The organism is Enterococcus sp. 9E7_DIV0242, from assembly GCF_002140975.2.
Classification (GTDB): domain Bacteria; phylum Bacillota; class Bacilli; order Lactobacillales; family Enterococcaceae; genus Enterococcus_L; species Enterococcus_L clewellii.
The window spans coordinates 3,895,001-3,952,671 of sequence record NZ_CP147247.1; the positions used below are offsets into that span (position 1 = coordinate 3,895,001).

Sequence of the window (57,671 nt, forward strand, 5' to 3'; positions counted from 1 at the left end):
AGAGCGTTAGATCACCAAAAACGTGCACTTTCTAAAGCAGGGATTGAGTACACTTTAGATCCGGAATGTACGGATTATGATATTTTACATATCAATACATATGGAATACATAGTCATGGAATGGTAAGCAAAGCACGGAAACTTGGAAAGAAAGTAATTTATCATGCACATTCTACTGAAGAAGATTTCAGAAATTCATTTATTGGTTCTAATACCATCTCTCCTTTAGTAAAAAAATATTTAGTGAGCCTTTATAAAAAGGCTGACTATATCGTCACACCAACACAATATTCAAAAGAGCTTCTTGAAGGATATGGTATAACAGTACCTATCTCAGCTATTTCAAATGGTATTGATTTGCATCGCTTTGAACCATCAGCTGAAAAGGAACAAGCATTTAAAGAATATTTTGATATCAAAGAGAATGAAAAAGTGATTATCTGCGTTGGGCTATATTTTGAACGAAAAGGAATCACTGATTTTGTTAAAATCGCAGAGAACTTACCTCAATATCGTTTTATCTGGTTTGGACATACACCAATGTATTCTATTCCTAAAAATATTCGAGATATTGTAAAGGAAGATCATCCTGCAAATGTAGAGTTTCCAGGATACATTAAAGGTGATATTATAGAAGGAGCTTATTCGGGCGCTGATTTATTTTTCTTTCCATCTCATGAAGAGACAGAAGGGATTGTCATTTTGGAAGCTTTAGCTAGCCATCAACAAATTCTTGTTCGAGATATTCCAGTCTACAATGGTTGGTTGGAAGAAAATATTAATTGTTATATGGGAAATTCACAAGAAGAGTTTGAGCGCTTGATTCAGCAAATTCTTAATGAGGAATTACCATCTACAAAAAAACAGGGCTACTTAACTGCTGAAGAGAAAAGTATTGAACGTATCGGTGATGAGCTGAAAAAGATATATGAGAAAGTATTGAAAAGTGAAAGTAAAAATGAAAGTAAAACGGTTATACATCACAGTAATGGATTTTGATGGAGGGAAAAACAGTGAAAGTAGGATTTTTCACGGATACTTATTTTCCCCAAATTAGTGGGGTTGCAACATCTATACAAACGTTGAAAGAAGAACTGGAGCATAATGGGCATGAGGTCTACATCTTTACGACCACAGATCCGAATGCTTCTGCATTTGAAGAAGATGTAATCAGAATGCCTAGCGTACCTTTGGTATCATTTAAAGAACGGCGAATTGTAGTTCGAGGAATGTGGTATGCGTATTTGATTGCGAAAGAATTGGACTTGGATCTGATTCATACACATACAGAGTTTGGCGCTGGAATGCTAGGAAAAATGGTAGCAAAGAAGTTGAAGATACCTGTGATCCATACCTATCATACGATGTATGAGGAATATCTTCATTATATTGCGAAGGGGAAGGTACTTCGTCCGACGCATGTGAAGTACTTTTCTAAAGCTTTCACGAACCATACAACTGGAGTAGTCTGCCCAAGTAAGAGAGTAATCAACAAGCTTCAAGAATATGGAATAAAGATACCCATGCGAGTGATACCTACTGGGATTGATATTGATAAATTTGATCGACCGGATATAACGGAAGATATGGTCAAAGCGTTAAGGAAAGATTTAGGGCTAACGGATGATAACCTTACATTGCTTTCACTTAGTCGAATATCGTTTGAAAAAAATATTCAGGCAATTCTTAATGGGATGTCAGATGTGTTTAAGGAGTTTCCAAAAGCACGCTTACTGATTGTCGGTAATGGTCCATATGCAGATGGACTGAAAAATCTGGCTGCAGAGCTTGGAATTCAAGATCGGGTAATTTTTACAGGAGAAGTTCCAAATGATGAAGTAGCAATCTATTATAAGGCAGCTGATTATTTTGTGAGTGCTTCAACCTCCGAAACACAGGGATTGACTTATACAGAAGCCATTGCGGCAGGCCTTCCATGTGTTGTCGAGGGAAATGACTATTTAAATGATTTATTGGATCATCGCTCTTTAGGGATAACCTTTGAAAAGGATGAAGATTTTGCTCAAGCATTTATTGATTATGTGAATGAGAAGAATCCAACAGATCAACATATTATCAGTAAAAAACTATATGAGATTTCTTCGACTTATTTTGGTGAACGAATGATCGATTTTTATAATGATACATTGAGATATTACGAGGAGACTGTTCTTGCTGAAAAAGAGAGCTTTGTTTCCATTGAAAAAATAAAAGTAAAATTTATTTCTTTGAGAAAACAATAAAAATGTTAAAACCTTTGTTTGTAGTTTATACTATAAACAAAGGTTTTTTTATTTTTTAGTGAGAGGGATGCAGCTATGAAAACTATTGGCTTTATTGGAATTGGTGTAATGGGTCATTCGATTGTAGAAAACATGATGAAAAATGGATTGAATGTGGCTGTCTATAATCGGACAAAGAGTAAAACAGATGAGTTAGTTCACAAAGGAGCAGTCTGGAAAGATACACCGCAAGAAGTTGCCACTGCTAGTGAGATTATTTTTACCATGGTTGGTTTTCCTCAAGATGTGGACAAGGTTTACTTTGGTGAGGACGGGATATTTAAAGCGGATATTACTGGGAAAATTCTTGTAGACTTGACGACAAGTACGCCATCATTGGCTGTAAGGCTTGCTGAACAGGCTGAAAAACAGGGCGCCTCAGCGTTGGATGCTCCTGTTTCGGGAGGAGATCTTGGTGCAAAAAACGGAACACTGACGATTATGGTTGGAGGAAATGAAGAAGCCTACGAAAAAGTTGTTCCAATTTTTAAAACATTTGGAAAAACGTTTAATCTACATGGTACTGCTGGAAAAGGGCAGCACACGAAGATGGCTAATCAAATCATGATCGCAGGTACAATGACTGGGATGACAGAAATGTTGGTCTATGCGGAGAAGGCTGGATTGAAATTAGAAAAAGTGATTGAAACATTGGGTGGGGGAAGCGCATCGAATTGGTCAATGAATAATTATGGGCCAAGAATATTGAAGGCAGATTATTCACCTGGTTTTTTCGTGAAGCACTTTATTAAAGATTTAAAAATTGCATTGGATGAAGCAAGAACGATGGAAATCGATCTTCCAGCTACAAGATTGGCGGAAGAATTGTATAGTAAGTTAGCCGAAAAAGGGTTTGAAAATGATGGGACTCAAGCGTTGATCAAGCTTTGGTGGGGCGCTGAAGGATAAGCAGCTAAATTTTTATTAAGGAACGGCAAAAAAGTGAAAAAAATTTACGAAAAATCATGCAAGAGAGGTAATGTTTTGTTACAATGGTACAGGAATGAAACTTAGTTCGCAAAGGGAGGTCAAGTTATGAAGCAATCACAGTTAGTCGCGATCATCAAAAGACTTGAAGCAATGACAGAAGCAAGCGATAACGAAATACAAGTTCGTCGTTTTGAACGTGAGGGTGTTGAAAAATGCCTAGTAAATTATGATAAAACGACTGATACTTTTGAACTGACTGAAGCGGATAGTCAGCAAAGCTATCAATTTGATAATATCGATATTGTAGCAATGGAGATCTATGACTTGATCCAATAATCTCAGGATGGACACTTGTATTGCTCACGACTTAAAAAGCTGAAGTTAGGAAATCGACTTCACTATTTATCTGGGTTTAGAGTAAGAAAAGACAGCGGAGACATTTGTCTCCGCCGTCTTTTTTTTACTTTTTCTGCATTAATTCTTCAAATATTTTTTGAACCGTTGTTTTTTCAGTAATGCGATAAGCATTTGAGCCAGCAAACACTAAAGCGTGATTTGGATCTTTAGTCACTGCATTCAACAAGGTTTCTGAAATGCAGTAAGGTATCGTTTTACGATCACAGTGCTTATAAGAGAGACAGTTGCGACATTTTTCAATAGGAATCGTTTCATGTTTGATTCGTTCTGTAAACTGATTCTTGATTGCACGACCAGGCATTCCTACAGGACTTTTAATGATCGCAATGTCTTCTTCTTTTGCATCAATATAGGATTGTTTATAAGAATCAGGTGCATCGCATTCTTCTGTAACGACAAAGCGAGTGGCCATTTGGACACCAGAGCAGCCCAAGCTTAAGTAATAATCGATATCGGAACGAGTGTAGACACCACCGGCAAATATAACTGGAATATCTTGGTTGAATTCTTCTCCAAACGCGTTGACAGTTGCAATGATCTCTTTCAATTCAGCATCCATATGTTCAATGCTTTCTTCCATTGAATCTGCTTTGAAGCCTAAATGACCACCAGCTTTAGGTCCTTCTACAACAACGAAATCTGCTGTTTTGTTGTAGCGTTTCTTCCACAAACCAAGTAGGACTTTCGCTGCTTTATTCGAGGAAACAATAGGTGCGATTTTTGTTTGGCTTCCTTCGACTAGTTCTGGAAGATTGACAGGAAGTCCGGCACCGCAAATAATAACATCGGCACCAACCTCTACACAGCGTTTTACATAGCGTTCATATTGGAACGTTGCTGCCATGATATTGAAACCAACTATCCCGCCTTTTGCGATTTCTTTGGCCTTATCAAATTGCTTTTTTATAGCATCCATATTTGCTCTTAGCGGAGATTTTTCAAACATTTCTTCTTGATAGCCGATTTGTGCGGTGGAAAGAATGCCGATCCCTCCTTCTCTGGCTACAGCACCTGCTAGGTTAGCCAGACTCACACCGATCCCCATCCCGCCTTGTATTACAGGGATTTTCGCGACAAGTTTATCTATCACTAATGGTTTTAAAGTCATGTTTATGCTCCTTATATTCATGTATTTTATAAGTAAATAGTTTGAATATCAAACTAAATTTACTATAGACAGTTCTGACTGAATTGTCAAACCTTTTCTTACTTTTCATAATTTTAGTAAGATTGTTTGTTAATAAGAATCTGTTGATTTGATTGGTTTTTACTAAAGAAAAGAGTAAAAAATAAAAAATTCCTTGCAATTATCAAATGAATGATATATAGTTTGATTGTCAAATCTTTTGATTATCAAAGTAATTACGGATGGTGTGCATGATGAAACCAGATTTAGAAACGATAAATGATTATCTTGTTAGTGTCTTCAACGATATCTTGACGATTGAAGAGTCAGAATTAAAAAAATCAAAGTTTAAGGACTTATCAATCACAGAAATGCATACGATTGAAGCTATTGGCATGTATAAAAGAAAAACTTCTTCGGAAGTAGCCAAAGAACTTGCGATCACTGTCGGAACATTGACCGTGGCGATCAATAATCTTGTGAAAAAGGACTATGTTGAACGTATTCGAAGTGAGGATGATCGCCGTGTTGTGAAGTTGGGGTTGACGAAAAAAGGAAAGTTGCTTTATCGTGTTCATCAGCATTTTCATCGTGATATGGTCAAAAATATTTTGAATGGTATGGAGCCGGAAGAAGAGCGTGCGTTGCTAAAAGCGCTAAAGAATCTTCATGACTTCTTACAGGAATATAAGTAAGAATAGGCGAGTGTACAGGAGGAACAAATGAGTCAATACGGAAAAATAACTTGCACGGGTAAATACATTCCTAAGAAGCAGGTAACAAATGATGCGCTTAGTCAATTCATGGATACCTCGGACGAATGGATAAACAGCAGGACAGGTATTCGTTCTCGTCATGTTGTGACAGATGAAAATACATCTGATTTATGTACAAAGGCTGCGCTCAATTTATTAGAAAAATCAAAGCTGACTCCTGAGACTATCGATTTTATTATCGTGGCAACAATTACTCCGGACTATCAAATGCCATCAGTTGCGTGTCAAGTTCAAGCTGGAATCAAGGCGATAAATGCTTTTGCTTTTGATATAAGTGCTGCTTGCTCCGGGTTTGTTTACGCCTTGAGTATCGGGGAGAAAATGATTCGGAGTGGATACAACAAAGGAATCATTATCGGTGGTGAAACATTATCTAAAACCCTTGATTGGGATGATCGAAGTACTGCAGTACTCTTTGGAGATGGTGCAGCCGGTGTTGTATTGGAAGCCAATGAAACACAACATATTTTGGCTGAAAGCCTTCATTCTGATGGTAGTCGAGGAGGTTCGCTAACCTCAGGGTTTATCCAAAATAATAGTCCTTTTTATGAAAAAAAAGAGGAACAGAGTAATTGGTTGGAAATGAATGGTCGGGCTATTTTTGATTTTGCAATGAGTGATGTTGCGAAGGATATTCGGGAAGTATTGGACAAAAGTGAGCATGATGTGGATTATTTTCTACTCCATCAGGCGAACATAAGAATGATTGATAAAATGGCGCGAAAACTGAAACTGCCTAGAGAAAAATTCTTAACCAGTATGGAGAAATATGGAAACACATCGGCTGCCAGTATTCCCATTTTATTGGATGAGGCAGTTGAAGCGGGAACATTGACATTAGGTACACAACAACGCGTGATGTTAACAGGTTTTGGCGGCGGTTTAACTTGGGGCACAATGCTCCTGACGCTCTAAATTCTGTTCACATATAAATTAAAAAATTAAATTTTTGGAGGAATATACACATGATATTTGAAAAAATTCAAGCAATTATTGTAGAAGAATTAGGAAAAGAGCCTGAAGAGGTAAAATTGGAAACAAATATTCAAGAAGAATTGGATGCTGACAGCTTGGACTTATTCCAAATTATCAATGAAATCGAAGATGCTTTTGATGTAAAAATCGAATCAGAAGAAGGCATTGTAACTGTTCAAGATTTAGTAACATATGTAGAAAAACAAAAAAACAGCTAATCGTCATTAAATAAAAGCGGTAGCTGATCATAAGGTTGGGGCAAGAGTGTTCAGCTTCAAGCAAATAAGGAAGCAATGTTCACTGCGCTTGGTTGATACTGCATGAGTTCTGGCAGGAATGGCACAGGATGTTTTTGAGTCTGTAAAAACTGCTGTGTAAAAATCAAGTGTGAACGATTTTGTATGTTTTCCTTGTTCACTTGGAAGAGAGTGCTCTTGTCCCATTATTTATTTATACTGAAGGCTAAAATTTTATTAGCTATACATACTCAATTTTATTACTTAATTACAGCAATTATTTTTAGACTATTAAAGGATGTATTAATTTATGCAATCAAAAATATGTGAATTACTAAATATAAAATACCCAATTTTTCAGGGGGGCATGGCATGGATCGCTGATGCAACACTAGCAGGCGCAGTTTCAGAAGCTGGTGGGCTAGGGATCATTGCAGGTGGAAACGCACCGAAAGAAATTGTACAAGCAGAAATCAGAAAAATCAAAGCAATAACGAATAAGCCGTTTGGAGTAAATATTATGCTACTGTCTCCGTTTGCTGAAGATATCGTTGATTTAGTTTGTGAGGAAAAAGTTCCAGTAGTTACTACAGGAGCTGGAAATCCCAGCAAACATATGGAGCGATTCAAAGAACATGGAATCAAGGTTATCCCAGTGGTTCCGTCAGTAGCTCTTGGTACACGGATGGAAAAAATTGGGGCAGATGCAGTGGTTGTAGAAGGAATGGAAGCAGGAGGTCACATTGGAAAGCTGACAACAATGAGTCTGGTTCCTCAAATCGTTGATGCGCTCTCTATCCCTGTAATTGCCGCTGGGGGAATTGGTGACGGTCGTGGAATGGCAGCAGCACTGATGCTTGGTGCTGAAGGCGTGCAGATTGGAACCCGCTTTCTTGTAGCCAACGAATGTACAGTACATGAAAATTATAAACAAAAAATTATCAAGGCCAGAGATATTGATACAGTTGTGACCTGTCAACATTTTGGGCATCCTGTGCGAGCCTTGAAAAATAAATTGACAAGAGAATATGATCAGCTTGAAAAGCAAGAGCTTAAAAATGAAACTCCTGATACGCAGAAATTTGACGAATTAGGTCATGGAGCACTAAGAAAGGCTGTAGTTGAAGGTGATATGGATCATGGTTCTGTTATGGCCGGTCAAATTGCTGGAATGATCAAAAAAGAAGAGACAGCAAAAGAGATTATTGAATCATTGATGTTGGAAACGAAAGAAGTTATTCATTCGCAGACACAGAGATTCAGCTGAAGACAAGATTAATAGCAACAACAAAGAGAAGAGAAAAAAATTATCCTTGTTATCTGGTGTAGCATAAGAACTATTACTCTTTTATAGCTATCGGACCAGCAAAAAGAAGAAACCAGTTAGTAAACTAACTAGTTTAATCAACAATTTTAAGGAGAGCCATTTCCCTTTTATCAAGAATGCTAGGGAAATGGCCATCGGACCGCGAAAATAAAGAAATTGGTCAGTTATCTGACTAATTTCTACAACAAACTAAAGGAGAGCCATTGCTCTTTTGTAGGCACATCTAGAAGCAATGGCCATCGGACCACAAGAATAAAGAAAGTTGACAATTACTTGGCAAGTTTCGTCAACCAATTAAAGGAGAGTCGGTTATTCAATGAAAACAGCTTTTGTATTTAGTGGGCAGGGTGCTCAATATGTCGGTATGGGAAAAGAGCTTTATGAGCAGGAAAAGCTAGTTAGAGAAACTTTTTCAGAAGCAAGTGAGGTACTTGGATATGATATGGCTGAGCTCTGTTTTACTGAAAACGAACAGCTGAATCAAACGATGTACACACAACCGGCGATTTTAACGGTTAGTACAGCATTCAATCGTCTTTTAAAAGAGCAAGGATATACACCAAATATCACTGCCGGGCTAAGTTTAGGTGAGTATAGCGCTTTGGTGGCGAGTGAAGCAATCTCTTTCAAGGATGCCGTGGCATTGGTTGCTAAACGAGGGAAATTCATGACTGAGGCAGCGCCGGCTGGAACTGGAAAAATGGTGGCTATCATGAATGCTGATCGTTCGTTAATTGAGGAATGCTGTGAGAAAGCTTCAGCTTTAGGAATTGTCTCACCTGCAAATTATAATACACCACAACAAATCGTTATTGGTGGGGAGACGGTGGCAGTTGATCAAGCAGTTTCTCTATTAAAAGAACAAGGCGTGAAACGGATGATGCCTCTGAATGTCAGTGGTCCCTTTCATACTGCATTGCTGAAGCCAGCTTCAGATCAATTGGCGAAGGAGCTACAATCGATTGACTTTAAAGAACCGAAGATCCCAGTTATTAGCAATACGACTGCAGAGGTTATGCCGGCGAATGAAATCAGAGCATTACTGACACAACAGGTTATGAAAGCTGTTCGCTTTGCAGATAGTGTCGAAAATATGAAGCAATTAGGTGTAGGTAGAATCATTGAAGTAGGACCGGGTAAGACTTTAACTGGTTTTATAAAAAAAATCGATAAAGAGATTTCAACAGCTCGTGTGGAAGATAGCGCGACGTTGGCAGAAACCTTAACACTTTTAAGCGAGGGATAGAGAATGGATTTAAAAGGAAAGAACGTATTTGTTACAGGCAGTAGCCGAGGAATTGGCAAAGCGATCGCACATACCTTTGCTCAAGAAGGTGCAAATATTGTTTTAAATGGCCGTGGTGAAATACCCGAAGAGCTGATTAATGAAATAAAGAGTAATGGAGTTTCTTGTGTTGGTATTTCGGGGGATATCTCAGATTATGAAGCAGCTGGAAAGATGATTGAACAGGCTGTGGAGCAGTTGGGCAGTGTTGATATCTTGATTAATAATGCTGGGATCACGAATGACAAGCTTTTGTTGAGAATGTCAGGAGAAGATTTTTCAAAATGTATCGATATCAACCTGACTGGAACGTTCAATATGACGCAACATGCAGTAAAACGCATGATGAAACAACGTAGCGGACGTATCATTAACATGACCAGTGTAGTTGGTTTGATGGGAAATGTGGGTCAGGCGAATTACTCAGCAAGTAAAGCGGGCGTTGTCGGTTTTACAAAATCAGTAGCTAGAGAAGTTGCTGCAAGAGGGATTACTTGTAATGCGATTGCTCCTGGGTTTATTGAAACAGAAATGACAGCGATCCTTTCTGATGAAATCAAGAAAAAAATGAATGAACAAATTCCATTGAAAAAATATGGACAGACAGAGGATGTTGCTAAAGCAGCAGTATTTTTAGCTGAAAGTCCATACATTACTGGACAAGTGCTAAATGTTGATGGCGGCTTAGTTATGCAAGGATAAACGAACCGGTTGGGAGGAAAAATCAAATGAATCGAGTAGTAATCACAGGTTATGGTGTAACATCTCCGATTGGAAATGATGCGCAAACCTTTTTGGAAAGTCTAAAAGAAGGAAAGAATGGGATTGGGCCAATCACAAAGTTTGATGCAACAGAAACGGGTGTGGCATTGGCAGCAGAAGTTAAGGAATTTCCTTTTGATAAATATTTTGTAAAAAAAGATGCGAAACGGATGGATCTGTTTTCACTGTATGGTATTTATGCTGCAATCGAAGCAATGGAAATGAGTGGTCTGGATAAAGAAAAAATCGATGTGAACCGTTTTGGTGTCATGGTAGGTTCTGGTATTGGTGGACTTCAAACGATTCAAGATCAGGTTATCCGTATGCACGATAAAGGACCTCAAAGAGTGAGTCCTCTGTTTATTCCAATGTCTATTGCGAATATGGCTGCAGGAAATATTGCTTTACGTATCGGAGCTAAAGGAATTTGTACATCAATTGTTACGGCATGCGCTAGTGCAACAAACTCCATTGGTGAGGCATTTCGTAACATCAAACATGGCTACTCTGATGTGATCATGGCTGGAGGTACAGAGGCATCAATTACCGAAATCGGAATTTCTGGTTTTTCTTCTTTGACAGCACTTTCTCATGCAACTGATGAAAATAGAGCATCGATTCCTTTTGACAAAGATCGTAATGGATTTGTGATGGGAGAAGGAGCGGGTGTATTTGTCCTTGAGTCTTTAGAACATGCACAAGAACGTGGTGCGACTATCTTGGGCGAAATCGTGGGCTATGGTTCGAACTGTGATGCATATCATATGACCTCTCCAACACCAGACGGCAGTGGAGCAGCGAAAGCGATGAAGCTGGCAATAGAAGAAGCGGGAATTACAGCTGAACAGGTAGGGTACATTAATGCTCATGGTACGAGTACACCAACAAATGACAGTGCAGAATCCAAAGCAATTGAGTTGGCTATGGGTGAGGCTGCCAAGGAAATCCGTGTCAGCAGTACAAAGAGTATGACTGGACATTTATTGGGTGCAGCTGGTGGAATCGAGGGGATTGCTACGTTGAATGCTTTACAACATCAATTTATTCCACCAACAATCAATTTACAAAATATGGATGAAGAGGTGACCGTCAATGTTGTAGCTAACACAAGTCAGCCACATTCATTTGACTACGCTTTAAGCAATTCATTAGGTTTCGGCGGACATAATGCAGTTATCTGTCTGAAACGTTGGGAGGATTAGTAATAATGGATATCAATGAAGTAAAGGAACTTTTAGAAAAATTTGATCACTCTAGTTTGACTGAGTTTGATTTAAGAGAAGGTTCATTTGAACTTTATATGAATAAAAATAATGTCTCTCAGCGAACTGTTCAAGCACAGTCAGAAACAGAAAAAGTGTCAGAAAAAGCGGTGATTGTGGAAGCTGAACCAGTTATTTCAGCCAGACCTGCAGAAGCGCCACGTCAGGCAGCAACTGAGGGAGAAGAAATTACTTCACCACTTGTTGGTGTTGTCTATTTACAACCGGCACCGGACAAATCAATGTTCAAGTCTGTAGGAGATAAAGTGAAGAAAGGCGAAGTCGTTTGTATTGTTGAAGCGATGAAGTTAATGAATGAAATCACCTCTACAGTTGATGGAACGATTACAGAGATTTTAGTTGAAAATGAAGCCATAGTGGAATATAATCAACCATTATTCCGTGTGGCTAAAGGAGAATAAGCGATGAATGTTCAAGAAATCATGGAAATCATCCCACATAGGTATCCATTCCTACTTCTAGACAGAGTGGAAGAAATAATCGTAGGCGAAAAAGTTATTGCAAAGAAAAACGTAACAATAAATGAGCCGTTCTTTCAAGGACATTTTCCAGGAGAGCCTGTAATGCCGGGAGTACTGATTATCGAGGCTTTAGCTCAGGCAGGGGCAGTTGCGTTGCTTTCCATGCCGAATTTTAAAGGGAAAACAGCCTATTTTGGTGCTATGGATAAAGTGCGTTTCAGACAGAAGGTCGTTCCCGGAGATACGCTGACTTTAGAAGTGGAAATTCTAAAGGTAAAATCAGTTGCCGGAACAGGCAAGGGGATTGCAAAAGTAAACGGTAAGAAAGTTGCAGAAGCAGAAATAACTTTTATGATTGGATAGATGAGTATGTTCTCAAAAATTTTAATTGCCAACCGCGGTGAAATTGCCGTACGTATTATTAGAGCGTGTAGAGAGTTAGGCATTCGTACGGTTGCTGTTTATTCAGAGGCAGATCGTGAAGCCATGCATGCACAACTGGCAGATGAAGCAATCTGTATCGGACCGGCGAAAGCAACAGAATCCTATTTGAATGTGCAACGTGTATTGAGTGCAGCTATCGTGACTAATGCAGAGGCGATTCATCCAGGTTTTGGGTTCTTATCAGAAAACAGCCAGTTTGCTTCTATGTGTGAAGAGTGTAACCTGACATTTATCGGACCAAAATCAGAAACGATCGATGCAATGGGGAATAAAATCAATGCACGGAAGTTAATGATTGAAGCAAAGGTTCCTGTTATTCCAGGAAGTGAGGGTGTCCTTGCTACAGTTGAGGAAGCACTGGCCGTGGCAGAAAAAATCGGCTATCCAGTTATGTTGAAAGCAGCAGCTGGTGGTGGAGGTAAAGGGATTCGTAAAGTTATGAGTAAAGACGAATTACCTGCGCAATTTGATTCTGCCCAACAGGAAGCAAAAGCAGCATTCAATAATGGAGATATGTATATAGAGAAAATCATTTACCCAGCTCGCCATATTGAAGTACAAATATTGGGTGATCATTTTGGTCATGTGATTCATCTGGGAGAACGTGACTGCTCATTACAGAGAAATAATCAGAAAGTGATGGAAGAATCCCCTTCAGTAGTTATTTCAGATGAAAAACGCGCATTACTTGGAGAAACTGCTGTTCGAGCAGCCAAAGCTGTTGGCTATCAAAATGCGGGTACAATTGAGTTTTTAATGGATACTTCCGGAGACTTTTACTTTATGGAAATGAATACACGAATTCAAGTTGAGCATCCGGTAACTGAGATGGTTACAGGGATCGATTTAGTAAAGGCACAGATCAGGATTGCAGCTGGTGAAGAGTTGAAGATCAAGCAAAAAGATGTAACAATCTCGGGTCATGCTATTGAGTGTCGGATCAATGCTGAAAATCCCGCCTTCAATTTTGCACCGGCACCGGGAACGATTGAAAATCTTTTACTGCCAAGTGGTGGTATGGGGTTACGGGTCGATAGTGCCATGTATAATGGCTATAAAATCCCTCCGTACTATGATTCAATGATTGCAAAGGTTATTGTTCATGGTGAGAATAGATTTGATGCGTTTATGAAAATGCAGCGAGCATTAAGCGAAATTGTTACAGATGGGTTAATGACGAACGCAGAATTTCAACTGGATTTAATCACTCATGAGAGTGTACTTGCTGGAGACTATGATACAAGCTTCTTACAGGAGACATTCTTGCCAACCTGGGAACCTGAATCTGACTAATAAAACAGTAAGTAGGCAGTAAGATAATGATAAAAGAGGAAAAAAGAAGTACTATTGCTCTGGTGCAAGACCATCTAGAGCAATAGCTAACGGACCTCTAGAATGGAGAAAAGGAACAGAGACCTGATCCTTTTCCACAAAAAACCAAAGGAGTACTATTGCTCTTGACTAGGACCATCTAGAGCAATAGCTAACGGACCTCTAAAAAGAAGAAAGTTGACAGTTACCTGTTAACTTTTCTCAGTAAGAAAAAGGAGTATAGACATGGCTTTATTCAAAAAGAAAAACTACATTCGTATCAATCCGAATCGTGATGCTCATTCTGATAATAAAAAGCCTGCTGTTCCAGATAATATGTGGGCAAAATGTCCTAGCTGTAAGCAGACCCTTTATACAAAAGACATGGGACCGGAAAAGACTTGTCCATATTGCGGCTATAGCTTTAGGATCAATGCCTGGGAACGTCTGGCTCTTATTGTGGATGAAAAAAGTTTCTCTGAGTGGGATACAGATATAGAGACCGAAGACCCATTAGATTTTCCAGATTATGCTGAAAAGATAAAAGCCATGCAAAAAAAGACAGCTCTTCATGAAGCGGTATTGACAGGTCGAGCGATGGTCGGTGGAATGTCAATAGCTATTGGTGTGATGGATGCAAACTTCATCATGGGCAGTATGGGCACGGTAGTTGGTGAAAAAATTACGCGGCTGTTTGAACGTGCTTTGAAAGAAAAATTACCAGTAGTCATTTTTACAGCTTCTGGTGGCGCGCGTATGCAGGAAGGAATCATGTCATTGATGCAAATGGCAAAAATTTCTGCTGCTTTAAAACGACATAGTAATGCCGGCTTGCTTTATGTTACTGTTTTGACCGACCCCACAACGGGAGGAGTGACGGCTAGCTTTGCAATGGACGGAGATATTATTTTAGCTGAACCGCAAAGCTTGATTGGATTTGCTGGAAGAAGAGTTATCGAACAAACCATCAGACAGGAATTGCCAGAAGATTTTCAGAAGGCTGAGTTTTTACTAAGTCATGGTTTTGTGGATAAAATTGTACCTAGAAACCAGCTGAAGGAATCGTTGGAAACTATACTTAAGATACATACAATGGAAGGTTGGTCATAGTGATGGAAAAAACAGCAAATGATATCGTCACGCTTGCCAGATCGCAGGATCGCTTTACTTCATTGGAATATATTGATAGTGTTTTTGATGATTTCGTTGAATTTCATGGTGATCGTTATTTTGGCGATGATCTGGCAATTGTTGGTGGGATTGCAACTTTAGCTGGTAAGCCAGTGACTATTGTTGGTATTCAAAAGGGGCGAAATCTTCCTGAGAATATTGAACGTAATTTTGGCGCTCCGCATCCTGAAGGATATCGTAAAGCATTACGCTTGATGAAGCAGGCAGAAAAGTTCAATCGTCCGGTGATCACGTTTATCAATACTGCCGGAGCATACTGTGGTATTGGTGCTGAAGAACGTGGCGAAGGCGAAGCGATTGCCAAAAATTTAGTAGAAATGTCAGATTTGAATGTACCGATTATTTCGATTATCATCGGCGAGGGTGGTAGTGGTGGAGCGTTAGCACTAGCACTTGCTGATGAGGTGTGGATGTTGGAACATACAATCTATGCCATTTTATCTCCCGAAGGCTTTGCATCGATTTTATGGAAAGATGGCAGTCGAGCAAAGGAAGCTGCTGAGTTGATGAAAATCACAGCGAAGGAGCTGAAAGAGCTAACGGTCATTGATCGCATTATTCCGGAAGAGGTAAATGGTGAGGCGTTGGAACAAGTCAAAATCAATCGAATGATCCAAAAAGCGTTGATTGGAAAATTGACAGAATTATCTGCGCTATCAAAAGAAGAATTAATAGAGAATCGTTACCAGCGATTTAGAAAATTTTAATACGCAGAATAGAAACTGCAATTATCTTATAAAGAGGAATCCAAGAAAAGCTTGAGTTCCTCTTTTTTTGCATAAAAAGAACGTATAAACCGATTTTTCGTGTTTTTTATGCATAAAATTTCATTAAATTGATAAAAATGGATGATTTTTCATTTTTGGTATGTTATGATAAGAACACTTAAGAAGTATGAATGACTTTAATAAAAAATAGAAGGGATACAATTATATGAAAAAAATGAAGCTAGTTATCGCAGCAGTATTGTCACTAGTCGTTTTAGCGGCTTGTGGAGGAAATAGTGACACGAAAGATTCGAGCGCTGCAAAAACAGAGAGTGCATTAGACGCAATTAAGGAAAAAGGAAAGCTGGTGGTCGGGACATCAGCCGATTTTGCACCATTTGAATTTAAGACTTTAGTAGATGGAAAAGATACGATCGTTGGCTCTGATATTGATATGGTCAAGGCTATTGGAGAAAAATTGGGTGTTGAAGTAGAATTTATGGATATGCAATTTGATGCAGTTCTCGTTGCCTTGCAACAGAATAAAGTCGATATCGCTGTTTCAGGAATTTCTGCTACTGCAGAACGTAAAAAATCATTTGATTTTTCTACTCCTTATTACAATCCACCGCAAAAAATAGTTATCAATAAAAAGAACAAAGATAGCTATACATCAATCGAAGCATTGAATGGGAAAAAAGTTGGTGCACAAAAAGGATCGATCCAAGAAGGTGTTGTGGAAGATCAGTTACCCGATTCACAGAAAGTATCGATTCCACGTGTACCCAATTTGATTGTAGAACTGAATCAAGGCTCAATTGATGCATTAGTTCTTGAAGAAACGATTGCAGAATCTTATCTTAGCCAGAATCCGGATTTGATGATTGCAGATATCGAGCTAACATCAAACGAAGATGAAGCTTTTGCTATTGCTTTACCAAAAGGTCAAGATGACTTGAAAAAGGAAATCGACAGTATTTTGCAAGAAATGGTTGAAGACGGTTCGATCGATCAGTATGTAACAGATGCTATGGCCTTAGCAGATAAAAATACAGAAGAATAAGTTGGGGGTCAGCACATGAATTTCTCTTTTTTAGAAACGTATAGTCAATACTTTATTTCCGGAGCTGGTGTAACAGTTATTATCTCACTCGTTACAGTATTCTTCGGTACTCTATTAGGTGTACTGATCGCTTTACTGAAGCTTTCAAAAATCTCGCCATTGCGTTGGCTGGCAAATATTTATATTGAGACATTTCGTGGCACACCGATGTTGATTCAAGTGCTGATCGGGTTTGGTTTACTTCAAAATCTTTTTCCATCGGTCAATATTCCAATAGGTATCTTGACAATCGATATGGGACGTCTCGTTCCGGGAATGATTGTATTGTCTTTGAACTCTGGAGCTTATGTTGCTGAAATAGTTCGGGCAGGAATCACTGCTGTCAACTATGGTCAGACAGAAGCAGCTCACTCACTTGGGTTGCGTCCGATACAGGCGATGAGGTATGTCATTTTACCCCAGGCACTGCGTAATATTCTGCCGGCTTTGGGGAATGAGTTCATTATATTGATCAAAGATTCTTCTCTATTATCGATTATTGGAATCAATGAATTGTTAAGTAGCGCTCAAACGGTGATTTCGAGTACCTATATTCCGTTAGAACCCTATTACATGGCCGCGCTGATTTACTTTGTTATGACATTTTTGACCTCCAGATTATTGGCGGTATTTGAGAAGAAATTAGGAAAAGGATACCATCGATAGGAGAGAGCATATGGAAGAGGTAATTATCGATATTCAGCACTTATATAAAGACTTTGGTGAGGTTCAAGTATTAAAGGACATTGACTATCAAATACAAAAAGGAGAAGTGACGGTTATCATTGGTCCTTCCGGTTCAGGAAAGAGCACATTTTTACGGTGTTTGAATCTTCTTGAAGTACCAACTTCTGGTCAAATTTTCTTTGAAGGTACAGATATTACAGATAAAAAAAATGATATCTTCAAAATGAGAGAAAAAATGGGGATGGTGTTCCAGCAGTTCAACTTGTTTCCAAATATGACGGTCATGGAAAACCTGATTTTGTCACCAATGAAAGTCAAAAAAATGACAAAAGAAGCCGCAGAACAGGTTGCATGGCAGCTATTAAAAAAGGTTGGTCTGGAAGAAAAAGCTACAGACTATCCACAGTCTCTATCAGGAGGACAGCAACAAAGAATCGCGATTGCTCGAGCGCTGGCAATGGAGCCGGATATCATGCTTTTTGATGAGCCAACTTCTGCCTTAGATCCTGAGATGGTTGGTGAGGTATTGAGTGTCATGAAGGAATTAGTTGATGAAGGGATGACGATGGTGATCGTTACCCATGAGATGGGATTTGCGAGAGAAGTAGGAGATACGATTTTATTTATGGATGAGGGAATGATTGCTGAGAAAGGCTGTCCTGAACAGGTATTTGATCGACCTGAAAATAATCGGACGGCTGATTTTCTAAGCAAGGTGCTGTAAGAAACCAATTCTAGTACAGACAGGAACTTATCAACAGCATTTATAGAAATTTCTGCTGAAATACAGTATAATACTACAGAAGAGGTCGGGACAGAAGTGTCAAGCTCTTCGAAATTGGAAAAATTATCCGAAAATTGGTTTACCACTTTTGAGATAGTTCGACTGAGTTTCGAAAGAGCTGCTTCTGTCCCGACCGTTTATTCGCCTGTAATGAAAACGAGCTGATGGGGTGAATTACTTTTAAAAAGCTAGTTTATCTGACATAGCCGTTTGCTTACTTTAGCACTTGTTTTGTGGTACTGGGCGAAATTTTATGTACATAGACGAGAGGAGTCACCATGTTTTCAAATTTTAAACCAACTTGGATGGTCGATGCGATTTATAAAGTTACGCCAGCGCAGTTACGTGAACTGGGAATCAAAGCAGTACTTACTGATTTGGATAATACATTGATCGCTTGGAATAATCCAGATGGCACAGAAGAATTATTAGTATGGATCGAAGAAATGAGGAATGCAGGACTACCTGTAATCGTTGTTTCAAATAACAAAGATAGTCGAATCAAACGAGCTGTAGAAGTTTTCGAGCTGGATTATGTAGCAAGAGCGATGAAGCCTTTGACAAAGGGCTTCAAGGAAGCACAGAAAAAGCTGAACCTAAAGCCGGAAGAAATGGTTATGGTTGGTGATCAGATCATGACAGACATCCGTGGGGCGAATGCTGCAGGTATCCGAAATATTTTGGTTCGTCCAATCGTAGATACAGATGGTTGGAACACGCGAATCAATCGTTTTTTTGAACGAATAATCATGAAGCATTTAGCAAAGAAACACCCTGAGATGAAATGGAAAGGCGGATTAGAATGAGTGAATCAGTTCACTGTATCGGTTGTGGTGCAGAAATCCAGACAGAAAGACCGAATGAACTTGGCTATACGCCTCAAGCAGCGTTTGACAAAGGGATGGAAACAGGAGAAATGTATTGTCAACGTTGTTTCCGTTTGAGACACTATAATGACATTCAAGATGTACATTTGACCGATGATGACTTTTTACGTCTTTTGAACGAGCTTGGTCGTGAAGATGCGCTAATTGTGAATGTTGTAGATATATTTGATTTTAACGGCTCTCTAATCCCAGGGCTGCATCGATTTATCGGAGACAATCCAGTATTGCTTGTAGGGAACAAGAAAGACATCCTACCGAAATCCCTGAAGAAAGGGAAGCTGATCCAATGGATGAAAGAACGAGCGCATGAGCAAGGCTTGCGACCGTTGGAGGTTCTATTGACCAGTGCGAAGAAACCGCATGAGATGGATGAGCTGCTTGCGACAATTGAAAAATACCGTGAGGGTCGCGATGTTTATGTCGTTGGTGTAACGAATGTTGGAAAATCAACATTGATCAATCAAATCATCAAAAATACAGCTGGGGTGAAGGATCTGATTACCACATCTCAATTCCCGGGAACAACTTTGGATAAAATAGAAATTCCTCTAGATGATGGTCATTTTCTAATCGATACACCGGGAATCATCCATCGTCATCAGATGGCTCATTATCTTGGTAAGAAGGATTTGAAGTTGATTGCACCCCAAAAAGAAATCAAGCCAAAAGTGTATCAGTTGAATCCGGAACAGACACTGTTCTTGGGTGGCTTGGCACGTTTTGATTTTATTCAAGGCAAGCGCAGCTCATTTATCGCCTATGCCTCGAATGATTTGATGATTCATCGCACGAAGCTGGTGAATGCAGATCAATTTTATGAGAAGCATGTTGGAGGATTGTTACAGCCGCCAAGACCAGATGAAACAGATGATTTTCCGGAACTTGTACGCTTTGAGTTTTCGGTGAAAGAAAAAACAGATATCGTTTTTGCCGGTTTAGGCTGGATCACTGTACAGGAACCATGTGTTGTTGCAGGATGGGCGCCAAAAGGTGTTGAAGTTCTAAGAAGAAAAGCATTGATATAATAGATAGAGAGAAGGATTTTTGTGGAATTAAGAGGAAAGCAGAAGCGCTATTTAAGAAGTCAAGCGCATCATTTACAGCCGATTTTTCAAATCGGAAAAGGTGGACTGAATGACGAAATGATTGTTCAAGTCAACGAGGCACTGGAAAAACGTGAGTTGATCAAGGTCAGCTTGTTACAAAATACAGAAGAAGTGGCAGAAGATGTTGCTGTTGTTATTGAGAGAAAAACAGGCTGTAACGTTGTTCAAGTTATCGGGCGAGTATTAGTCTTGTTCAAACCTTCTTCAAAAGAGAAGTATCAGAAATATTCTAAAGAGGTCAAAGCAATTTAGCAAAGTATTGGAGGAATCAATCGATGAAGGCAACAGCCAGTGCGATAAGAGGAACTCAAACAATTGTTAAGGAAGAACTACAGCTTTTTCAAAAGCGCAAACAGGTAGGACTACTAGGTGGAAACTTTAATCCAGTACATTTAACACATTTAGTCATTGCAGAACAAGTACATCAACAACTAGGTTTGGATAAGGTCTATTTGATGCCATCGTACTTGCCGCCCCACGTAGATGAAAAGAAAACGATCGACAGTGAGCATCGACTTGCGATGTTAGAACTGGCGGTTGAAGACAATCCTAATTTGGCTATAGAGCCGATCGAGTTGATACGAAAAGGGAAGAGTTATACGTACGATACGATGAAGGCATTGATTCAAAACAATCCTGATACGGATTACTATTTTATTATCGGCGGTGATATGGTAGAGTATTTACCTAAATGGTATAACATCGATGAACTGATCCATATGGTGAGTTTTGTTGGTACACGCCGTCCTAATTATGGCATAGAAACACCGTACCCTATCATCTGGGTCGATACACCGCAAATGGATATCAGCTCCAGTATGATACGGGAAAAAATCCAAAATAACTGCTCCATCCGCTACCTTCTCCCAGATAATGTGATAAACTATATCTACGAGAAGGGACTGTATATAGATGGAATTTAGCGGAGATTATACACCGTTCAAACGGGAAGAATTGATGCAGAAGGTTCAGATGCAGATGAGTGAACGTCGCTTTATCCATGTCCTTGGTGTGGAGGAAGCGGCAGTCGCTTTAGCAGCTAAATACGACTGTTCTAAAGAAAAGGCCAGTATTGCCGCGTTAACGCATGATTATGCAAAAGAACGCCCGGATGATGAATTTCGTTTGATCATCGAGCGGGATGGCTATAACCCTGAGTTGTTGGATTATGGCAATGCTATCTGGCATGGATTGGTAGGTGCCGATATGGTGCAGCGAGAATTGGGGATTGACGATGAAGAGATATTGACAGCGATTCGCCTGCATACGACGGGGGCAGCAGATATGTCTTTATTGGATAAAATCATCTATGTTGCAGATTATATTGAACCAAATAGGAATTTTCCGGGAGTTAAAGAGGCTAGAGAACTAGCGTTGATTGATTTGGATGAAGCTGTTGCTTATGAAACCAAGCACACCTTACAACATTTAATCGATCAAGAACAAAAAATATACCCTAAAACGATTGAAACGTATAATCGTTGGGTCGTGAACAATTAATAGGAGGGAACTATCATCGATAGTCAGAAAATTTTAGAAATCGCTGTAAAAGCAGCTGATTCAAAAAGAGCAGAAGATATTGTTGCACTTGAGGTTCAGGGAATCTCTCTTTTAGCCGATTACTTTATGATTTGTCAGGCAAACAGTGACAGACAGATCAATGCAATCGTGGAAGAGATTCTCGATCAAGAAGAACAAGCAGGTGTTGAAGTGAAACGCGTTGAAGGAAAAGATGGAGGCAAGTGGGTCCTAATTGATCTTGGGGATGTCATCGCACATGTTTTTCAGGCTTCTGAACGTACATTTTATAACCTTGAAAAGCTTTGGGCAGATGCACCACTTGTAAATATCCAACAATGGGTAGATTAAAATGACGTACAAAACATTTGCGTTTGTCTATGATGAAGTCATGGATGAAACGCTGTATGAACAATGGCTGGACTTTTCCAAAAGACATTTACCAAGTCAAACAAAAAGAATTCTTGAGCTTGCTTGTGGGACAGGGCGTTTAGCTGTTGATTTTGCCAAGGCCGGTTATGAAGTAACTGCTTTGGATTTATCAGAGGAAATGTTAGCTATTGCCAGCAAACGTGCTGTAGAGAAAGAGGTCGATATCCAGTTTGTCCAAGGTGATATGCTTGAGCTTTCAGAGGTTGGACAATATGAGGCGATTACCTGTTTCTCTGATTCTCTGTGTTACATGGAGAATCGCCGTGATGTTCAACAGGTGTTTGATGAGGTGTATCAGGCGTTGGAGGAAGAGGGGACATTCATTTTTGATGTTCACTCCGTTCATCAGATTGATACGGTTTTTCCGGACTACAGCTATCATTATCAGACGGAAGAGTTCGCTTTTCTTTGGGATAGCTATGTAGGAGAAAAAACACATAGTATCGAGCACTTCCTGACTTTCTTTGTAAAACGGGAAGAAGAGTCAACAATTTTTATTCGTAAGGATGAGCTGCATAAAGAACGTACGTATACCTTAGAAACGTATTTGATGATGCTGGAAAGCAGCGGCTTCATGGATGTTGAAGTCTATGCCGATTTTACAGATGAGCAGCCCAAAGAAGAGAGCGCACGCTGGTTCTTTGTCTGTCAGAAGTAAGCAAAGACATAAGAAATGAACGCTGAGAGACGTACGAGATTAGTAGACGGCTCTCAGCGTTTTAATGATTCTAACTGGAAAGCGATGTGAAGAAGAGATGAACGCTTGTGGCATCATAGTAGAGTACAATCCTTTTCATAGCGGACATGCATATCATGTACAGAATGCACGCGAGTTATCCGATGCAGATGTAGTTATTGCGGTAATGAGCGGCAACTTTCTGCAACGAGGAGAACCTTCAATTTTGGATAAATGGACACGTGCTAAAGAAGCCTTGGAGAATGGTGTAGACTTGGTTGTCGAGCTTCCTTTTGTGTGGGCGGTTCAGTCGGCTGATTATTTTGCTCGAGGAGGGGTAAAACTCCTGCAGGCGTTGAATTGTGATGCGCTGTGCTTTGGTACGGACAGTGATAAACCAATTGATTATGAAGCGTTTGGTCGATTTGCAGTTGAAAATAAAGAATTGATTGAAAAAACATATAAAGAGCTAGGTGAAAAGCACCTGAGCTACCCACAGCAGATGACTCATGTCTTCCAAAGACTTTATCCAGAGCTGCATCTAGATTTTGCTTCGCCCAACCATGTTTTGGGCTTGAGCTATGCAAAAGAGAATGCAAAGTACACTCACCCGATGAAGTTGTTACCTTTAAAGCGAAAAATCACTCAGTACAATGAAGAAATAATCCATCAGCAGTTTGCAAGTGCTACGGCAGTAAGAGTCGGTGCTTTTAACCAAACCTGGCAAGAGTTGGAATCCGTACTTCCAGAAAATACTTATAGAGATTTGAAGACAGGACCATTGGTTTCTTGGGAAAATTATTGGCCATTGCTGAAATACCGCTTGATAGCCAGTTCAGAGGAAGAGCTACGTGGTATTTATCAGATGAATGAGGGTATCGAGTATAGAGTGAAAGAAATGGCGTTGAAGGCAGAAAGCTTCACTCATTTCATAGAATTAGTCAAGACGAAGCGGTATACGTGGACCCGACTGCAACGCTTAGCTACCTACACATTAATGAATATTTCGGAACAAGAGATTGAATTAGGCTGGAAGAATAGTAGTTTACGTATTTTAGGAATGTCTGAAATGGGCCAGAAGTATTTGAAAGAACAAAAAGAAACGGCCAGCTTGCCGATTTTGACAAAAAACTCAAAAAAAATGAGTAGTTACCTTGATACAGGCTTGAAGAGCGATCGTGTCTACCAATTGGGAAACTCGAGGATTCTGGAACAGAGTTCTGGACGTTTTCCAATACGAATAAAAAATGCTTAACAAAAGCCACTACTACAAGTATAATGGAAAAGGTTATTATTATAAAAATAAGAAAGCGAAGTGAGAATATGGGCCGTAAATGGGCAAATATTAAAGAAAAAAAAGCTGCCAAAGATGCAAATAACAGTCGCGTTTATGCAAAATTTGGTATTGAAATCTATGTCGCAGCAAAATCAGGTGATCCTGATCCCCATGCAAATCAAAAATTACGGTTTGTCATCGAACGAGCTAAAACATACAATGTACCAAAGCACATTATTGATCGAGCGATTGAAAAAGCAAAGGGGTCAGGGGATGAGCAGTATTCAGAATTGCGTTATGAAGGTTTTGGGCCGAATGGTTCAATGGTCATTGCAGATGCTCTGACAAATAATGTGAACCGTACAGCAGCAGATGTACGTGCTGCATTTGGTAAAAATGGTGGGAATATGGGTGTCAGCGGTGCCGTTTCGTATATGTTCGATAATACAGCAATTATTGGATTTGAAGGATCGGATGCAGATGATATTTTAGAATATTTAATGGAAAAAGATATTGATGTGCGTGATGTTGTTCAAGAAGATGATCAAGTCATTGTGTATGGAGAGCCAGAAGACCTGCATACGATCCAAGAAGCATTAAAGGAAAAAGGGATCGAAGAATTTTCTGTCACTGAATTGGAAATGGTCGCACAAAATGATGTAACATTAACTGGCGACGATTTAGAAAAATTTGAAAAAATGATTGATGTTTTAGAAGATTTGGAAGACGTTCAAAAAGTTTACCACAATGTTGATTTAGGGGAATAGATAAAAAAGAAAGCACCTCCCAAAAATAGTCCGGACAAAGGACGAATTTTTGGGAGGTGTTTTTATGGTTCTATGTCAATTTGTGTTGGTAGGACAAAAAACTGAATAAAATCATAGAACTTGGAATAAAAATCAGAGATATTCTGGTTTTGTTTCAAGTTCTTTTTAGAAATAGGAGGACCTCTGCCAATTATCTGGGCAGCTGGCCGGAAGCGACTTGGCAAAAAGCGCCAATTCCATTCCTAAATCGAGTCAAAGTAGCTGTACATGTACTTGGATAACAGCTACTAATTCCCGATTTACCTTTATAGCTGCAGAGATATTGGTTGTGAGCCTCCTTTTAATCTTGAGAAAAAACAAGACCTTGAATAATATAAATACGAGAACGAAAATGATAGAAATTACGGTAGCCATAAGCAATCCGTTTGATTACCTTAATCTTGTTATTCAACCCTTCTGTAATCCCATTAGAAAAAGAAAAACTGAACGCATTGGTAATTCCTTGCTTGTGCTTCTTGAAGAATCTCAACTTCTTTTTGAACCAGAAAGGCAGTCGGGGATCTAGTGTATCAAGTTCTTCAAAGAAACGCTTAGCTTCGCGATGAGTAAAGGCATATTTAAGAAACTGAATGGTATCGTAAGCAATACGCAAGGTTGAATCGTAGCTAAGTAATTCATCGACAATGTCTGTCTGAGTTAATGGACGTTTGAATAGTGAATGATAGGGACGATGTTGACTATCCAATTCAACTGAATCTTTTAGAAGTAACTTCCAATACCGTTTGAGTCGACGGTATTGCTTCTGTTCTTGTGGTGAGGAATGCCGAAAGGCATTCATTGTCTTTATCCGTAGTTGATTTAATGCTCGATTCATTTGTTGGACAATGTGAAATCGGTCAGTAACGAGTTGGGCATTTGGAAACACGGACTTGAGTAATTGATCATAGCTCGCATTCATGTCCATGACTAGGTACTTTACGTTTTCTCGGGCTTCTTTTGTGTATCGCATAAAGTGTCGGGTTAAGTGCGTCAGTCGACGGTCTTCAAGTACTTCAAGAATCTTGTTGGTTTCTCCATTAACACAAATAAAACTCATGGCCCCTTCGCAAGATTTCATTGATTGGAATTCATCAATACATAAAATCTTTGGAAGAAATCGCCAATTTGGAGAATAAGAAGCAGCTAGCTCCTCCATTAAGCGAAGAACCGTCACGTCTGAAACGAAATGTTTTTGGGCAATCTCTTTCCTAGAAACATTTTTCTTTAAATCAAGTATGATTTGGAGACAGAGTTGCTTTGATAAATGATGGTGTTCTTCAACTAACTCTGTCTGAGCGTGAAAAGTTGAGTGACACTCATGACAACGAAAGCGCGAACGTCTCAGTTCCAATAAAGTCAGACGACCATTAAATGCAGGTAATTGAGTGTGCCCGATGGTAACCATTTTTGATGATCTGTCCTTGATTTTTTATCCCACAGTTTTTGCAATGTGTAGGTATATACGTAAGTGTTGCTTTGATGACCTGAGCTTCAACCCCTTTTAGGTGTCTGTATTCAAGCCAATCCTCTCCAAAGGAGAGATGTTTATCTGTTAGTCCAAGCAATAATCTGGTATTCTTATCCATAGAGGAACAACCTTTCTGATGATTTGTGATTTTGGTCGATTTCATTTTATCAGTTTGTTGTTCCTTTTTGGTGTTTAAACACTTAAAAAGTGTTGGTAGATTTTCCTTAAGGATTTTCCACCAACACAATATATTATAGAACCGTTTTTATTATATAGTTGTTATTAACTAAGGAATGGGCAAAGAAAAAACCCTTCATACCACACACTAATATGAAGGGAAACACAATATGAAATCTAAGATTGAATATATAATAGCATGAAAAAAAGTTTTTCTCAATATTTTTGCTCATTTTGTAAAACTGTGAGAGAAATGTAAGTTTAATCTAACTGAATTGGTGGCTGTTTCTAATTATCGAACAAAAATATACGGTTATTGATTTTATTATGTTTCATCTGATGTCAAAAAATCTTATTTGTATCAAAAAATTATATATGTTTCATTTTTGACAAATAGAAATAAATACATATATAATTGTTTGTAATATATAAATTGTATATTTTGAGTATAAAATAATTGAAGTAAAGAAGCTATTACCCTTAAAAGGTATATAATAACAGTTTGTCTTTTTCAAAAAATTAGATAAATGCTAAAAAATATGATAATTAAATTACTTAAAATTAATGTATAATTACATTCGTGCAACTATATATTTCTTTAAGGGTAAAGTTAAGTTTTTACAGGGAGATAGGGAATTATTACTTCGAAAAAAGTGTTTATAAATGATAAGAAGGAAGGTAGTTTAACCAATGAAATATTCATGGAAAAAAAGCTCGTTTAAGTTTTTATTGTACTCGAGTACATTGATCGTCGGGACAACAAATCCTATCAGTTCATTAGTTGCAATTGCGCAATCAAGTGATACAGAAGTTCAGCAGGGAATGCAGCGCGATTACCAGTCAGCGCTAAATGCATATAATACTGCTAAAACAGATTATGAAACAACTTTGGGTAACTATAATGCTGCGTTGGGAACATATAATACCGCTAAAGCGGATGCAGATACAAAATTCGAATCGGCAGAAGTGCTGAGAAAAGAACTCGATACATTAAAAGCTGAGTATGCAACAAAACTAGCAGAATTTGAACCAATTGCTAAAGCATACGAGGAAACAAGAGTAGCATATGAGCAAAATAAAACAGAGTACGAATCAAGTGTCGCGAGCTATAATCAAGAAAAATTGGCATATGAAACAAAGCAAGCTGCCTATCTAGTGCTAAAAGCAGATTATGATAGTGTAAAATCGACCTACGAATCAGCAGTATCTGATTATGAAGCAGCGAAAAGTCTGGTGGAAACTGAAAGAAATAATTATGAATCATTGCGCACTCAGTATGAAGAAAAGCGTACGGCATACGAAGACGCTGCAGCGATCTACGAGGCTATTAAAACAGACTACAATGAAGCGAAAGTTACTTATGCAAATAATTTGGCAGATTATGATACACAAAAACAAGTATATGAAAATCTGTTAAGTGCGTATGACAGTAAGAAAACTGTTTATGAATCAGCAGCAGCCGATTTTGATTTGGCAACTGTTACATATAATGATTTAAAAAATGACTTGGAAACTTCCCAATCAGCATATGAGGCAGACAAGGCTGTTTATGACCAATTATAAAGATATTGCTGCTGCATATGATCTATCTAAGGATAACTATCTTGTTGAAAAAGCAGCTTATGAAGCGGATTTATCAGCTTTAGAAACATCAATTACGGACTATGAGCAAAAGCTGGCAGACTATGATCAGATTAAAACAACCTATACAACAACAAAAGCAGCCTATGAAACAGCTAAGGCAGATTATGATGTTTTAGCTACTCAAGTAACTGATTTGGCGACTGAGTACGAAGCAGAGAAAACAGCCTATGAAGCGGAAAAACAAAGCTACGATGTTAAAACAGCTGCTTATGAGTTAGCAACGAATGACTATAATCAGCAAAAAGCTGTTTATGATAATCAACTTTCCTCTTACGAAACAAAGTTGGCGGAGTATAACACAAAACGTACGGAAGCTGAAGCTATATTGAAGCAATATGATGAAGGGACTGTCGAATATGCGACAGCACTAGCAGCATATAATGAAAATACACAGCGCTATAATGAGACAAAAACGAACCATGATACAGTACAACAGCAATTATCAGCTTTGAAAACTCATTATGAAACTGTTCAAGCAGAATATGCGATTGTACAGGAGAACTACCAAACTATTTCAGCCTCTTACCAAGCAATAAAACAAAAATATGATACTCTTGTTGAGAAACGCGATCAAATGCAAAATGATTATCAAACATTGGAAGCTGAGTACCAAGCAATCAGTGTTGACTATGATCAGGTAATGGCTGTTTATGCTGATACAGAAACGGCTTATCAGGCTGTGGTTTCTGAAACAGCAGAAGTGAAAGCGCAATTTGATCAGCTGACACTAACTTATGAAGCTGTCAAAGCAGAGTATGATGGTGCAAAATTGACTTTTGATAACGTTGAAGCCAAATTTAACGAAACCAATACAACTTACGAAACAGTCAACGGGCAATTTGAGACTGCTCGAGCAGAATATGATCGTCTATTTTTGATTCAGCAAGCATTACGCATTGAATTAGGTGAGTTGGAAGCTGAATGTGCTCAGGTAGGAGCAGAATTTGCTGCATTAGAAACAATTTTGCAGAATGTAAAAAATGAGTATACAACGCTTGAAACACAATACAATGAAGCAAAAGATCAGTATAATGACCTTGACCAACAATTGACTTCACTTGAAGTTGAACGTGTTGCTGCAGAAAACGCATATACTAGCGCGCAACAAGCAATCGATGATTTAAAAGTAATCTATAATCAACGAAAAACAGAGTATGATGCTTTAGCTGCCTACTATGTCAGTGTGAAAGAACAGTATGACCAAGTTCATGGGCAATACTTACTTACAACAAGTAAATTTACGCAAGTTAGTTTGAAGTATACGGCACATGAAGCAGAATTCAATAAAGTTTCTACGATGTATACAAATGCAGATACATTACTTACAGCCTTGAACACAAAACAAACCGAAGCACAGAATAAATATATTGCTGCGAACGGGGCGTGGAAATTGGCAGATGACTCATATGAAGCTGCAAAGATATTGCTAGAAGATTTGGAGGAAGACCGTGTTAAAGCAATGGAAAAATACGGAAAACTTCAAACTGCGTATGATCAAGCTGAACTTGAATATAAAACTGCCAGAGAGCCTTATGAAATTGCAAAAGCTGCGTATGACAAAGCGAAAGCAGCAGAAACTGTTATTAATAATGCTGTTGACGATATGAATACTACTCTGGCAAGCTTTCCAAGTGGGGATATTATCCAAGGGAATGTTACCACTATTTCAACTTTATTAGCTGATTGGCAAGTAAAATATGATGCGGCAAAAGTAGCATTAGATAATGCTTATGCAGATTCATGGCCAATTATCGAGGCTTATGAAGTAGCAAATGAGACGTACAAACAAGATCCATTTAATGTTAATCCATTGGATAAGGTTTATGATCCAGATGGATTTGGAGATAGCTTGAGGGATTACATTCAAGAAGTTGAAGATGCGACGCATGAAAATATGGAAACAGCTAAAGCATATGAAAAATTTTATCAAGCATATCAAATATACTTGGATGATTATGCTGATTACCGAGAAGCTTGGAAGGTAGGTAATGTAGGAGATCCAGCTAACGATTTACTAACAATTTGGCAACCGACAATTAATTCTTTGCGTATACAGGATCGGAATTATGGTATTTTAGGATATACAGTGGCAGAATTACAATCAATGAATACAGTAGCCGAATTAGATGCATTTATAGCGACATATGAGGCCAAAGGACTTGAAGCACTTAACAATATTTCTTCCTATATTGACGATTATATAAAGTTGGTTGATGATGGTTGGACTACAGATCAATTAAGATTACAATCTGAAATAAATGATTTCAAAGATAGTACAGGAATAGATGTTTTTAGTTATTTTGATGATAGAATGCTTACTACTAACGTAGTTGATATGTACGATCAATTGCTATCAGCCTACAATAAAAACGTTAACTATCTTAAATTGAATGCGTTGAGATATCAATATTACGCGGTAAGTGTGTATGACTGGATTACTACCGTTAATAATAATTACTCAGGATTTGATGGTAGCTTAGGTGGTCAACCACTTCCGGATGCAGTAATAATACCAGTTTTCTCTCCGAAAACAGTTACTGCTATTTCAACCCCCTTAGAAGTTTATCCGGTTGATTCTCCCAACATTCCAGATGTACCAGAAATGTCTGATGCGCCAGTAGAACCGAAAGGGATTACTGATCCGAAGTCTGTATCTAACATCACACCTCATACAATCACGGTGACTGAGCGAACTGCTAAATCAGCATTGACAGTTATGGATGTTGAAGATGTAGTTGAACCAGCGAAGAGCTCTGTGCAGACAACAGCTCCTTTAGCTGATGTAGCTGGACCTGGACAATCACAAGCTGTAGAAGATACGACTTGGGGCAGTGAAGAAGCGGATGGCGATTTCACGCAACCAACTGCACCTACGGATGTGAATGATATTGAGGATGTAACGAACGTTACTCCTGTAGAACCTCCGGTTGTTGTTGAACCAGCTCCTGAGCCAATTGCTCCGGTTATTCCAGATGTTGTTGCACCAGAAGAGGTGACACCAACAACACCACCAGTGGAACAGACTGTCATTATTGAAGAAACTGTTGCACCAGCTGCACCGGAAATGGTAACTTTGAGCAATCAGCCGACTGCGCCGACAAACGTAGCTAAACCTGTAGAGAAAGCTCTACCGGAGACTGTTACAACTGTTACAACTACTGTGAATACGCCGGTGACGAACCAATTGCCAACGACTGGAACAACACCAGCAACTGCAGCTGACAGAAAAATGTTGCCAAATACTGGATCAGAAGATTCGGCAGCAGCGCAGGGAATGGGATTATTTGCAACAGGGTTAGCCGGTTCCTTGATGTTCTGGAGAAGAAAAGGCAAACATGAGAAGAAAGCTAAATAAGTGATGAAGCAATCAATATGATTACTTATTGACTGAAAATGACCTGTTTTTAAATAAGAGTTCTGTTATTTAATTTAAAAGCTTTTTTTGAAGCTTGATTTATTTCGAAAGAATAGAATCGAAGAGGATCTCTGTAAAAAGTGGAAAATAGTAAAAAGGTATGGACGACTGCGATAGCTGTCCATACCTTTGATTTTCTCGAAGACTAGGTAAACTTTATTGAGTAATTCTTTAGAAATAGACTACAGGAACTAGCTATTTCTATAAAAATTAGGTACAATAAAAAATGTTAGTACTTCGGTACTGGCAAAGGGCAACTTGGATAGAGAGTGGCAGCTTTCTATACAAGGCTTCATCATTTGGTTGGCGCCGGTGATGGAGTGCCTTTTTTTGTTTTTGCAGTTAGATACAAGTGAACAGAATAGGGTTGATAGGTGATGGGTCTTATAGGGAGATCTGTTTTAAGTATCTGCTACTCATTTTCCTGCTTGTTACAAAGAATACTCTTCGATAACTAGCAGGATAGAAAAAACGGTATCAGGAGCAACCTGATACCGTCAATAATATACAACAAACACAGCTTCAATTATCTGAAATCAGGAAAAGGGGTAAACCTTTAAACGAACGTTTTCAGATACATAAAGACTCTCAAAGAGTGATGGATGTTAGTAACTATTGGCATCTGTATCAACAGTGGCAGCTGTTCGTACAAGGCTTCCGCTTTTCGGTTGGCGCCGAAAAGAGAAGTGCCATGCTTATTTATGTCAATGCGCTTATTTCTATCCTACTTCCTCAGTATACCTAAAGAAGCTTTCATTCGCAATATAAATATGGATTTATCCTGAGCTATAAGTCTGATAATTTTTTCTTATGGCGTATATTAATGTGATAGGTGGAACAACCATGTTTGTCGATCTCAATGAATGAAGGGGTTAATTGAAAGAAATTGTGTAGTGATCTATAGAAACAAGTAAGTAGAAGTGTTGATTCATAAAAGTGAGTGTAAATTATTTTCAAAAGATGATTTACACGTCCGATTCTTTTATAATAATAAGAGAAAGTATTTAAGCTGTCGGGAGGAAGAAAAGAAATCATGGAAGTCAAAAAATATATTATGGCAATCGACCAAGGGACGACAAGTTCAAGGGCAATCATTTTTGATAAAGAAGGGAAACAGGTCAGCAGTTCTCAAAAGGAATTTCCACAATATTTTCCGAATGATGGCTGGGTAGAGCACAATGCTAGTGAAATATGGAATTCTGTACAGTCAGTTATTGCGGGCGCGTTGATCGAATCTGGGATTCGTCCATCTGATATTGCGGGGATTGGTATTACAAACCAACGAGAGACGACGGTTGTTTGGGATAAAAAGACAGGACTACCTATTTATAATGCGATTGTTTGGCAGTCTAGACAGTCTTCGCAAATTGCGGATCAGCTGAAAACCGAGGGGCATGAAGCGATGATCCATAAGAAAACTGGATTACTAATTGATGCCTATTTTTCTGCAACCAAAGTTCGCTGGATATTAGATCATGTGCCGGGAGCGCAGAAACGTGCAGAAAACGGCGAACTACTTTTTGGAACGATTGATACTTGGTTGGTTTGGAAGCTGACAGGTGGAGAGACACATGTAACTGACTATTCCAATGCAAGTCGGACGATGTTGTTCAATATTCACCAACTGGACTGGGATCAGGATATTTTGACGCTTTTGAATATCCCTCACGCCATGCTTCCTAGAGTGGCTTCGAATTCAGAGGTTTACGGACAGACGAAGGTCTATCATTTTTATGGCAGTGAAACGCCTATTTCCGGTATGGCCGGAGATCAGCAGGCTGCGTTATTTGGTCAAATGGCTTTTGAGCCAGGGATGGTTAAGAACACCTATGGAACAGGTTCATTTATTGTTATGAATACTGGTGAGAAGCCTCAGCTTTCTGCTAATAACTTGTTGACGACGATTGGTTATGGCATCAATGGAAAGATATTTTATGCATTGGAAGGCAGTATATTTGTTGCAGGTTCCGCTGTTCAATGGCTGAGAGACGGATTGAAAATGATTCAAACCTCGGCGGAATCGGAAGAAATAGCACGTGCTTCTGATAATCAAAATGAGGTATATGTTGTACCGGCTTTCACTGGATTAGGTGCTCCCTATTGGGATTCTGATGCTAGAGGGGCAGTGTTCGGCTTGACCAGAGGCACAACAAAAGAAGATTTTGTAAAGGCAACATTGCAGTCGGTGGCCTATCAGGTCCGTGATATCATCGATACGATGAAGGAAGATACTGGTATCGACATTCCAGTGCTAAAGGTAGATGGTGGAGCAGCTAATAACGATCTGTTGATGCAGTTTCAGGCAGATATCCTGAATACGCCTGTTCAACGTGCCTATGATTTGGAAACAACGGCATTAGGTGCCGCTTTTCTCGCTGGTTTAGCGGTAGGTTTTTGGCAGGACCTTGAGGAAATCAAGGCATTTTCAAAAGATGGACAGCGTTTTGAAGTAGACATGGTAGAATCAGAAAGAGAAGAGCTTTATGAGGGCTGGAAACTGGCAGTTGCGGCTACTCAGATGTTTAAGAGAAAAAACTAAAGTATCTGTGCTGTGATTTTCATTTGATTGGTACAGCCATTATGGTAAGCAGTAAATAATAGTTTGATGAAGAAGTTAGAATATGTGTGTGAACCGGGGGCTTCACTTTCTTATTCGTACATGGTACCATTTGAAGTGAAAGTAAATAAAAGCAAATGATAGGGTGTAATAAAATGGATGAGAACAAGTTTATGTATGCAGAGGAGCGAAAAACAGAAATTCTGCGGCTTTTAGATGAGCAAGAACGTGTTCAGGTAGCTGATTTAGTGGAGCTGTTCCAAGTCTCCGGCAGTACGATTCGAACGGACATGCGAGAGTTGGAAAAGGAACATCAGTTGACACGAACACATGGCGGGGCAATTCGCAATCCTCAACGAAGTTTTGAGGATAAGCCGAAGGTCAGAGCTCTTACAGACGAGAAACGACGAATTGCTCGAAAAGCTGTTACTTTACTGAATGATGGTGATTCTTTAGTAATCGACACAGGTACCTCTTGTCTCGCTTTCGCAGAAGCCTTGCTCTATAGTTCTGTGAAATCGTTGAGAATCCTGACCTATGATCTCCAAATTGCCTCTATGCTAAGTGAAGAAACAGACCATGAAATCTGTTTGATTGGTGGGGTTGTACGAAATGGCTTTCAGTATGCTGCTGGTGAAATGGTGATTGAATCGTTGCGGACTTTTCTAGTTGATAAAGCGATTATTGGGACGACTTCATTTTCCATAAAAAAGGGTTATTCTACGCCAAATATCGGAACAGCCGAACTAAAGAAAGTGTTGTTTTCGATTGCTGATCAAAAACTGATGCTTTGCGAATCAAGTAAAATCGGTAAGGATAGTTTCAAGTTGTTTGGGTTACCGGGAGATACGGATGTTTTCATCACTGACACAAATATTAGTAAGGACGATTATGAACAGCTGAAGCAGCAGCAAATAACAGTGATTACTGCTTGATTGCTGTATTGAAAATTTAAATAATAGCTATTATTAGAGTGAGAATCAGTGATTCTTGCTCTTTTTTTGATTGTAAACGAAAATCGCTTTACTTTCATTTGCTTTTATATGTTGACAAAATGAAAATAAGTGATAAAATGAAAACGAATTCAAATTTAGGAGGAATTTCAATGACATTTCAATTAACGGTAGAAGAGCTGGCTAATCTAATCGATCACACATTACTTAAAGCTGACGCGGTACGTACAGGGTTTGAACAATTATGCAGGGAAGCAGATCAGTATGGCTTCAAAATGGTCGCAATCAATTCAGCGCCGGTTCGCTTATGTGCGAAGATGTTGGAAGATAGTCCGGTGCATGTTGGAGCAGCAATCGGGTTTCCATTGGGACAGACAACGATCGAGTCGAAAGTTTTTGAGGTAGAAAATGCAGTTGAGAATGGAGCGGATGAGATTGACTACGTTATCAACATTCGTGAGCTGAAAGATGGCAATCGAGCATATATTAGGAATGAAATGGAGCGTATCGTTGCGGTCTGTAGAGAGCATCATATATTGAGTAAGGTCATTCTTGAGAATTGCTATCTAACAGAGGCTGAAAAACGTGAGGTGTGTGAAATTGCAAAGGAGGTAAGACCGGATTTTGTAAAAACCTCTACGGGTTTTGGAACGGGTGGTGCGACAGTGGAGGATGTTCGTTTGATGAAGTCGATTGTTGGCAATGAAGTGAAAGTGAAAGCGGCTGGAGGTATACGTGATTTTGCTACTGCGAAAGCTATGGTGGAAGCAGGTGCGGAACGACTTGGAACGAGCGCAGGTATTTCAATTGTTGAAGAATACAAAGCGTTGGTTATGGAGGAAAGCTAAATGGGACTTAAGGAGCTAATGACAGAAGAAACAATTGTTTTGGATATGGATAGTCATTCTAAGATGGAGGGGATCGAAGAACTTGCAGGAAGGATGGCAGAAATTGGTAGGGTAACTGATTTGAAAAGCTATCTAGCTGCAGTGATGAAACGGGAAGCAGAAGCAACAACAGGAATCGGATTTGGTGTTGGGATTCCTCATGGCAAATCAAAGGCAGTTTCATCTCCAACGTTGGGATTTGGCCGTAGTAAAGAGGGGATCAGTTATGATTCAATGGATGGTAAACCGGTGCATTTATTATTTTTGATTGCTGTTCCTGAAAACTCTGATAATGAGCATTTGCGGATTTTAAGTCAGTTGTCACGGAAGTTGATGCATCAGGACATCAGGGATCGTTTGATGCATGCGGCTGATGCAGAAGAGATTTATTCGATTATTGATGAATAGAAGGAGGAAAAAAGATGAAAATTGTTGCAATCACCTCGTGTTCTACTGGAATTGCCCACACGTATATGGCTGCTGAAAATCTGGAAATTGCTGCGAAGGAAAAAGGATACGAAATAAAGGTTGAGACGCAAGGGTCGATAGGTGCTGAAAATGTGCTGACTGCAGAGGAGATCGCTGCAGCAGATGCAGTCGTGATTGCTGCAAGTACAACGGTCAACAAAGAGCGTTTCAACGGAAAACGTTTGATAGAAGTAGATGTCAATGAAGCTATCAATGACGGACCCAATTTATTGGAGCGTTCTCTTGTTGCACCCGCGTATCAAGGATCAACCTCTAAAGGAGAACAGACAGAGACAAAACAACAATCAAAAGGAATATATAGCCATTTGATGACGGGTGTTTCCTATATGATTCCTTTTGTGGTTGCAGGAGGTCTATGTATTGCTTTGGCATTTGCTTTCGGCGGGATCAATGCAGAGGGAGAAGTCGCTCAGACGATCAATGAGCTTGGAGGAATCGCAATGGGACTGATGTGGCCGATTTTAGGCGGCTATGTCGCATTTTCAATTGCAGATCGACCGGGTTTGGTGCCTGGGATGGTTGCCGGAATGGTTGCATCAGGAATGAATGCTGGATTTCTTGGTGCATTGCTAGGTGGATTCCTAGCTGGTTATACAATTCTTGTATTAAAGAAATTCCTGAAGCTTCCAGCTGCTTTTTCCGGGTTGCTTCCAGTGTTGATTCTGCCAATCCTTTCAGTTTTGATCGTTGGTGGGATTATGAAATTTGTTGTTGGGGTGCCAATTACTGCAATCAATGAAGGAATCATGAATTGGTTGAATAGTCTGACCGGAATCAACTCTGTTTTGTTAGGACTGATCCTTGGTGCCATGATGGCTATTGATTTGGCGGGTCCAGTAGGGAAAGCGGCCTATTTCTTCGGTGTCGCGTCTTTGACGAATTTGGCTGCTGGAGAGACAAGTACAATTATGGCAGCTGTCATGGTTTCAGGAATGGTCCCTCCTTTGGCGATGGCTTTATCGTCAACCGTTCTTGGCAAGCAACTTTATACTAACGAAGAGCGCGAAGCTGGAAAGTCGGCATGGGTGTTGGGCCTCTCCTTTATTTCTGAGGGAGCAATTCCTTTCGCAGCAGCTGATCCGCTCCGTGTACTGGGATCAGTGACAATCGGTTCTGCATTAACAGGTGCGCTTTCAATGCTATTTAATTGTGGTATTGCAGTTCCGCATGGAGGGTTCTTTGTATTTCTGATTCCCGGAGCTGTGTCTAATGTATTCTTCTATATCATAGCGTTGGCAGTAGGGACAGCAGTTAGTGGATTTCTAGTAACAGCGGTTAAGCTGGCAAGTGCAAAAAAGCGTGAACAGGCGTGAAAAAAACTTTTATGACGTGGAGGAACGGAAAATGGATATAATTCGAGTATGTTTGATCGGTACAGGACGAGCTGGGATGATTCATGGCAGAAATCTAGCCTCAAAAATCAAGGGAGGCAAGTTGATTGCCTTATGTGATCCCTCAGAGGAAGCTTTAGCAGCAGCTAAAAATGAGCTGGATATAGTCTATGGCTACACAGATTACCGACAGGCTCTGGAAAATCCGGAAATTGATGCGGTGGTTGTGGTGACCCCAACTGTTTATCATAAAGAAATCGTTATTGCAGCAGCGAAGGCGGGGAAACATATCTTATGTGAGAAGCCATTGGCGATGGATGAAAACGAGTGTTTGGAAATGATTGCAGCAGCAGAAGAAAATCATGTAAAGCTACAGGTAGGATTTATGCGTCGCTTTGATGAAAGCTTTCAGGAAGCAAAAAGAATTATTGATTCAGGAGCGATCGGAGAGGTCGTGTTAGTAAAATCATTGACACATGGTCCGAGTGAACCGAGACCATGGATGTATGATATCTCTAATAGCAACGGTCCTATTGGTGAAGTAAACAGCCATGATTTGGATACATTGCGGTGGTTTACAGGTAGCGAAGTGGTATCAATCTATTCAATCGGCGGTAATTTCCGATCACCGGAAGTCAAAGCGAAGTATCCGGATTATTATGATACGGTTTCGATGAATATGCAATTTTCTGATGGTAAATTAGGCGCAGTGGACGGTGCGCAGTATGTCCAATATGGCTACGATGCACGAGTAGAGATTCTTGGAACAAATGGCAGTGTGCTGATTGGAGACCAAAGCAAGCACAAGGTAGTGATTGCCAATCGTGAGGGGGAAATCATTCGTCCGGCCATGCATAGCTGGACCTATCTGTTTGCGGATGCTTATGTTGCTGAGGATCAGGCGTTTATTGATTGTATTTTAGAGGATAGTCAGCCATTAGTGACAGGACATGATGGGATGATGGCGGTGAAGTTGGTTCATGCTGGGTTGACTTCTTTACAGGAAAAAAGAATTGTTTGGATGGATAAGGAGGAAAAATGATGACTCAAAGCAATATGAAAGCTGTGCAGTTATTTGGAAAGGAACGGTTAGAGGTAAACGAAGTTTCCAAGCCAGTAATTACTGATAACGAGATTTTGATCAAAGTAAAAGCAGCATCTATTTGTGGAACAGATGTCCGAATGTATAAAAACGGCTATACGGGTGTGGATGAAAAACATCCGTTGATATTGGGGCACGAAATAGCTGGGGTGATCGAAGAGATAGGTGGACAGGTCAAAGGATACGAGAAGGGGATGCGTGTTGCGATAGCTCCTAATATGGGCTGTGGCATCTGTGACCAGTGTGTCAGTGGAAATACGCATCTATGCGCCACATATGAGGCTTTTGGGATTAACCTGCCCGGTGGGTTTGCCGACTATTTGAAAATTCCTGAAAAAGCGATACGCCAAGGCAATATCACTGTTTTACAGGAAGGGATCAGCTTTGAAGAAGCTGCACTGATCGAACCGTTCAGCTGTGTATTCAATGGACAGGAAATTGCAGGTGTCAACGCAGGGGATACAGTATTGATTATCGGGTCTGGTCCAATTGGAATCATGCATGCCATGTTGGCTCTGAGCAAAGGGGCCGGAAAGATTATTATGAATGATCTTCAGGAAGACCGGTTGCGTACAGCTAAAAGGCTAGTTCCTGAGTTAGTGACTCTAACAAGTGATGATCTACAACAGAAAATCATGAGTGAAACGAATGATGAGGGAGTCGACCTGTGTATAGTAGCAGCCCCTGCCCCCCAAGCACAGGAAGCCAGTTTCAACTATATGGCCATGAATGGTCGGTTATTATTTTTTGGAGGGTTGCCCAAAGAGAAGGAAAACGTCTCTTTAAATACCAACATACTTCATTATAAACAATTGCGGGTATATGGGTGTACGAGAGCAAGTCTACACGGATATCGAACCTCGGAAAAGCTGATTGCAAGCGGCAGGATACCTGTTGCTCAGCTGATTACTGAACGCTTCAACATCGATCAGTTTCCGAAAGCGTTAGAAAATGCGCAACGTGCTGTGGGATTGAAAAATGTCATTATTTTTGACTGATAAAAAGAATGAAACCGTCTATTGCAACTAAAAAATAGATGGTTTTATTTTTGTCTCAAATTCTTAAACGTTTTAAAAAGCAAAAGTAATTTTTTTCCTCGAAAATGGCAATATTGTATTTACTTCTGGCTCTTTTTTCTGTACTCTTAACTTGAGTTTATTTTTTTTAAGGAGGAACAAATGTGTCCTATCAAGAGATGATATTTCTTTTTCTCGGAGGTCTGGGAATTTTCCTTTTCGGGATGAAGTATATGGGGGATGGCTTGCAGAAAACGGCAGGAGATTCTTTAAGAGAAATTTTGAATACATTCACTTCTACACCATTACGTTCTGTATTAGCAGGGCTGATCGTTACGGCAATTATTCAATCAAGTTCTGGAACAACGGTTTTAACAGTTGGATTGGTTAGTGTAGGGTTTATGTCTTTGAAGCAGGCGATTGGGGTTATCATGGGGGCAAACGTAGGGACAACGGTAACCGCCTTCATTATTGGGTTTAATCTGAGTGCCTATGCTTTACCGATCATGGGCGTTGGATCGATTATGCTTTTCTTTTTCAAACGTGAAAAGATTAACAATATCGGTCAAATTCTTTTCGGGTTTGGCTGTCTATTTTATGGATTGAACTTGATGGGGAGTGGGATGGCGCCATTACAGGATTTGCCGCAGTTTGCGGATTTGATGGTAGATGTATCTCACCAACCGATTTTAGGTGTTGGGATTGGTACACTGTTGACAATGGTATTACAAAGCTCAAGTGCGACGATCGGGATTTTGCAACAATTATACACGCAAGGAAGTTTGGCAATTGGTGCCGCACTACCGATACTCTTTGGGGATAATATCGGAACTACAATAACAGCTGTTATTGCGGCGTTAGGTACGAGTGTTGCTGCGAAGAGAACCGCTGCCTCGCATGTTGTGTTTAATTTGGTAGGAGCGATTATCTTTACGATTTTGCTATCGCCATTTACATCAGTTGTTATCGCGGTTTCTAACACATTTGGATTGAACCCTGCAATGCAAATTGCTGTAGCACACGGAATGTTCAATGTATCCAACTTGCTGATTCAATTCTGGTTCATCGATAAAATTGAGTTATTGGTACGTAAAATCATTCCTGGTAAAGATAGAGAAGGAATTGATTTTAAACCATCTAACCTAAATGAATCAATCATTCAGAATTCTCCAACAGTAGCTTTAAATCAGGCGAAAATTGAATTGTTGCAGATGGGCGAGTATGTTGTCGGGGCTTATGAAGCTACCAATGCTTTTTATGAAAAACAAGACAAAGTAGACCGTGAAAATGCGGATCAATATGAAACAGCAATCAATGACATGGATAATCGTTTGACCGAGTATCTTGTCCAACTATCTTCTGCAGAGTTGACGATCGCTGAAAGTCATGAGCAAACAATGATGCTCGAGCTGACAAAAGATTTGGAGCGAATCGGCGATCATTGTCGAAACATTGTTGGGTATATAGATGAAGCGATTCGAACGGAAAAGAAACAGAAGGCTAAAGACAAAAAAGAAGGAAAAACGTCTGATCGAACAACCCTGATCGTATCTGATGAAGATTTGCTTGAACTATTTAGAAAAGTAGCAAAAAATATCAAAGACTCGTTGACTGCTTTTGAGAATGATGATAAAGAAATTGCAGCCCATATTCTGGAACGTGAGGAAGAAATCGATGAGATGGTTAAACATCTTCGGAAGAAGTATATTTCGATCATGAATAGTGGGAAAGGCCGCGCGGCAGATGGAATCCTATTTATTGATACTGCATCAAATCTAGAAAGAATGAGTGATCGGACAGTCCATATGGCAAAATATGTTCTGGGAGAACGGTATGGAACAGAAACGATTACTGTGGAGCAATCTGTTAATCCAATTATTCAAGAGGCATTGGATTAGGTGAAAAGAAATTGAAAAAATAGCGTATTTTGACGAATAAGGTGTGAGGGGTATCTCTCTCAGTTCATTTAAGAGAAACGCATTTGTGGAGTTGTGACAAGGTCAATGTCGCAGCTCCTTTTTCTAAAGAATTGCTGGAGCAAGGAACTGGTCGAGAGGCTCTTTATAGATAAAAGAAAGAATATGGACAAAGGAGTGAAGTAGATGGACTGGATCAATAAGCTGGAAGAATCGTTGGTTTATATAGAAAATCATCTAACTAGTACAATCGATTATAAGGAACTAGGGCGAATCGCTTGCTGCTCTGAATACCATTATCAACGGATATTTTCATATATGGTCGGTGTACCTTTGACTGAGTACATTCGCAGAAGAAGACTTTCTCTTGCAGGAGCAGAGTTACAATATGGCAAAAAAGTGATCGATGTTGCAATGAAATATGGCTATGAATCTCCAAATTCTTTTTCCCGAGCATTTAAAAATATCCATGGAGTCACTCCTTCTCAGGCTCAAAAAGAAGGTGCGCGTTTAAAAACGTATCCGAGAATCAAGTTTCATATTTCAATCAAGGGTGATGTAGAAATGGATTATCGAATTGAGACAAAGTCGGCGTTTCGAATTGTCGGGACAACGATTCCAATGTCTCGAAAGGCCGAAGAGAATCATCAGAAACTACCTGGTTTCTGGACAAAAACGTCGACAGATGGGACTTTACACACTATATTACCTTTAATGAGTCCGGCGCTTCAGGGGGTGCTTGGGGTTAGTACCGGTTTTTCTCGAGAAGAAGATACACCAACCTATTATATCGCAGTGGTCAGTGAGGCGTGTGTACCGGAAGGCTTGTCAGAATACTTGATCGAAGAGTATACTTGGGCAATTTTTACCGGTAGTGGACCTATGCCTCAAGCGATTCAGGAGCTGGAAAAACGGATTATTACGGATTGGTTGCCGAGCTCCGGGTATGAGTATGCCAACGGGCCGGACATTGAGGTTTATCTGGAGCCTGATCCGACGAAAGCTGTATTTGAGGTTTGGGTGCCTGTGAATAAGGCAAAAGATGGGCAGTAGCAAGCGAAGTAAAAAATTTCATAAAAGCATCATCTTTTACTACTTCAAGCGTATAGATTCCGATATAATAGAGGGTATCAATTCAAAGTGAGGAAGCGATTATGAAATCAACGTATTGTATTTCTTCAGACGAACAAACAGAGCTTCATCTTATCTATTGGGAACCGACACTACCTATAAAGGGCATCGTTCAGTTAATTCATGGAATGGCGGAATACATTGAACGGTATGGGGACTTTGCAGACTACCTGACAACATTAGGTTATCTGGTTGTCGGTCACGATCACCTTGGGCATGGAAAATCGGTCGATCAACAGGAATCACAGCATGGGTATTTTGGAAAAGGAGATACGGCACGGCATGTGATTGCTGACATCGAGGTTGTGCGAATGTATACAGCTGAACAGTATCCTGAACTCCCTTATTTCATGTTGGGACATAGTATGGGGTCATTCGCTCTACGCTGTTATCTGCAAAACTATCAGATTCCGCTTTCCGGAGCTGTGTTTATGGGAACAGGTACAGGATCAACCATTATACCAACGGTCTTATCTCTTACAGCTAGCTTGAATAAGCTGCAGCCTAAGAAGGTAAATCATCTGCTAGATAATTTAGCCTTCGGTTCGTTTAGTAAGAAGTTCCCGGAGCCAGGTCGTTTTAATTGGCTTAGTAAAAATCAAGACAATGTGCATAGCTATGAAGAGGATGAGCTGACTGGTTTCACTTTTACGAATAATGGGTTTCATACGTTATTCCAATTGATCCATGGTGCGAATAAAAAAGGCTGGTCGGAAACACTTCCTAAAGAATTACCTCTTCTCTTGATCAGTGGCGAAAAAGATCCTGTAGGTGACTATGGTAAGGGCGTTAGAAAAATAGCTAAGACACTGGATGCTTCCGGGATACAGGATGTATCAATGGTTCTATTCGCTGAGCTTCGTCATGAACTATTATTTGAAAAAGAGAAGCCGCAGGTTTATGAAAAGATAGGAACCTGGTTCGATAAGCATCTGTCGTGATCTCGAGAGTTACCAGAAACGAATAGGACTTTTATTGCCATTTCTTTCTTTTTTTTATAAACTTAAGAGATATTGGGCTTGAGGATAGCCGCAGGTTTTAGTTACTAAAAAATGAAATCGATAGGCTTCAATCTCTACGTATACCTAGACAATAGTTTTTTTATAAGGAATAGATTAATAAGACTTATGAAATAAAAAATGAAGGATAGATATTACTACAGGAAGGAATCATCTGGCATGGTGGAAAGCGATGGAAAAGAAAAAAATCAGAACATTGGGCTTAGCCAGTTTAAATTGGCTATATAGAAATAAAGAACTTAAGGCAGCCAAGGAGCAACAGATCCTGCAGCAACTATTTGAAGATGAGTATTGGACACAAGCCCAGACGATTGGGGTCGTCAAGGCAGTGCCATTTGAGTTCGATACCTCTACTGTAATCAGTAAGGCTTGGGCGCAAGGAAAACAAGTAACTGTACCAAAAGCAGAAAATACGCAGATGACCTTTCATCGAATCACGCCGGAATCTTTGTTTGTTCGCTCTTCTTTTGGTGTAGAGGAGCCGGCGGATGAGCAAGAGACAGCTTTACAGGAAATTGATTTGTTGATCGTTCCTGGATTGGTGTTTACAGTAGCGGGATTTCGAGTAGGATTTGGTGGTGGTTACTATGATCGGGTGTTGGAAGAGTTTCAAGGGAATAGTTGTAGTTTGGTATTTAGCGAACAAATTCAGGAATGCTGGAAGGCAGAAGCCTTTGACCGGCAGATAGACAAATTGTTTATCAATTAAGGAGGATTTGATGGATTATCAAACAAAGATGAAAGCAAAACGGTTATTAAATCAGCCGTTCATTACTTATTTATTAATAGGAATCACGACAATCGTATTTCTTGGTATGGAGGTTTCCGGAGGCTCGGAAAACACAATGGTCCTGTTGAATTGGGGAGCCATGTCGAAGCGAATGATTGTGGAGTACCATGAATACTGGCGCTTTTTTACACCTATGTTTTTACATATTGGCTGGATGCACATCATTTTGAATATGGTGACACTTTATTATGTCGGCGCTCAGGTGGAAAATATCTATGGTCATTGGCGTTATCTGGCGATTTACTTGTTGAGTGGTGTTTCGGGAAATCTACTTAGCTTTTCTCTCGGCGCTTCTAATGGAATCTCAGCAGGAGCGAGTACGGCAGTTTTTGGGTTGTTTGGTGCATTTATTATTCTTGGCCGACACTTTAAAAATAACCCGGCAGTTTCGTTCATGGTTCAGCGGTATGCGACTTTTATCGGGATCAACTTGCTTTTTAATCTATTCAGCAGTTCGGTCGACATCCTTGGTCATATTGGTGGGTTGGTCGGTGGTCTGTTAGCGGCAACATTTTTGGCTATACCGAAACGTTCAGAGGAGTTCAACATTCATGAACGAATCATCTCTGGGATGATTTTTGTATTTATTCTGGTTGTTTGCTTCTTCTTAGGTTTTAAAAATTATGTTTAAACTGTATAATGATAAGGAAGTGCTTGGAGCTTGGAAACGTTATATGATGTTCAGCAGCTGTTCAAAAGATTTGGGATGTACATTTATGTTGGCGCCAGAATCTATGATATTGAATTGATGATGATCGAATTGAAGAATCTCTACGATGGTCAGTTAATCGATAAGGAGACTTACCTTCATGCCAGACGTATTCTGAATAGAGAGCATAGAGTGGAAGAAAACAGAATGACAGAGAAAGGGATCGAATGAGATGGATAAAAAGATCATAGGAATTGATTTGGGCGGTACAACAATCAAATTTGCGATTTTGACATTGGACGGAGAAGTTCAGCAAAAATGGAGTATCGAAACGAATATACTGGATGAGGGTAGTCATATCGTTCCAGATATTATCGAATCAGTCAATCATCGCATAGCTCTTTACGGGATGGACAAAGCAGATTTTGTTGGGATTGGCATGGGGACACCAGGCAGTGTTGATATTGAAAAAGGAACTGTTATCGGTGCCTATAATCTGAACTGGGTAACACGTCAATCTGTAAAAGAGCAGATTGAAGCTGGAACAGGAATTCCCTATACGCTGGACAATGATGCCAATGTAGCTGCATTAGGCGAGCGTTGGAAGGGTGCCGGAGAAAACGATCCGGATGTTGTATTCATTACATTAGGAACGGGTGTCGGTGGTGGTATTGTCGCAGAAGGCAAGCTACTTCATGGGACAGCAGGCTGTGCCGGTGAAGTCGGCCATGCGACAGTTGATCCGGATGGGTTTGACTGTACCTGTGGCAAAAAAGGCTGTCTGGAAACAGTAGCTAGTGCAACGGGCGTTGTTCGTTTGGCAAGAAAGCTGTCTGAAGAATACGCTGGAAGTTCTCAGCTGAAACAAATGATCGACGACGGCCAGGCGGTGACAAGCAAGGATGTTTTCGAATACGCGGAAAATAATGATCCATTTGCGTTAATGGTCGTTGATAAGGTTTGCTTCTATTTAGGCTTGGCCTTGGGTAATATCGGAAACGTGCTAAACCCTTCTGCTATCGTTATCGGTGGTGGTGTTTCGGCGGCAGGTGAGTTTTTACGTAGTCGTGTAGAGAAATATTTTGAAGAGTTCACATTTCCGCAAGTTCGCGAAAGTACAAAAATCAAACTGGCGGAACTTGGAAATGAAGCAGGCGTTATTGGCGCAGCTTCACTGGCATTGAAATTTATGGAAGAGTAAGAGAGGGTTTTTACATGTCTGTGTTATTAGTAATCAATATTATTTTAGGTGCAATTCTGCTGATTATGGCGGGAAATATGTTGTATACATTCATTTTAGGAAAGACTGCGGCGAAGATGCTGACAGAAGAAGAATTTCGTGAAGGTATGAGAAAAGCTCAGGTAATTGATGTCAGAGAAAAAGATACATTTGATGGCGGCCATATTCTTGGCGCACGTAGCTTGCCGTATTCTATGTTGAAAACGAATATGCAGTCGCTTCGTAAAGATCAACCTATTTATCTGTATGATCAAAGACATTCAACGAGCGTTCGTGTAGCGAGGAAGCTGAAAAAAGCCGGCTATACAGATATCTATGTTCTTAAAAATGGGTATGATAATTGGTCAGGCAAGATTAAAAAGAAAACAGTGAATTAATGAGTAAAGGCGGCGTGGAGAAAAAGAATCCCGGCGCCTTTTTTGCTTATCTTTAGGTAAAAGCTAGATTTTTATCACAGTTCCGTCGTTTTTGGACATCGTTCCATTTTCTCTGTGATTCACTGGTCCTAAAGCATTCGAATTGGAAATCGTTTCATTTTTTTTATTTTGCGATACAATAGAAATAGGAGGGATTCTGATGATTTATGTGAAGAGAGCCTATGAAGAACCAAGTGAAGAGGATGGCTATCGTGTTCTTGTTGACCGACTTTGGCCAAGAGGAATTTCAAAGGAGCATGCGAAAATCGATAGCTGGTTGAAAGAGATTGCGCCAAGCAAAGAACTAAGGCAATGGTTTGATCATGATCCTGAAAAATTTGATCAGTTTAAAGAAAAATACAAAGAAGAATTAGCGAAGGATACGGGTCCGATGACACAGCTTCTTGCTACGATTGAAAAAGAAAAGAATGTCACGCTTGTCTATAGTGCAAAGAATGAAACAATGAATAATGCAGTTGTACTGAAAGCATTCATTGAAAAAAACGAGTAATTTGAATAGAGAGGAGGGAAAAAATGAAAATCGTTATTGTTGGCGGTGGACCGAGAGGCCTGTCGGTATTGGAACGGATTGTTGAACGCTCTAGAGATGAAAAAAATTTAAAAATCACCATGTTTGATCCGTATGGCCCTGGTGGTAAAATTTGGCGACAGGATCAGCCTTTGTCACTTTTGATGAATTCTGTTGCTTGTCAAGTAACTTTATTTACAGATGAGACCGTGAGTATGGAGGGGCCAACAGCGAAAGGTCCAAATTTGCATGAATGGGCAGAGCAGTATGCAGAAGAGTATATTCAAGAATTTGAAGGTGGTTCATTGGCATTCATCAATGAAGCCAGAAATTTGGGGCCGAATGACCATTGTTCAAGAGCCTTTTATGGCTTATATCAAAGATGGTTTTATCGTTATATACGAACAAGAATGACCGAACAGACCTCCGTTACTTTCTTTAATGATACTGTTCGTGCGGTTCGGGTAGCAGAAGAGGGATTCTTGGTCTATACAAAATCTGTTGAAATCACGGCAGATAAAGTGATCCTTGCATTAGGTCATCAAGAAACAGAAGGAACTGAGGCGGAACAGAAACTAGCTGCTTATGCTACAGAGCATCGATTGTTCTACTCAACACCGAAAAATGCAGCAGATAACTTTTTTGATGCAGTGAAGCCGCGTCAAACGGTTCTTTTAAAAGGATTAGGGCTTGCTTTTTTTGATTATATGACTATGCTGACAGTGAATAGAGGGGGGAAATTTCATAGAAAATCCGGTGTTTTGACGTATCAGCCATCGGGAAATGAACCCAAAATCGTTGCAGGTTCAAAAAGAGGTTTTCCTTATCATGCGAGGGGAAATAATCAAAAGCGGTATGGGGAACAGTATCAGCCACGTTTCTTAAAACAGAAGAACTTGAATAAATGGAGACGTAAAGGGCAGTTTTCCGCAGAAACTTTTTTTACTCTATTAAAGAAAGAATTGGAATTAGTTTATTATACAGCTTTGATCAGAGAAAAGTATCCGCAAATCAATCAATTGAAATTTGCAGAAGAGTTCGTCAGAAAAAAAGGGGATGTAACAGTCTTAAAAAAATATCAACTTCCTTCTTCTGAATGGTGGGATTGGTCACGTATTGAACATCCGGATGCTGAACTGACGGACTATGATGATTTTGCTTCATTTGTGTCAGATTATATTAGAGAGGATTGCCGAGTAGCACAAAAGGGGAATATAAACGGACCTGTTAGCAGTGCGTTTGATAGCTTGAAAGATATGAGAGATCAGATTCGATTTATGTTAGATTATCATTTATTCACGAATGAAGAATACAAGGATATTTTTTTAAACTGGTTTACTTCGTTGAATGCTTTTCTATCTATCGGTCCCCCTTTGGAACGAATGGAAGAATTGCGGGCATTATTAGATGCCGGGGTTGTAACACTGTTGGCACCGGAGATGCGTGTGGATACAGTGGAGGGTCAATTTGTCGGCTATTCTGAGAAAGTACCTGAACATCGATTCGCGTCATTCTTTTTGATGGAAGCAAGAATACCTTCTATTGATGTTACACGAAGTATGAATCCATTGATGAAACAGTTGCTGAATGAAGAAATAGGTAGACAACATTCGTTGGAATTGCTGGGGGAGAAACGCTATTTTACTGGAGCAATCGATGTAGATCCGCAGTCGAATCAACTAATTACTCCACAAGGAAACACAATAAATGGCTTATTTTGTTACGGTGTTCCAACCGAAGGGATTCATTGGCTGACGGCAGCAACGGCCCGACCGGGAACAGATCCGTGGAACTTACGCGAAGCAGATGAAATCGCAGGTCGAGTGTTAGAGAACACAGAAAAAGCAGTCTGAATGATAAATAGATATACGTAGTTGGAGGCAGATAGAAAAAGCTTGGAGCGATTGGTATGATCCCTCTATATAAGACATTTTTATGTTTCAATGTCCTGTATAGAGGAGTCTACCAGAAGTGGCGCCAAGCTTTTTACTTTAAAAATGAATAAATGATGGATAAAATTTTGCTTTGAAAAAAATAGAATTCACAAAAATTATATTACAATTTTTGTGAATTCCAGTGTAATTATTGAAGCTAGCCATTATGGCACTGACTTCGTTTTTTTAAGATGTTTGACTATCTGGTCGTTGCTATTAACGAGCGATACGTTTACGCATGGCTTTTTTGCGGTTTTGTTCAATCATATCTTCTTTTTCTTCGATTGGATCAATTACTGTTTTCTTCACAGTAAAAGCAAGACCGGCAACAGCAGCCACTGTTACAGCAGTACCGACCAGCAGACCTGAAACAAATTTTTTCATAACTATCCTCTCCTCTGCAAAAATAATTCTACTTACTTATTATTATGGACTAAAACGATAAAAAAGCCAACAGTTAAGTCAAGAAGCAACAACAAGAATTGACATATAAGTGTGTTTGTCGAATAAAAAGCTAGAATGACGTCTGTTCAACCTTTGAGAGCTAGGGAATGACTTTTTAGAAATGAAAATAATCAAGAAACATGAGATAATCTTTTGGAGATGATTTTAAAAGAATGGCGGGAAGAAAGAATGAAACTTGATCAAGTAATGGATGACTTTATTACCTTGGCTATTCAGTCGGGCGGCTGGATGGAGCTAGATCGATTATACTTAAAAAACAGAATCTTATCGATGATTGATGGAAAAACGCCGAATAGTGAGTATGAAATAACGTATGAGTCAGAATCAGCAGATAGTCTTTCCAATGCTTTGGTTGATTACGCAACCAAAAAAGCTGATTCCATGGCAGAAGAAGCAGCCCAAGGATGCTTGAAAGCGCAGCTGTTGGATCTATTGACACCACCACCATCTGTTGTAAACGCCTTTTTTGCTCAGCACTATTCGAAAAGTCCAGAGGAGGCAACGGATTATTTTTACACCTTAAATAAACGAAACAGCTATATCAAAAGCCCAAAAATAGAGAGAAGCTATTCGCATGAAACATCTTATGGGACCTTCTTGCTACAAATCAAGGCGGATAAAACTAGTTCAGAGTCTGAACGTGAGACGCTATCTATGGTGGGGAATAAGCAAAAATACCCTAAATGCGTTTATTGCTTTGAAAATGAAGGATTTTGTGAAGAAGGAACGACCGCTCTTCCATCCAGAAGATTGATTCGAATGAATGTCGGTGGGGAAAGCTGGGGGTTTCAATTTGCTCAGCATGAGGAGTTTAAGGAAAAATTTATTGTGTCCTCTGAGCTGCATCAAAGATTGAATTTGGACAAAAACAGCATGGCCCGCATGGCGCAATTATTGGATATTTTTCCACAATATTTTGTTAGTCTTTCAAAAGAGGGGATGATGGAACATGGCTATTATGTTGGCGGAAAAGAGGACTTTCCGATTGCTCAGGTTGGAATCGCTCAATACATTGAGCTTAAGGAATTTCCTTTGATGAATGTGGGGGCTCTTGCTTGGCCATTTCCAACTATTCGTCTGCAAAGCCCGAATGCTGAAGATATCATAGATGGAATCGATTATATTCTTAAGATGTGGCGACAAAACCAAAAAACAGATCGAATGAGCATACCGACAATCCTTGGGCGGAAAAAGGACAATCTTTATGAGTTCGATATCCTATTCGTTGAAAATGAAGAGAGTGGTAACCACTCAGAACAAGCAACTATAACTGATTATTTAGGAAGACTTTCATTGGAGCAAAAACGATTTGAGGAAATGATGAACAGCTCTAGTCTCAGCTGGGAAGAATCTGCTAAAAAAATATTGAAGCAGTATGTAGAGTCAATGGCAGCAAGGACTCTTTTTGGTAAAGGTATGCTTGTGCAAGAAGAGTTCCAAGCTTTTTTACTAAACTTGGAATAGCGAAAGATATAATCGAAATATTTCTTCACTGAAATTATTCTATTATAAGAATTAAAATAATCTACCCTTATCTTTTGGATAATGATATACTGTCTTAGTACCATTGTTTTTATGATCAAGCTAAATGGTTGATTGTATAGAAAAAGCCCTGAATTTTTACTTTTTATTGTTTGATCTTGTGTTGCAATTTGAATGAAGTGAGTCATATTATCTGTGTATGATAGGATACAGCGACTAAATTGTGGCGGTTAGTTAAGTTCATTGAGCTGTCTGGGAAGCAGTAACAATGGATTTTCTGAGAGCAATACGAAAGAAGTCTGTTAATGAGGGGTGTAAAAAGAAAAAGGAGATTCTTATGAAGAAGAAAGCATACAGAAACACACCAGCATTTATGTTTATGAGCTGGGGATCATTTGCAATTTTTGTCGGACTAATGTTGATTGGTCTCTACACACTAAAAGAACCGTTGATGGTTAAAGGCTATTACCTAATGGGATCAGTAGGTCTGATTTCCTCCTCCTTCACGCTTGCAAAAGTGATTAGAGATAATCAAGAAGATGAAGAGCGCTATAACCAAATGTTCCGTGCAATGGATGAACCAGTAAGCAAAGAAGAAACATCTATATAACATAGAAAAAATGAATGAAAACAGTTGGTTTCTGATTTGAGAAATCCGACTGTTTTTTTGCTATTGGCATAATTTATTTTGTATAAAAAAATAAATTATGCCAATAGGGCTAGGAGAGGTTGAAGAGGCTATAGCCCATTTCATCTATGAATGTTTTTAATGATTAAATCATCAAAATCACGTATAATAGTACATAGTGAAATTTCAGAGGAGGGTATATTATGGCCTATCAGGCACTGTATCGTGTTTGGCGCTCTCAGCGATTTGAGGATATTGTCGGACAGAAGGCTGTGACACAGACCTTGAGAAATGCGATCATGCAGCATAAGACCTCGCATGCTTATTTATTTACCGGTCCCAGAGGTACAGGGAAGACCAGTGCTGCTAAAATCTTCGCTAAGGCAATCAATTGTCCTAATAGTGTTGATGGAGAACCCTGTAATAACTGTGATATCTGTAAAGAAATCACTGAAGGCCGTTTGAATGATGTGATTGAGATTGATGCAGCCAGTAACAATGGTGTCGAAGAAATTCGAGATATTCGTGACAAGGCGAAATACGCACCAACACAGGCTGAATATAAAGTATATATCGTGGATGAGGTCCATATGTTATCAACGGGTGCATTCAATGCGCTATTGAAAACCTTGGAAGAGCCGCCGAAAAACGTCATTTTCATTCTGGCGACAACAGAGCCTCATAAAATCCCATTGACGATTATTTCAAGAACCCAGCGTTTTGACTTTAAACGAATCGGGACGCAGGATATTGTGGATCATTTAGCCCATATTTTGATAGATAGTTCATTGAAATATGAAGAACAGGCTTTGTACACGATAGCCCGTGCAGCAGAAGGTGGAATGCGAGATGCGTTGAGTATTTTAGACCAAGCGCTTTCCTTCAGCGAAGACGAGGTAACTCTTGCTGATGCACTTCAGGTGACGGGAAGCTTGACCTTTGAAATGATGGACCGCTATATTTCTTCTTGTCTATCAGGCGATGTTGAACAGGGCTTAGAGACGCTTGAAGCGATTTTGAATTCGGGAACAGAAGCGAGTCGATTTTTAGAAGATATTTTACTGTATTGTCGAGATTTATTGATGTATCAACAAGCGCCAAAGCTGTTAGAAGGCAAAACAGGAACAATCACGGAGACCTTTAAGGAGCTAGCTCAGCAAACAGAACCGGAGCGGATCTACCAACTAATTCAAATTCTGAGTGATACACAAAATGAGATTCGCTTTACTAATCATGCAACAATCTATTTGGAAGTTGGTACAGTGAAGCTGGCTCAAGGAAATCGTTCGATGATGGCTACGAGTGCCCCGACTACAGGTGGAGACGCAAATCCGGAGGCTGTTTCTGAATTAAAAATTCAGATTCAAAAACTGCAGCAAGAAGTAGATCAGCTCAAAAAGAATGGTGTCGCAGTCGCGCAAGAAACACCAAAAGCGCCAACGCGTCAGGCAGCTGCCAATCGAAATAGTCTTAAGATACCAACAGAGCGAGTTTATAAAGTGCTTAAAGAGGCGACAAAAGAGCACTTGCTGAAGGTGAAGGATGTCTGGGAAGACTTACTTCAACTGCTTTCTGTAACGCAACGAGCGATGCTTAAGGCAAGCGAACCTGTTGCGGGAAGTCCAACAAGTATTGTTTTAGCTTTTGATTATGAGATTGTCTGTGCGAGGGCTGCGGGAGATGAAGAGATTCAATCAGCAATCCAAAACAGTCTCAGTCGTCTGATTGATTATGCTCCTGAGATCGTGTGTATTACTAGAGAGAGCTGGCCAAATCTGCGAAAAACATTTATCCAACAAAATAAGGACGGTCAACCAGAAGCTGAAAACTCTGGATTTGAGAGTACTGTAGAGGGCCTGCCAGAGGAAGAAATGGCTGAAGCAGAGACTTCTAACGGACAGGAAATCGTGAATGAAGCAGTAAACATGTTCGGAACAGATATTGTAGAAATTGTGAACGATTGATAAAAAACTACTATATAATAAAGTATTTTTTGTTGGTTGAACTATTTAAATTGGAAACAAAATAAAATTGATAAGTATGAATACGACGAAATATGCGATAAAGAAATGAGAAGGAGTGCTTGCAATATAAAATTAGGTACCCTTCGTGAAATGAGCTATTTCGTTTGATTTATATAAAATAAGGAGAAGATAATTATGATGCGCGGAATGGGAAATATGCAAGGCATGATGAAACAAGTACAGAAAATGCAGAAGGAAATGGAACAAGCACAAGCTGCATTGAATGAAAAAGAGTTCGTTGGAGAAGCAACGAATCAGCTTGTGACAGCCGTATTTTCAGGAGATAAACGATTAAAGGACATCACGATCAAAGAAGAGATCGTCGATGCAGAAGATGTTGAGATGCTTCAGGATTTAGTTCTCATGGCAGTCAATGACGGGCTGGTAAAAATCGAAAAAGAAACAGAAGCTACAATGGGCAAATATGCAAAGGGATTACCAGGATTCTAAGACAGCCATTAAATATGGAACATTGAGTCAAGAAAAAGTGAAGCGACAATTAAAAATAGTAAAAAAAGTTTAAATGGCTATATCCTCAATTCGTAATTATCGAGTTGAGGTTTTTTTTTCGAAAAAAGTTGTCTAAAAATGGTTGACTCGTACCTAAGGTAACGGGGTAAAGTATAAGTAAGCTAGCGAAGAGATAAATGGAAAGAAGGAATCGAACATGTTCAAAATTGGAGAATTCTCAAAAATATCAAACACAACAGTACGTACCTTGAGACACTATGAAAAACTGGGATTAATCTTACCTACCACGATTGATCCGCAATCTGGCTATCGATTTTATGAAGCGAATCAGATCAGTACGATCAACAAAATCAGAATGCTTCAGCAAGTTGGCTTGTCTCTTGAAACAATTAAAGAAATCTTAGAGAAGCAACAAGCAGATGTCTTAAATTACTATTATGAAATTAAAGAAAAAGAACTTGAAAAGGAAATGGAAGAGATAAATAAGAAGAAAGAAATGATTCGACAATTGCAAAATCAATTGAAAGAAGGAAACAATATGGAAAAATACAATGTCGTATTAAAAACAATACCGGCAAGAAATGTTATCAGCGTGCGAAAAGTCATTCCAACATTTCAAGACGAAGGCGAACTTTGGGACTTACTGCAACAGGAGATGAAAAAGGGCAGTGTAAAAATTGCTCCCGGATCATTAGGGATAAGTTTGTATCATGATAAGGAGTATAGGGAGACAAATGTAGAAGTGGAGGTACAGTTAGAGGTCATTGGAGAGTATGAGAATGGGGAGACAGCGACATTTTTTGAAGCACCTGAATACAGCATTGCATCTGTTACTTTTAGCGGGAGCTTTGATCAAATGCCTCAAGTCTCACAAGCCTTGGCAACTTGGATCGAAACGAATCATTATCAAGTTTCCGGTCCAATGATCAACATCTCTCACGTGTCACCGGCACACGATCCAAATCCACGAAATTGGGTAACAGAAGCTTCTTTTGTTGTATCATTAAACGGAAAAAAATAAAAGAAGCAAGTGAAAATGAAATTCGAAGTGTTCTCTGTAAGGAGGGGCTTCGATTTTTTTGTGCTAATTTTGAATTAGCTAATCTTATCAGAAAAATAAAAAATCATTTTGTGAAAAAAGATATTTCATCTCTTTTTTTGACGATTTAGTATTAGGTTAGACTTTTAAATAACAATATATCATAAAAATCATTCCTTATTATAATTTTAAAATTTGTTTTTTTGGATATTTCGGTTATATAAAGCGTTATAAAAGAATGTTTTATAAAGAGGAGAAACCTTATGATTACCAGTTTTTATTCATAAAACAAGGTTTTAACTATGTCTTTTTATCATAAATTTCAAATTTCATTCAAAAAAATGAGAAAAAATAGTATAGACTTTAAAAATTATTTGAGATAAAATTCATTTATATTAATAAAAAGATGCATTTTCAAATATAACACAAATGTTTTTTTAATTTTATGAAATTAAATAAAGGGAGCATTTGCTGTTTGGAGATAAAAGGATGACATATTTAAAAATTATGGCTTAAGGAGGCAAACATGGATAAAAAAAATGTAAATACGGGGATCATATCATTGTCAGCCGATTTAGCTGAACCTTATTCAGAAGAACTGATGAAACATAATATGAATGTCATGCCCTTAACAATGGAAAACTTTGAACAATACATAGATGAGCTGGATGCAGTCATTATTAGAGAAAATCTGGAGCAGGATGTCAGACACACCTGTCAGTTGCTAGTAAAAATTAAAGAGAGCTCAGATGCGTTTGTCTGGGTATTTTCTCCTAATACACCTGTCTCAATGCGTATTGTTTATCTTCAACTAGGAGCTGTCGGAGTTATTTCAGATGACTGTAAAGCAGACGAACTACAACTGATTATTTCAAATAGTGTCCACAAAAGGAAAAATAGAAAATCTTCAAATTCTGAAGCTGAAATAAATCAAGAAGATGAGAAAGAAAAGAAATTTATAAAGCTGATACCGAGAAATTCAAGTGTAAAAATCGATGGATTAAGAGAAATCCCTTTGACGAAACTTGAATACAGAGCTATTGATTTTCTTTATAGAAATATGAATGCTGCAGTCACATATCAAGAAATATTTGAAGCAGTTTGGGAAAAAGAATTCGATAATAAAAATTATCGCGTTGCAAATCTTGTTTTTCATCTTAGAGAAAAAATCGAAAAGGATTCCTCAAAACCTATCCTCATCCAAACCGTTCGCTCTAAAGGGTATATGCTAGTCGGATAATTGTCAGTCATGGCGGTTCCTTCAGTGCATAGGAATGACGGTGACGGAAAACAAATGTATTTCATTTTCTAACAAAGATAAATATGGGGGAAACACAATATGAAATCCTATGCTTATCCGATAGTTAAGAGAATTGAAATAAATGTATTTCTGTCAGTAGGCAGAATACACAAATATTGAGGAAAGGAGGAGAAAAATGAAAATTAGAAATAAGGTCTCTATTTTTTTGGCAGTTGTCCTTTCATTAGCACTTGTGTTTTTCTTCAACTCTGGAAGTAGTATTAGGGCAAATGAAGATGTGAGTGAATCTAGTACGAACGAAAGCAGCGTAGTAGAAACCGTTCAAAGTTTTGATCCTTCATCAGCATTGACTAAGTTACCACAGACAGAAGAAAGTTTACGTAGCCAAGAAGAAATAACTAATGATGAGTTAGATGGTCTTATGTCTGGAACTGCTTATCAATCCAGCACACCTCGTGCTACCGGAGAAATTTCCGGAAGTATGACACTTGCTCAGCATAAAGCCGAATATGAAGCGAGTTATCGAGCAGCGAGTGATGCTTATCATGCGGCTCATGGTTTTGATCCTGAAAGCGGTAAGGTGGTAACAGTAGATACTTATACTTCTACTACCTCTTCAGCTAATAGTTGGGGATATGGTTTTGTTCAAGCCTATTCAGATGAAACCGTGACTAAAATCATCATGTTAAATGATATCAGTTCACCTACTAGTGGTACTGGTGTGTTTCATAGACGAGCGACATCAATAGAAATTGATGGTGGCGGGTACAAATTGCTTCTCTATAGAAAAAGCTTGGGGATAGCAACGCCGGCAGCAGGAACTTATCCAGTCTTTCATTTACACGATATGG

The 57,671-nt window shown here is 39.3% G+C and carries 56 protein-coding genes and 1 pseudogene (2 of these 57 running past the window's edge); 54 read left to right on the forward strand and 3 right to left on the reverse strand.

Annotation, left to right across the window (positions count from 1 at the left end):
• The 4 genes from A5888_RS18210 to A5888_RS18225 form a co-directional block, all read left to right on the forward strand.
• A protein-coding gene (locus A5888_RS18210; RefSeq protein WP_086351053.1) for a glycosyltransferase crosses the window boundary here: on the forward strand, positions 1 to 999 show its 3' portion. 57 nt of this gene lie to the left of the window's left edge; 999 of the gene's 1,056 nt are visible here — the last part of the coding sequence; its start codon lies beyond the left edge, outside the window; the stop codon is at positions 997 to 999.
• Positions 1,000 to 1,013: 14 nt separating this feature from the next.
• Positions 1,014 to 2,243, forward strand: a complete 1,230-nt coding sequence (locus A5888_RS18215; protein ID WP_212647235.1) for a glycosyltransferase family 4 protein — start codon at positions 1,014 to 1,016, stop codon at positions 2,241 to 2,243.
• A gap of 75 nt (positions 2,244 to 2,318) precedes the next feature.
• Positions 2,319 to 3,191 carry an NAD(P)-dependent oxidoreductase gene (locus A5888_RS18220; RefSeq protein WP_086351055.1) on the forward strand — a complete coding sequence of 291 codons (873 nt, stop codon included), beginning with the start codon at positions 2,319 to 2,321 and terminating at the stop codon, positions 3,189 to 3,191.
• Between the two features lie 126 nt (positions 3,192 to 3,317).
• Entirely contained in the window at positions 3,318 to 3,548 is a 231-nt protein-coding gene (locus tag A5888_RS18225; RefSeq protein ID WP_086351056.1) for a YkuJ family protein, read from the forward strand.
• A gap of 124 nt (positions 3,549 to 3,672) precedes the next feature.
• Here the strand turns inward: A5888_RS18225 and A5888_RS18230 are convergent, their stop codons facing one another.
• Complete coding sequence (locus A5888_RS18230) at positions 3,673 to 4,737, reverse strand: NAD(P)H-dependent flavin oxidoreductase (protein WP_086351057.1); 1,065 nt, start codon at positions 4,735 to 4,737, stop codon at positions 3,673 to 3,675.
• A gap of 272 nt (positions 4,738 to 5,009) precedes the next feature.
• Between A5888_RS18230 and A5888_RS18235 the strand changes: the two genes are divergently transcribed.
• The 24 genes from A5888_RS18235 (at position 5,010) to A5888_RS18350 (ending at position 24,748) form a co-directional block, all read left to right on the forward strand.
• Positions 5,010 to 5,450, forward strand: a complete 441-nt coding sequence (locus A5888_RS18235) for a MarR family winged helix-turn-helix transcriptional regulator (protein WP_170924913.1) — start codon at positions 5,010 to 5,012, stop codon at positions 5,448 to 5,450.
• A 27-nt stretch (positions 5,451 to 5,477) separates the two neighbouring features.
• Positions 5,478 to 6,446, forward strand: coding sequence for a beta-ketoacyl-ACP synthase III (locus A5888_RS18240; protein WP_086351059.1), 969 nt, complete (start codon positions 5,478 to 5,480; stop codon positions 6,444 to 6,446).
• A 50-nt stretch (positions 6,447 to 6,496) separates the two neighbouring features.
• Positions 6,497 to 6,724 carry an acyl carrier protein gene (locus tag A5888_RS18245; RefSeq protein ID WP_086351060.1) on the forward strand — a complete coding sequence of 76 codons (228 nt, stop codon included), beginning with the start codon at positions 6,497 to 6,499 and terminating at the stop codon, positions 6,722 to 6,724.
• 328 nt (positions 6,725 to 7,052) lie between these two features.
• Positions 7,053 to 8,009, forward strand: coding sequence for an enoyl-[acyl-carrier-protein] reductase FabK (gene fabK, locus A5888_RS18250; protein WP_086351061.1), 957 nt, complete (start codon positions 7,053 to 7,055; stop codon positions 8,007 to 8,009).
• Positions 8,010 to 8,385: 376 nt separating this feature from the next.
• Complete coding sequence (gene fabD, locus A5888_RS18255; RefSeq protein ID WP_086351062.1) at positions 8,386 to 9,315, forward strand: ACP S-malonyltransferase; 930 nt, start codon at positions 8,386 to 8,388, stop codon at positions 9,313 to 9,315.
• 3 nt (positions 9,316 to 9,318) lie between these two features.
• Complete coding sequence (gene fabG, locus A5888_RS18260; RefSeq protein ID WP_086351063.1) at positions 9,319 to 10,056, forward strand: 3-oxoacyl-[acyl-carrier-protein] reductase; 738 nt, start codon at positions 9,319 to 9,321, stop codon at positions 10,054 to 10,056.
• 26 nt (positions 10,057 to 10,082) lie between these two features.
• Positions 10,083 to 11,318 (forward strand): beta-ketoacyl-ACP synthase II, encoded by a 1,236-nt coding sequence (fabF, locus tag A5888_RS18265; RefSeq protein WP_086351064.1) that lies wholly within the window; start codon positions 10,083 to 10,085, stop codon positions 11,316 to 11,318.
• A gap of 5 nt (positions 11,319 to 11,323) precedes the next feature.
• The gene (gene accB, locus A5888_RS18270) at positions 11,324 to 11,800 is read left to right on the forward strand and encodes an acetyl-CoA carboxylase biotin carboxyl carrier protein (RefSeq protein WP_339101767.1); all 477 of its coding nucleotides are present in this window, start codon (positions 11,324 to 11,326) and stop codon (positions 11,798 to 11,800) included.
• 3 nt (positions 11,801 to 11,803) lie between these two features.
• Positions 11,804 to 12,223, forward strand: coding sequence for a 3-hydroxyacyl-ACP dehydratase FabZ (gene fabZ, locus A5888_RS18275; RefSeq protein ID WP_086351164.1), 420 nt, complete (start codon positions 11,804 to 11,806; stop codon positions 12,221 to 12,223).
• Between the two features lie 6 nt (positions 12,224 to 12,229).
• Entirely contained in the window at positions 12,230 to 13,597 is a 1,368-nt protein-coding gene (locus tag A5888_RS18280; RefSeq protein WP_086351163.1) for an acetyl-CoA carboxylase biotin carboxylase subunit, read from the forward strand.
• 264 nt (positions 13,598 to 13,861) lie between these two features.
• Positions 13,862 to 14,725 (forward strand): acetyl-CoA carboxylase, carboxyltransferase subunit beta, encoded by an 864-nt coding sequence (accD, locus tag A5888_RS18285; protein WP_086351162.1) that lies wholly within the window; start codon positions 13,862 to 13,864, stop codon positions 14,723 to 14,725.
• A 2-nt stretch (positions 14,726 to 14,727) separates the two neighbouring features.
• Positions 14,728 to 15,513, forward strand: coding sequence for an acetyl-CoA carboxylase carboxyl transferase subunit alpha (locus tag A5888_RS18290; protein ID WP_170924916.1), 786 nt, complete (start codon positions 14,728 to 14,730; stop codon positions 15,511 to 15,513).
• A gap of 226 nt (positions 15,514 to 15,739) precedes the next feature.
• Entirely contained in the window at positions 15,740 to 16,576 is an 837-nt protein-coding gene (locus tag A5888_RS18295; protein WP_086351065.1) for a transporter substrate-binding domain-containing protein, read from the forward strand.
• Between the two features lie 15 nt (positions 16,577 to 16,591).
• Positions 16,592 to 17,281 (forward strand): amino acid ABC transporter permease, encoded by a 690-nt coding sequence (locus A5888_RS18300; protein ID WP_086351066.1) that lies wholly within the window; start codon positions 16,592 to 16,594, stop codon positions 17,279 to 17,281.
• A gap of 10 nt (positions 17,282 to 17,291) precedes the next feature.
• Positions 17,292 to 18,026 carry an amino acid ABC transporter ATP-binding protein gene (locus tag A5888_RS18305; RefSeq protein WP_086351067.1) on the forward strand — a complete coding sequence of 245 codons (735 nt, stop codon included), beginning with the start codon at positions 17,292 to 17,294 and terminating at the stop codon, positions 18,024 to 18,026.
• 338 nt (positions 18,027 to 18,364) lie between these two features.
• Entirely contained in the window at positions 18,365 to 18,892 is a 528-nt protein-coding gene (locus A5888_RS18310; protein WP_086351068.1) for a YqeG family HAD IIIA-type phosphatase, read from the forward strand.
• Complete coding sequence (gene yqeH / locus A5888_RS18315; RefSeq protein WP_086351069.1) at positions 18,889 to 19,998, forward strand: ribosome biogenesis GTPase YqeH; 1,110 nt, start codon at positions 18,889 to 18,891, stop codon at positions 19,996 to 19,998. Before A5888_RS18310 ends, yqeH begins: the two co-directional genes overlap by 4 nt.
• A 21-nt stretch (positions 19,999 to 20,019) precedes the next feature.
• Positions 20,020 to 20,331 carry a ribosome assembly RNA-binding protein YhbY gene (gene yhbY, locus A5888_RS18320; protein ID WP_086351070.1) on the forward strand — a complete coding sequence of 104 codons (312 nt, stop codon included), beginning with the start codon at positions 20,020 to 20,022 and terminating at the stop codon, positions 20,329 to 20,331.
• A gap of 23 nt (positions 20,332 to 20,354) precedes the next feature.
• Positions 20,355 to 21,002, forward strand: a complete 648-nt coding sequence (locus tag A5888_RS18325) for a nicotinate-nucleotide adenylyltransferase (RefSeq protein ID WP_086351071.1) — start codon at positions 20,355 to 20,357, stop codon at positions 21,000 to 21,002.
• Positions 20,992 to 21,579 (forward strand): bis(5'-nucleosyl)-tetraphosphatase (symmetrical) YqeK, encoded by a 588-nt coding sequence (yqeK, locus tag A5888_RS18330; protein ID WP_086351072.1) that lies wholly within the window; start codon positions 20,992 to 20,994, stop codon positions 21,577 to 21,579. The genes A5888_RS18325 and yqeK overlap by 11 nt, the downstream gene beginning before the upstream one ends.
• A gap of 30 nt (positions 21,580 to 21,609) precedes the next feature.
• Positions 21,610 to 21,948 carry a ribosome silencing factor gene (gene rsfS, locus A5888_RS18335; protein ID WP_086351073.1) on the forward strand — a complete coding sequence of 113 codons (339 nt, stop codon included), beginning with the start codon at positions 21,610 to 21,612 and terminating at the stop codon, positions 21,946 to 21,948.
• A 1-nt stretch (position 21,949) separates the two neighbouring features.
• Positions 21,950 to 22,687, forward strand: coding sequence for a class I SAM-dependent DNA methyltransferase (locus tag A5888_RS18340; RefSeq protein ID WP_086351074.1), 738 nt, complete (start codon positions 21,950 to 21,952; stop codon positions 22,685 to 22,687).
• Positions 22,688 to 22,784: 97 nt separating this feature from the next.
• Positions 22,785 to 23,960, forward strand: a complete 1,176-nt coding sequence (locus tag A5888_RS18345; RefSeq protein ID WP_086351098.1) for a nucleotidyltransferase — start codon at positions 22,785 to 22,787, stop codon at positions 23,958 to 23,960.
• 68 nt (positions 23,961 to 24,028) lie between these two features.
• Positions 24,029 to 24,748, forward strand: a complete 720-nt coding sequence (locus tag A5888_RS18350; protein WP_086351075.1) for a YebC/PmpR family DNA-binding transcriptional regulator — start codon at positions 24,029 to 24,031, stop codon at positions 24,746 to 24,748.
• 340 nt (positions 24,749 to 25,088) lie between these two features.
• Here the strand turns inward: A5888_RS18350 and A5888_RS18355 are convergent.
• Positions 25,089 to 26,373: pseudogene (locus A5888_RS18355) on the reverse strand (ISL3 family transposase).
• Positions 26,374 to 27,122: 749 nt separating this feature from the next.
• On the opposite strand from A5888_RS18355, the gene A5888_RS18360 reads away from it, so the two are divergent.
• The 19 genes from A5888_RS18360 (at position 27,123) to A5888_RS18450 (ending at position 49,369) form a co-directional block, all read left to right on the forward strand.
• Entirely contained in the window at positions 27,123 to 27,995 is an 873-nt protein-coding gene (locus tag A5888_RS18360; protein ID WP_086351076.1) for a hypothetical protein, read from the forward strand.
• A complete protein-coding gene (locus tag A5888_RS18365; protein ID WP_086351077.1) occupies positions 27,982 to 31,431 on the forward strand; it encodes an LPXTG cell wall anchor domain-containing protein in 3,450 nt (1,149 codons plus the stop codon). Before A5888_RS18360 ends, A5888_RS18365 begins: the two co-directional genes overlap by 14 nt.
• Positions 31,432 to 32,524: 1,093 nt before the next feature.
• Positions 32,525 to 34,030 carry a glycerol kinase GlpK gene (gene glpK, locus A5888_RS18370; RefSeq protein ID WP_086351078.1) on the forward strand — a complete coding sequence of 502 codons (1,506 nt, stop codon included), beginning with the start codon at positions 32,525 to 32,527 and terminating at the stop codon, positions 34,028 to 34,030.
• A 173-nt stretch (positions 34,031 to 34,203) separates the two neighbouring features.
• A complete protein-coding gene (locus tag A5888_RS18375) occupies positions 34,204 to 34,983 on the forward strand; it encodes a DeoR/GlpR family DNA-binding transcription regulator (RefSeq protein WP_086351079.1) in 780 nt (259 codons plus the stop codon).
• A gap of 170 nt (positions 34,984 to 35,153) precedes the next feature.
• Positions 35,154 to 35,849, forward strand: coding sequence for a deoxyribose-phosphate aldolase (gene deoC / locus A5888_RS18380; protein WP_086351080.1), 696 nt, complete (start codon positions 35,154 to 35,156; stop codon positions 35,847 to 35,849).
• Positions 35,850 to 36,296, forward strand: coding sequence for a PTS sugar transporter subunit IIA (locus A5888_RS18385; RefSeq protein ID WP_086351081.1), 447 nt, complete (start codon positions 35,850 to 35,852; stop codon positions 36,294 to 36,296).
• A gap of 14 nt (positions 36,297 to 36,310) precedes the next feature.
• The gene (locus tag A5888_RS18390; protein ID WP_086351082.1) at positions 36,311 to 37,690 is read left to right on the forward strand and encodes a PTS fructose transporter subunit IIC; all 1,380 of its coding nucleotides are present in this window, start codon (positions 36,311 to 36,313) and stop codon (positions 37,688 to 37,690) included.
• Positions 37,691 to 37,721: 31 nt separating this feature from the next.
• Positions 37,722 to 38,750, forward strand: coding sequence for a Gfo/Idh/MocA family oxidoreductase (locus A5888_RS18395; protein WP_086351083.1), 1,029 nt, complete (start codon positions 37,722 to 37,724; stop codon positions 38,748 to 38,750).
• Positions 38,750 to 39,808, forward strand: a complete 1,059-nt coding sequence (locus tag A5888_RS18400; protein WP_249274569.1) for an alcohol dehydrogenase catalytic domain-containing protein — start codon at positions 38,750 to 38,752, stop codon at positions 39,806 to 39,808. Before A5888_RS18395 ends, A5888_RS18400 begins: the two co-directional genes overlap by 1 nt.
• A 182-nt stretch (positions 39,809 to 39,990) precedes the next feature.
• A complete protein-coding gene (locus tag A5888_RS18405; protein ID WP_086351084.1) occupies positions 39,991 to 41,724 on the forward strand; it encodes a Na/Pi cotransporter family protein in 1,734 nt (577 codons plus the stop codon).
• A gap of 204 nt (positions 41,725 to 41,928) precedes the next feature.
• Positions 41,929 to 42,795 carry an AraC family transcriptional regulator gene (locus tag A5888_RS18410; protein ID WP_086351085.1) on the forward strand — a complete coding sequence of 289 codons (867 nt, stop codon included), beginning with the start codon at positions 41,929 to 41,931 and terminating at the stop codon, positions 42,793 to 42,795.
• 101 nt (positions 42,796 to 42,896) lie between these two features.
• Positions 42,897 to 43,814, forward strand: coding sequence for an alpha/beta fold hydrolase (locus A5888_RS18415; RefSeq protein ID WP_086351086.1), 918 nt, complete (start codon positions 42,897 to 42,899; stop codon positions 43,812 to 43,814).
• 250 nt (positions 43,815 to 44,064) lie between these two features.
• Entirely contained in the window at positions 44,065 to 44,601 is a 537-nt protein-coding gene (locus A5888_RS18420) for a 5-formyltetrahydrofolate cyclo-ligase (RefSeq protein ID WP_086351087.1), read from the forward strand.
• 10 nt (positions 44,602 to 44,611) lie between these two features.
• Positions 44,612 to 45,313 (forward strand): rhomboid family intramembrane serine protease, encoded by a 702-nt coding sequence (locus A5888_RS18425; RefSeq protein WP_086351088.1) that lies wholly within the window; start codon positions 44,612 to 44,614, stop codon positions 45,311 to 45,313.
• 30 nt (positions 45,314 to 45,343) lie between these two features.
• Positions 45,344 to 45,562, forward strand: a complete 219-nt coding sequence (locus A5888_RS18430; RefSeq protein WP_086351089.1) for a YqgQ family protein — start codon at positions 45,344 to 45,346, stop codon at positions 45,560 to 45,562.
• A gap of 1 nt (position 45,563) precedes the next feature.
• Positions 45,564 to 46,532: an ROK family glucokinase gene (locus A5888_RS18435; protein ID WP_086351090.1), complete on the forward strand. Its 969-nt coding sequence runs from the start codon at positions 45,564 to 45,566 to the stop codon at positions 46,530 to 46,532.
• A gap of 14 nt (positions 46,533 to 46,546) precedes the next feature.
• A complete protein-coding gene (locus tag A5888_RS18440) occupies positions 46,547 to 46,948 on the forward strand; it encodes a rhodanese-like domain-containing protein (protein WP_086351091.1) in 402 nt (133 codons plus the stop codon).
• Between the two features lie 199 nt (positions 46,949 to 47,147).
• Positions 47,148 to 47,498 carry a DUF488 domain-containing protein gene (locus tag A5888_RS18445; protein WP_086351092.1) on the forward strand — a complete coding sequence of 117 codons (351 nt, stop codon included), beginning with the start codon at positions 47,148 to 47,150 and terminating at the stop codon, positions 47,496 to 47,498.
• Positions 47,499 to 47,521: 23 nt separating this feature from the next.
• On the forward strand, positions 47,522 to 49,369 hold the full coding sequence (locus A5888_RS18450; RefSeq protein ID WP_339101769.1) for an FAD/NAD(P)-binding protein: 1,848 nt from the start codon (positions 47,522 to 47,524) through the stop codon (positions 49,367 to 49,369).
• Between the two features lie 297 nt (positions 49,370 to 49,666).
• Here the strand turns inward: A5888_RS18450 and A5888_RS18455 are convergent, their stop codons facing one another.
• Positions 49,667 to 49,834 (reverse strand): DUF3042 family protein, encoded by a 168-nt coding sequence (locus A5888_RS18455; protein ID WP_339101770.1) that lies wholly within the window; start codon positions 49,832 to 49,834, stop codon positions 49,667 to 49,669.
• Between the two features lie 219 nt (positions 49,835 to 50,053).
• Between A5888_RS18455 and A5888_RS18460 the strand changes: the two genes are divergently transcribed.
• The 7 genes from A5888_RS18460 to A5888_RS18490 all read left to right on the forward strand — a co-directional run.
• Positions 50,054 to 51,379 (forward strand): hypothetical protein, encoded by a 1,326-nt coding sequence (locus A5888_RS18460; protein ID WP_339102085.1) that lies wholly within the window; start codon positions 50,054 to 50,056, stop codon positions 51,377 to 51,379.
• A gap of 355 nt (positions 51,380 to 51,734) precedes the next feature.
• A complete protein-coding gene (locus A5888_RS18465) occupies positions 51,735 to 52,007 on the forward strand; it encodes a YiaA/YiaB family inner membrane protein (protein WP_086351100.1) in 273 nt (90 codons plus the stop codon).
• A 221-nt stretch (positions 52,008 to 52,228) separates the two neighbouring features.
• The gene (dnaX, locus tag A5888_RS18470) at positions 52,229 to 53,989 is read left to right on the forward strand and encodes a DNA polymerase III subunit gamma/tau (RefSeq protein ID WP_086351095.1); all 1,761 of its coding nucleotides are present in this window, start codon (positions 52,229 to 52,231) and stop codon (positions 53,987 to 53,989) included.
• Between the two features lie 195 nt (positions 53,990 to 54,184).
• Entirely contained in the window at positions 54,185 to 54,499 is a 315-nt protein-coding gene (locus A5888_RS18475) for a YbaB/EbfC family nucleoid-associated protein (RefSeq protein ID WP_086351096.1), read from the forward strand.
• 217 nt (positions 54,500 to 54,716) lie between these two features.
• Complete coding sequence (locus A5888_RS18480) at positions 54,717 to 55,541, forward strand: MerR family transcriptional regulator (protein ID WP_086351097.1); 825 nt, start codon at positions 54,717 to 54,719, stop codon at positions 55,539 to 55,541.
• Between the two features lie 544 nt (positions 55,542 to 56,085).
• Positions 56,086 to 56,799 carry a DNA-binding response regulator gene (locus tag A5888_RS18485; protein WP_339101771.1) on the forward strand — a complete coding sequence of 238 codons (714 nt, stop codon included), beginning with the start codon at positions 56,086 to 56,088 and terminating at the stop codon, positions 56,797 to 56,799.
• 196 nt (positions 56,800 to 56,995) lie between these two features.
• Positions 56,996 to 57,671 carry the beginning of a WxL domain-containing protein gene (locus tag A5888_RS18490; protein WP_339101772.1) on the forward strand. Its footprint extends 2,666 nt past the window's final position, so the window shows 676 of its 3,342 coding nt (coding positions 1-676); it begins with the start codon at positions 56,996 to 56,998; its stop codon lies beyond the right edge, outside the window.

Excerpts from the sequence above, each read along its gene's own strand:
- A5888_RS18475 (WP_086351096.1), top strand. The coding sequence starts at position 54,185 with ATGATGCGCGGAATGGGAAATATGCAAGGCATGATGAAACAAGTACAG.
- A5888_RS18485 (WP_339101771.1), top strand. The coding sequence starts at position 56,086 with ATGGATAAAAAAAATGTAAATACGGGGATCATATCATTGTCAGCCGAT.
- A5888_RS18395 (WP_086351083.1), top strand. The coding sequence starts at position 37,722 with ATGGATATAATTCGAGTATGTTTGATCGGTACAGGACGAGCTGGGATG.
- A5888_RS18390 (WP_086351082.1), top strand. The coding sequence starts at position 36,311 with ATGAAAATTGTTGCAATCACCTCGTGTTCTACTGGAATTGCCCACACG.
- deoC (WP_086351080.1), top strand. The coding sequence starts at position 35,154 with ATGACATTTCAATTAACGGTAGAAGAGCTGGCTAATCTAATCGATCAC.
- fabF (WP_086351064.1), top strand. The coding sequence starts at position 10,083 with ATGAATCGAGTAGTAATCACAGGTTATGGTGTAACATCTCCGATTGGA.
- A5888_RS18445 (WP_086351092.1), top strand. The coding sequence starts at position 47,148 with ATGATTTATGTGAAGAGAGCCTATGAAGAACCAAGTGAAGAGGATGGC.
- A5888_RS18290 (WP_170924916.1), top strand. The coding sequence starts at position 14,728 with ATGGAAAAAACAGCAAATGATATCGTCACGCTTGCCAGATCGCAGGAT.
- A5888_RS18360 (WP_086351076.1), top strand. The coding sequence starts at position 27,123 with ATGAAATATTCATGGAAAAAAAGCTCGTTTAAGTTTTTATTGTACTCG.
- A5888_RS18460 (WP_339102085.1), top strand. The coding sequence starts at position 50,054 with ATGATTTTAAAAGAATGGCGGGAAGAAAGAATGAAACTTGATCAAGTA.
- A5888_RS18235 (WP_170924913.1), top strand. The coding sequence starts at position 5,010 with ATGAAACCAGATTTAGAAACGATAAATGATTATCTTGTTAGTGTCTTC.
- yqeK (WP_086351072.1), top strand. The coding sequence starts at position 20,992 with ATGGAATTTAGCGGAGATTATACACCGTTCAAACGGGAAGAATTGATG.
- A5888_RS18280 (WP_086351163.1), top strand. The coding sequence starts at position 12,230 with ATGTTCTCAAAAATTTTAATTGCCAACCGCGGTGAAATTGCCGTACGT.
- A5888_RS18365 (WP_086351077.1), top strand. The coding sequence starts at position 27,982 with ATGACCAATTATAAAGATATTGCTGCTGCATATGATCTATCTAAGGAT.
- A5888_RS18480 (WP_086351097.1), top strand. The coding sequence starts at position 54,717 with ATGTTCAAAATTGGAGAATTCTCAAAAATATCAAACACAACAGTACGT.
- A5888_RS18455 (WP_339101770.1), bottom strand. The coding sequence starts at position 49,834 with ATGAAAAAATTTGTTTCAGGTCTGCTGGTCGGTACTGCTGTAACAGTG.
- A5888_RS18375 (WP_086351079.1), top strand. The coding sequence starts at position 34,204 with ATGGATGAGAACAAGTTTATGTATGCAGAGGAGCGAAAAACAGAAATT.
- A5888_RS18245 (WP_086351060.1), top strand. The coding sequence starts at position 6,497 with ATGATATTTGAAAAAATTCAAGCAATTATTGTAGAAGAATTAGGAAAA.
- A5888_RS18410 (WP_086351085.1), top strand. The coding sequence starts at position 41,929 with ATGGACTGGATCAATAAGCTGGAAGAATCGTTGGTTTATATAGAAAAT.
- A5888_RS18420 (WP_086351087.1), top strand. The coding sequence starts at position 44,065 with ATGGAAAAGAAAAAAATCAGAACATTGGGCTTAGCCAGTTTAAATTGG.
- accB (WP_339101767.1), top strand. The coding sequence starts at position 11,324 with ATGGATATCAATGAAGTAAAGGAACTTTTAGAAAAATTTGATCACTCT.
- A5888_RS18425 (WP_086351088.1), top strand. The coding sequence starts at position 44,612 with ATGGATTATCAAACAAAGATGAAAGCAAAACGGTTATTAAATCAGCCG.
- A5888_RS18450 (WP_339101769.1), top strand. The coding sequence starts at position 47,522 with ATGAAAATCGTTATTGTTGGCGGTGGACCGAGAGGCCTGTCGGTATTG.
- fabZ (WP_086351164.1), top strand. The coding sequence starts at position 11,804 with ATGAATGTTCAAGAAATCATGGAAATCATCCCACATAGGTATCCATTC.
- A5888_RS18325 (WP_086351071.1), top strand. The coding sequence starts at position 20,355 with ATGAAGGCAACAGCCAGTGCGATAAGAGGAACTCAAACAATTGTTAAG.
- A5888_RS18385 (WP_086351081.1), top strand. The coding sequence starts at position 35,850 with ATGGGACTTAAGGAGCTAATGACAGAAGAAACAATTGTTTTGGATATG.
- A5888_RS18225 (WP_086351056.1), top strand. The coding sequence starts at position 3,318 with ATGAAGCAATCACAGTTAGTCGCGATCATCAAAAGACTTGAAGCAATG.
- A5888_RS18240 (WP_086351059.1), top strand. The coding sequence starts at position 5,478 with ATGAGTCAATACGGAAAAATAACTTGCACGGGTAAATACATTCCTAAG.
- glpK (WP_086351078.1), top strand. The coding sequence starts at position 32,525 with ATGGAAGTCAAAAAATATATTATGGCAATCGACCAAGGGACGACAAGT.
- A5888_RS18435 (WP_086351090.1), top strand. The coding sequence starts at position 45,564 with ATGGATAAAAAGATCATAGGAATTGATTTGGGCGGTACAACAATCAAA.
- fabD (WP_086351062.1), top strand. The coding sequence starts at position 8,386 with ATGAAAACAGCTTTTGTATTTAGTGGGCAGGGTGCTCAATATGTCGGT.
- A5888_RS18230 (WP_086351057.1), bottom strand. The coding sequence starts at position 4,737 with ATGACTTTAAAACCATTAGTGATAGATAAACTTGTCGCGAAAATCCCT.
- A5888_RS18340 (WP_086351074.1), top strand. The coding sequence starts at position 21,950 with ATGACGTACAAAACATTTGCGTTTGTCTATGATGAAGTCATGGATGAA.
- dnaX (WP_086351095.1), top strand. The coding sequence starts at position 52,229 with ATGGCCTATCAGGCACTGTATCGTGTTTGGCGCTCTCAGCGATTTGAG.
- A5888_RS18305 (WP_086351067.1), top strand. The coding sequence starts at position 17,292 with ATGGAAGAGGTAATTATCGATATTCAGCACTTATATAAAGACTTTGGT.
- A5888_RS18295 (WP_086351065.1), top strand. The coding sequence starts at position 15,740 with ATGAAAAAAATGAAGCTAGTTATCGCAGCAGTATTGTCACTAGTCGTT.
- A5888_RS18440 (WP_086351091.1), top strand. The coding sequence starts at position 46,547 with ATGTCTGTGTTATTAGTAATCAATATTATTTTAGGTGCAATTCTGCTG.
- A5888_RS18465 (WP_086351100.1), top strand. The coding sequence starts at position 51,735 with ATGAAGAAGAAAGCATACAGAAACACACCAGCATTTATGTTTATGAGC.
- A5888_RS18220 (WP_086351055.1), top strand. The coding sequence starts at position 2,319 with ATGAAAACTATTGGCTTTATTGGAATTGGTGTAATGGGTCATTCGATT.
- A5888_RS18300 (WP_086351066.1), top strand. The coding sequence starts at position 16,592 with ATGAATTTCTCTTTTTTAGAAACGTATAGTCAATACTTTATTTCCGGA.
- A5888_RS18415 (WP_086351086.1), top strand. The coding sequence starts at position 42,897 with ATGAAATCAACGTATTGTATTTCTTCAGACGAACAAACAGAGCTTCAT.
- A5888_RS18310 (WP_086351068.1), top strand. The coding sequence starts at position 18,365 with ATGTTTTCAAATTTTAAACCAACTTGGATGGTCGATGCGATTTATAAA.
- fabK (WP_086351061.1), top strand. The coding sequence starts at position 7,053 with ATGCAATCAAAAATATGTGAATTACTAAATATAAAATACCCAATTTTT.
- yqeH (WP_086351069.1), top strand. The coding sequence starts at position 18,889 with ATGAGTGAATCAGTTCACTGTATCGGTTGTGGTGCAGAAATCCAGACA.
- A5888_RS18400 (WP_249274569.1), top strand. The coding sequence starts at position 38,750 with ATGACTCAAAGCAATATGAAAGCTGTGCAGTTATTTGGAAAGGAACGG.
- A5888_RS18350 (WP_086351075.1), top strand. The coding sequence starts at position 24,029 with ATGGGCCGTAAATGGGCAAATATTAAAGAAAAAAAAGCTGCCAAAGAT.
- accD (WP_086351162.1), top strand. The coding sequence starts at position 13,862 with ATGGCTTTATTCAAAAAGAAAAACTACATTCGTATCAATCCGAATCGT.
- A5888_RS18345 (WP_086351098.1), top strand. The coding sequence starts at position 22,785 with ATGAACGCTTGTGGCATCATAGTAGAGTACAATCCTTTTCATAGCGGA.
- fabG (WP_086351063.1), top strand. The coding sequence starts at position 9,319 with ATGGATTTAAAAGGAAAGAACGTATTTGTTACAGGCAGTAGCCGAGGA.